At 61.5% G+C, this 57,671-nt stretch carries 46 protein-coding genes, 1 tRNA gene and 1 pseudogene (1 of these 48 only partly in view); 31 read left to right on the forward strand and 17 right to left on the reverse strand.

All coding sequences use genetic code 11. From position 1 onward, the window contains the following. The 4 genes from MU846_RS07615 to MU846_RS07630 all read left to right on the forward strand — a co-directional run. Positions 1-138: the 3' portion of a glutamate-cysteine ligase family protein gene (locus MU846_RS07615; protein ID WP_246951300.1), read on the forward strand. Its footprint begins 1,317 nt before the window's first position; only the last 138 of its 1,455 coding nucleotides appear in the window; the start codon falls outside the window, past its left edge; the stop codon is at positions 136-138. Continuing rightward, entirely contained in the window at positions 138-1,163 is a 1,026-nt protein-coding gene (locus MU846_RS07620; RefSeq protein WP_246951302.1) for a M14 family metallopeptidase, read from the forward strand. Before MU846_RS07615 ends, MU846_RS07620 begins: the two co-directional genes overlap by 1 nt. Positions 1,164-1,417: 254 nt before the next feature. Next, positions 1,418-2,881, forward strand: a complete 1,464-nt coding sequence (locus tag MU846_RS07625; RefSeq protein WP_246951304.1) for a DUF3336 domain-containing protein — start codon at positions 1,418-1,420, stop codon at positions 2,879-2,881. A gap of 192 nt (positions 2,882-3,073) precedes the next feature. Further along, positions 3,074-5,374, forward strand: coding sequence for a hybrid sensor histidine kinase/response regulator (locus MU846_RS07630; RefSeq protein WP_246951307.1), 2,301 nt, complete (start codon positions 3,074-3,076; stop codon positions 5,372-5,374). A gap of 30 nt (positions 5,375-5,404) precedes the next feature. Here MU846_RS07630 and MU846_RS07635 read toward each other — a convergent pair whose 3' ends face one another. Both MU846_RS07635 and MU846_RS07640 read right to left on the reverse strand, forming a co-directional pair. After that, positions 5,405-6,748, reverse strand: coding sequence for an ATP-binding protein (locus MU846_RS07635; RefSeq protein WP_246951309.1), 1,344 nt, complete (start codon positions 6,746-6,748; stop codon positions 5,405-5,407). Beyond that, positions 6,745-7,413 carry a response regulator gene (locus tag MU846_RS07640; protein WP_246951311.1) on the reverse strand — a complete coding sequence of 223 codons (669 nt, stop codon included), beginning with the start codon at positions 7,411-7,413 and terminating at the stop codon, positions 6,745-6,747. Before MU846_RS07640 ends, MU846_RS07635 begins: the two co-directional genes overlap by 4 nt. 127 nt (positions 7,414-7,540) lie before the next feature. Here MU846_RS07640 and dsbD point away from each other — a divergent pair, with 127 nt between their 5' ends. Genes dsbD through dsbG form a run of 3 tightly spaced genes read left to right on the forward strand, consistent with a single transcriptional unit; the run spans position 7,541 to position 11,006 of the window. Continuing rightward, positions 7,541-9,370, forward strand: coding sequence for a protein-disulfide reductase DsbD (gene dsbD / locus MU846_RS07645; protein WP_246951313.1), 1,830 nt, complete (start codon positions 7,541-7,543; stop codon positions 9,368-9,370). Beyond that, positions 9,367-10,227, forward strand: a complete 861-nt coding sequence (locus tag MU846_RS07650) for a TlpA disulfide reductase family protein (protein ID WP_246951315.1) — start codon at positions 9,367-9,369, stop codon at positions 10,225-10,227. Before dsbD ends, MU846_RS07650 begins: the two co-directional genes overlap by 4 nt. Positions 10,228-10,229: 2 nt before the next feature. Continuing rightward, complete coding sequence (dsbG, locus tag MU846_RS07655) at positions 10,230-11,006, forward strand: thiol:disulfide interchange protein DsbG (protein WP_246951317.1); 777 nt, start codon at positions 10,230-10,232, stop codon at positions 11,004-11,006. A gap of 237 nt (positions 11,007-11,243) precedes the next feature. Here the strand turns inward: dsbG and MU846_RS07660 are convergent. Together MU846_RS07660 and MU846_RS07665 are read right to left on the reverse strand one after the other, a co-directional pair. Then, a tRNA-Gly gene (locus tag MU846_RS07660) sits at positions 11,244-11,317 on the reverse strand. Between the two features lie 255 nt (positions 11,318-11,572). Next, positions 11,573-12,052: an FKBP-type peptidyl-prolyl cis-trans isomerase gene (locus MU846_RS07665; RefSeq protein ID WP_246951320.1), complete on the reverse strand. Its 480-nt coding sequence runs from the start codon at positions 12,050-12,052 to the stop codon at positions 11,573-11,575. Between the two features lie 209 nt (positions 12,053-12,261). On the opposite strand from MU846_RS07665, the gene MU846_RS07670 reads away from it, so the two are divergent. Continuing rightward, a complete protein-coding gene (locus tag MU846_RS07670) occupies positions 12,262-13,257 on the forward strand; it encodes an NAD-dependent epimerase/dehydratase family protein (protein WP_246951322.1) in 996 nt (331 codons plus the stop codon). 5 nt (positions 13,258-13,262) lie between these two features. On the opposite strand, the gene MU846_RS07675 is transcribed toward MU846_RS07670, so the two are convergent. Further along, positions 13,263-14,225, reverse strand: coding sequence for a methyltransferase (locus MU846_RS07675; RefSeq protein ID WP_246951324.1), 963 nt, complete (start codon positions 14,223-14,225; stop codon positions 13,263-13,265). Between the two features lie 376 nt (positions 14,226-14,601). Here MU846_RS07675 and MU846_RS07680 point away from each other — a divergent pair, with 376 nt between their 5' ends. After that, positions 14,602-16,449 (forward strand): transglycosylase SLT domain-containing protein, encoded by a 1,848-nt coding sequence (locus tag MU846_RS07680; RefSeq protein ID WP_246951326.1) that lies wholly within the window; start codon positions 14,602-14,604, stop codon positions 16,447-16,449. A 176-nt stretch (positions 16,450-16,625) separates the two neighbouring features. Here the strand turns inward: MU846_RS07680 and MU846_RS07685 are convergent, their stop codons facing one another. Continuing rightward, positions 16,626-17,366 carry an O-methyltransferase gene (locus MU846_RS07685; RefSeq protein ID WP_246951328.1) on the reverse strand — a complete coding sequence of 247 codons (741 nt, stop codon included), beginning with the start codon at positions 17,364-17,366 and terminating at the stop codon, positions 16,626-16,628. Between the two features lie 150 nt (positions 17,367-17,516). Between MU846_RS07685 and MU846_RS07690 the strand changes: the two genes are divergently transcribed. The 5 genes and pseudogenes from MU846_RS07690 to MU846_RS07710 form a co-directional block, all read left to right on the forward strand. Then, entirely contained in the window at positions 17,517-17,996 is a 480-nt protein-coding gene (locus tag MU846_RS07690) for a hotdog fold domain-containing protein (protein WP_246951330.1), read from the forward strand. A 19-nt stretch (positions 17,997-18,015) separates the two neighbouring features. Next, positions 18,016-18,573, forward strand: coding sequence for a YaeQ family protein (locus MU846_RS07695; protein ID WP_246951332.1), 558 nt, complete (start codon positions 18,016-18,018; stop codon positions 18,571-18,573). Positions 18,574-18,655: 82 nt separating this feature from the next. Then, entirely contained in the window at positions 18,656-19,753 is a 1,098-nt protein-coding gene (locus MU846_RS07700; protein WP_246951334.1) for a DUF2817 domain-containing protein, read from the forward strand. Continuing rightward, positions 19,750-20,856, forward strand: a complete 1,107-nt coding sequence (gene rimI / locus MU846_RS07705; RefSeq protein WP_246951336.1) for a ribosomal protein S18-alanine N-acetyltransferase — start codon at positions 19,750-19,752, stop codon at positions 20,854-20,856. The genes MU846_RS07700 and rimI overlap by 4 nt, the downstream gene beginning before the upstream one ends. A 112-nt stretch (positions 20,857-20,968) precedes the next feature. Next, positions 20,969-21,130: pseudogene (locus MU846_RS07710) on the forward strand (transposase); the annotation flags it as partial. A gap of 529 nt (positions 21,131-21,659) precedes the next feature. On the opposite strand, the gene MU846_RS07715 reads toward MU846_RS07710, so the two are convergent. Beyond that, the gene (locus tag MU846_RS07715) at positions 21,660-22,316 is read right to left on the reverse strand and encodes an alpha/beta family hydrolase (protein ID WP_246951338.1); all 657 of its coding nucleotides are present in this window, start codon (positions 22,314-22,316) and stop codon (positions 21,660-21,662) included. Positions 22,317-22,855: 539 nt separating this feature from the next. Then, positions 22,856-23,965 carry a PA0069 family radical SAM protein gene (locus tag MU846_RS07720; protein ID WP_246951340.1) on the reverse strand — a complete coding sequence of 370 codons (1,110 nt, stop codon included), beginning with the start codon at positions 23,963-23,965 and terminating at the stop codon, positions 22,856-22,858. Positions 23,966-24,097: 132 nt separating this feature from the next. Between MU846_RS07720 and MU846_RS07725 the strand changes: the two genes are divergently transcribed. Continuing rightward, positions 24,098-24,757 carry a glutathione S-transferase family protein gene (locus MU846_RS07725; RefSeq protein ID WP_246951342.1) on the forward strand — a complete coding sequence of 220 codons (660 nt, stop codon included), beginning with the start codon at positions 24,098-24,100 and terminating at the stop codon, positions 24,755-24,757. Positions 24,758-24,941: 184 nt separating this feature from the next. Here the strand turns inward: MU846_RS07725 and MU846_RS07730 are convergent, their stop codons facing one another. After that, a complete protein-coding gene (locus MU846_RS07730) occupies positions 24,942-26,105 on the reverse strand; it encodes an oxygenase MpaB family protein (RefSeq protein WP_246951344.1) in 1,164 nt (387 codons plus the stop codon). A 208-nt stretch (positions 26,106-26,313) separates the two neighbouring features. On the opposite strand from MU846_RS07730, the gene MU846_RS07735 reads away from it, so the two are divergent. Beyond that, positions 26,314-26,610, forward strand: coding sequence for a DUF2288 domain-containing protein (locus tag MU846_RS07735; protein WP_246951346.1), 297 nt, complete (start codon positions 26,314-26,316; stop codon positions 26,608-26,610). 339 nt (positions 26,611-26,949) lie between these two features. On the opposite strand, the gene MU846_RS07740 is transcribed toward MU846_RS07735, so the two are convergent. Beyond that, positions 26,950-28,407, reverse strand: a complete 1,458-nt coding sequence (locus MU846_RS07740) for an alkaline phosphatase D family protein (protein WP_246951348.1) — start codon at positions 28,405-28,407, stop codon at positions 26,950-26,952. Positions 28,408-28,678: 271 nt separating this feature from the next. Between MU846_RS07740 and MU846_RS07745 the strand changes: the two genes are divergently transcribed. From MU846_RS07745 to MU846_RS07775, 7 genes are all read left to right on the forward strand, one after another. Beyond that, positions 28,679-31,627 (forward strand): hybrid sensor histidine kinase/response regulator, encoded by a 2,949-nt coding sequence (locus MU846_RS07745; protein WP_246951351.1) that lies wholly within the window; start codon positions 28,679-28,681, stop codon positions 31,625-31,627. 73 nt (positions 31,628-31,700) lie between these two features. Beyond that, a complete protein-coding gene (gene metG, locus MU846_RS07750) occupies positions 31,701-33,734 on the forward strand; it encodes a methionine--tRNA ligase (protein ID WP_246951353.1) in 2,034 nt (677 codons plus the stop codon). A gap of 3 nt (positions 33,735-33,737) precedes the next feature. Beyond that, positions 33,738-34,799, forward strand: coding sequence for a patatin-like phospholipase family protein (locus MU846_RS07755; RefSeq protein ID WP_246951355.1), 1,062 nt, complete (start codon positions 33,738-33,740; stop codon positions 34,797-34,799). A 237-nt stretch (positions 34,800-35,036) separates the two neighbouring features. Further along, positions 35,037-35,600 carry an alkyl hydroperoxide reductase subunit C gene (gene ahpC, locus MU846_RS07760; RefSeq protein WP_246951358.1) on the forward strand — a complete coding sequence of 188 codons (564 nt, stop codon included), beginning with the start codon at positions 35,037-35,039 and terminating at the stop codon, positions 35,598-35,600. Between the two features lie 95 nt (positions 35,601-35,695). Beyond that, complete coding sequence (ahpF, locus tag MU846_RS07765; protein ID WP_246951360.1) at positions 35,696-37,264, forward strand: alkyl hydroperoxide reductase subunit F; 1,569 nt, start codon at positions 35,696-35,698, stop codon at positions 37,262-37,264. A 226-nt stretch (positions 37,265-37,490) separates the two neighbouring features. Next, entirely contained in the window at positions 37,491-38,033 is a 543-nt protein-coding gene (locus MU846_RS07770; protein WP_246951361.1) for a type 1 glutamine amidotransferase domain-containing protein, read from the forward strand. Between the two features lie 447 nt (positions 38,034-38,480). Continuing rightward, the gene (locus tag MU846_RS07775; protein ID WP_246951364.1) at positions 38,481-39,056 is read left to right on the forward strand and encodes a hypothetical protein; all 576 of its coding nucleotides are present in this window, start codon (positions 38,481-38,483) and stop codon (positions 39,054-39,056) included. Between the two features lie 224 nt (positions 39,057-39,280). Here MU846_RS07775 and MU846_RS07780 read toward each other — a convergent pair whose 3' ends face one another. Further along, on the reverse strand, positions 39,281-40,195 hold the full coding sequence (locus MU846_RS07780; protein ID WP_246951367.1) for an alpha/beta hydrolase: 915 nt from the start codon (positions 40,193-40,195) through the stop codon (positions 39,281-39,283). 106 nt (positions 40,196-40,301) lie between these two features. Between MU846_RS07780 and MU846_RS07785 the strand changes: the two genes are divergently transcribed. Continuing rightward, positions 40,302-40,853: a TetR/AcrR family transcriptional regulator gene (locus MU846_RS07785; protein WP_246951369.1), complete on the forward strand. Its 552-nt coding sequence runs from the start codon at positions 40,302-40,304 to the stop codon at positions 40,851-40,853. A gap of 216 nt (positions 40,854-41,069) precedes the next feature. Here MU846_RS07785 and sbcB read toward each other — a convergent pair whose 3' ends face one another. Further along, positions 41,070-42,524: an exodeoxyribonuclease I gene (gene sbcB, locus MU846_RS07790; RefSeq protein WP_246951371.1), complete on the reverse strand. Its 1,455-nt coding sequence runs from the start codon at positions 42,522-42,524 to the stop codon at positions 41,070-41,072. A 27-nt stretch (positions 42,525-42,551) separates the two neighbouring features. On the opposite strand from sbcB, the gene MU846_RS07795 reads away from it, so the two are divergent. The 3 genes from MU846_RS07795 to pyrC all read left to right on the forward strand — a co-directional run bounded on the left by MU846_RS07795 (position 42,552) and on the right by pyrC (position 46,090). Further along, positions 42,552-42,950, forward strand: a complete 399-nt coding sequence (locus MU846_RS07795; protein WP_306799307.1) for a thioredoxin family protein — start codon at positions 42,552-42,554, stop codon at positions 42,948-42,950. A 203-nt stretch (positions 42,951-43,153) separates the two neighbouring features. Next, the gene (locus tag MU846_RS07800; RefSeq protein ID WP_246951373.1) at positions 43,154-44,995 is read left to right on the forward strand and encodes a GlyGly-CTERM sorting domain-containing protein; all 1,842 of its coding nucleotides are present in this window, start codon (positions 43,154-43,156) and stop codon (positions 44,993-44,995) included. 57 nt (positions 44,996-45,052) lie between these two features. Next, positions 45,053-46,090 carry a dihydroorotase gene (pyrC, locus tag MU846_RS07805; protein ID WP_246951375.1) on the forward strand — a complete coding sequence of 346 codons (1,038 nt, stop codon included), beginning with the start codon at positions 45,053-45,055 and terminating at the stop codon, positions 46,088-46,090. Positions 46,091-46,177: 87 nt separating this feature from the next. On the opposite strand, the gene MU846_RS07810 is transcribed toward pyrC, so the two are convergent. Further along, positions 46,178-47,962, reverse strand: coding sequence for an ABCB family ABC transporter ATP-binding protein/permease (locus MU846_RS07810; RefSeq protein WP_246951642.1), 1,785 nt, complete (start codon positions 47,960-47,962; stop codon positions 46,178-46,180). Between the two features lie 168 nt (positions 47,963-48,130). Here MU846_RS07810 and MU846_RS07815 point away from each other — a divergent pair, with 168 nt between their 5' ends. Beyond that, a complete protein-coding gene (locus MU846_RS07815) occupies positions 48,131-49,132 on the forward strand; it encodes an LLM class flavin-dependent oxidoreductase (RefSeq protein ID WP_246951377.1) in 1,002 nt (333 codons plus the stop codon). 5 nt (positions 49,133-49,137) lie between these two features. Here MU846_RS07815 and MU846_RS07820 read toward each other — a convergent pair whose 3' ends face one another. Next, entirely contained in the window at positions 49,138-49,431 is a 294-nt protein-coding gene (locus tag MU846_RS07820; RefSeq protein ID WP_246951379.1) for a hypothetical protein, read from the reverse strand. 355 nt (positions 49,432-49,786) lie between these two features. Between MU846_RS07820 and egtB the strand changes: the two genes are divergently transcribed. The 3 genes from egtB to MU846_RS07835 are packed head-to-tail and all read left to right on the forward strand — an operon-like array spanning position 49,787 to position 52,422. Further along, entirely contained in the window at positions 49,787-51,091 is a 1,305-nt protein-coding gene (gene egtB, locus MU846_RS07825; protein WP_246951382.1) for an ergothioneine biosynthesis protein EgtB, read from the forward strand. A 12-nt stretch (positions 51,092-51,103) separates the two neighbouring features. Then, positions 51,104-52,093, forward strand: coding sequence for an L-histidine N(alpha)-methyltransferase (gene egtD / locus MU846_RS07830; protein ID WP_246951384.1), 990 nt, complete (start codon positions 51,104-51,106; stop codon positions 52,091-52,093). A 32-nt stretch (positions 52,094-52,125) separates the two neighbouring features. After that, on the forward strand, positions 52,126-52,422 hold the full coding sequence (locus tag MU846_RS07835; RefSeq protein WP_246951386.1) for a sll1863 family stress response protein: 297 nt from the start codon (positions 52,126-52,128) through the stop codon (positions 52,420-52,422). A 77-nt stretch (positions 52,423-52,499) separates the two neighbouring features. Here the strand turns inward: MU846_RS07835 and nhaD are convergent, their stop codons facing one another. From nhaD to MU846_RS07850, 3 genes are all read right to left on the reverse strand, one after another. Beyond that, positions 52,500-53,945: a sodium:proton antiporter NhaD gene (gene nhaD, locus MU846_RS07840; RefSeq protein ID WP_246951388.1), complete on the reverse strand. Its 1,446-nt coding sequence runs from the start codon at positions 53,943-53,945 to the stop codon at positions 52,500-52,502. 306 nt (positions 53,946-54,251) lie between these two features. Next, a complete protein-coding gene (locus tag MU846_RS07845) occupies positions 54,252-55,874 on the reverse strand; it encodes a BCCT family transporter (protein WP_246951390.1) in 1,623 nt (540 codons plus the stop codon). 185 nt (positions 55,875-56,059) lie between these two features. Beyond that, positions 56,060-57,565, reverse strand: coding sequence for an amidase (locus MU846_RS07850; RefSeq protein ID WP_246951392.1), 1,506 nt, complete (start codon positions 57,563-57,565; stop codon positions 56,060-56,062). Positions 57,566-57,671: the final 106 nt, after the last annotated feature.

A 57,671-nucleotide genomic window follows, 5' to 3' on the forward strand; every position in this document is an offset into this window, starting at 1 on the left:
CGCCAGACTGGCAGCCGCTGGCTGCGGTCGGGCCTGCAACGGCTGGGCGGCACCGCCAGCGCCGCGCAGGCGCTGTTGCACGCCTACCACCAGCAGCAGGCCAGCGGCCGACCCGTGCATGAATGGGAGCTGCCATAATGGATAATCTCGTGCACCTTCACGATCCGTTTGCCGACCATATTCCGGAACAGGTCGAGCACTGGCTGGCGCGGCTTCCCGGCGCGATCCAGATACGTCTCAACGGTGCCGACGCCGGACGCACGCGTGCGCTCGTCACCCTGCTGCACGGCAACGAGCCTTCAGGATTGCGCGCCGTCCACGCCTGGTTGCGGCAAGGCCGCGAACAGATCGAGACCCAGCTTGCCACCAATCTCGTGCTGATTCTTGCCAACGTGGAAGCCGCCCGCACACCACCGCTTTTCCATCATCGCCAGTTGCCGGGCCTGCGTGATCTCAACCGCTGCTTCCGGGCGCCATGGACAGATGCGCCCGGCCGGCTGGCGCAATCCGTGCTGGCGACCCTGGTGGAATGCGGGCCGGAGGCGGTGGTTGATCTGCACAACACTTCCGGCCGCAGCCCCGCGTTTGCCGTCGCCGCCATCGACGACGCCCGGCACCGCACCCTGGCCGGCATGTTCTGCAATCATCTGATCGTCACCGAACTGCGCATGGGCGCGCTGATGGACAGCGCGGAAACGCTTTTTCCGACTCTCACCGTGGAATGCGGCGGCGCCCACGATCCCGCCGCGCATCAATGTGCAGCGGAGGTACTGCGCCGTTTTGGCAGCCGCCCCAGCCTGTTCAGCCCCCAGCCCGCCACCGGCACCTTGCATGTATTTCACAACCCCGTGCGTGTCGAGCTGGCCCCCGGCGCCAGCGTGAGTTTCAGCACCGAGCAACCGGCCGATGTGATCCTGGATGCCAATGTTCAGGCGCGTAATTTCGGTGTCACCATGCCAGAGGAGCGGCTGGCCAGACTGCGAGACGGGCAAGCCGGGCTGTTGAGCGTGCGCGACCATCGCGGCCGGCCGGTGTTTGGCGAACTGTTCAGGATCAGCGATGGCTACCTGACCCCTCGCTTGCCGCTACGGCTTTTCATGGCCACCGACCGTGCCGATATCGCCCGCAGCGACTGCCTGTTTTATATTGCCCGTGCCCATTGAGCAGGCGTTACGGCGACATCACTGCGCATTCGGCCAGACACAAAACTGTCGGACAATCATCGCACTGCTGCCATAACGGGTATGGCACAGTGCCGCATGGCAACGCGCCAGTGACGCCGGGTGGCGACACGCCACATGGCAAAGCGCCGCATAGCAAAGCGCCAGTATGCATTGCGGCCGCAGCGCCGCGCAGGCCACAACAAGAAAACTGCGCAGGCTGGCAGCCGCCATCAATTTATCAGGGGAGAGGTTCCATGAAGCGTGCCTTGCGGCAGCTTGAACGTGACATTGCACACGCGCCCGATTACGCCACCTGGCGGGAGGCCTCCGCCGAGCACGATCAGCGTTCCGGAGCTGATGCCTGGAAAGAAATCGACCGTTCCCCCTATTACGATTACGAACTGATCCGCAACCGGCTCGGTCAGATCCGCCAGGCACGCGAGCGGGGCAACGTGAGCCAGCTGGTGTTCCATCTGCACGAAGGGCTGCACGGCAACCTGGGCAACCTTTCCAACCCGATGCTGTATCGCTTCACACGCACGGGCACCAAACGCCTGGTCGAACGCTATCTGGCCGAGGTGTGCGATGCGCTGGTCTATCTTTGTGATACTGAGTTGCCGGATTTCCCGCCGGCTGAAAAGCTGGAGTTTTTCCGCACCACCGGGCGAGCCTTCGGCCAGAGCGCACTGATGTTGTCCGGGGGCGCTGCACTCGGGCTGTTTCATATCGGCGTGTGCAAAAGCCTGTGGGAACAAGGCCTCTTGCCCTCGGTCATTTCCGGCTCCAGCGCAGGTGCCATCATCGCCGCTGTGGTCGGCAGCCATGACGATACCGAACTGCTGGCCAAACTACAGCCTGAAAACCTCTACCTGGAAGCCTTTCGTTATATAGGCTGGAAAGGTGTCCTGCGTGGCACTCCGGTACTGGATGGTGATCATCTGGAGACTTGTCTTGAAGAGAATATTCCCGATATGACTTTTGAAGAGGCATATCGAAAGACAGGACGCGAGATCAATATCCCGGTGAGTCCGTACGATCGGCACCAGCACGCCCGGCTGCTCAACTGGCGCACCTCCCCCAACGTGCTCATTCGCAAGGCCACCCTCGCCTCATGCGCGATCCCGGGCATTTATCCGCCAGTGAGTCTGTGGGCCAAGAATCTTGCACAAGAAAAAGTCCCCTATATTCCGGGGCGCAAATTTGTCGACGGGTCGATCAAGGATGACCTGCCTATTCATCGTCTGGCCAGGCTCTATGGCGTCAACCATTCCATTGTCAGCCAGACCAACCCTCATGTGGTGCCGTTTCTGCCCCGTGCCACTGATCGCTCCCGCTCGCTGCCGATCGTGACAGACTGGCTGGTGCGAAACGTCTCCATGAATTTGCGCTACGCCGTCGAGCTGGCGCAAAGCCGGGTGCAATCCAATGACATCGGCCTGATGCTCGACAAGGCCAAATCGGTGCTGTCGCAAAAATATGTAGGTGACATCAATCTGATACCACCCCGGCGGCCGCTGAATATCCTGCGTGTGCTGGCCAACCCCAGCGTCGATGACGTACGGGAATATATCCGGCTCGGAGAGCGCACCAGCTGGCCCAGCCTCGACATGATTCATAACTCGACCTGTATCAGCCGCACCTTCCGCCGGTGCGTGCAGCGTCTGGAGAAACATGAAGCGGAAAGACTCCAGCGCCCGCAACTTGTGGTGCAACAATGACGCACAGTGCCCGGCAAGCATGGAATTTGCCGGACACTGGTTCTACTATGAACCCACCCACGCGCTGCACCTGATGCCCGGCGCGCAGACAGGGAACGCATTCACTGGCGGAGCCAGGCAGTATCCGCCCTCAACGGGTTTCGAGGGCCTCATGGACAGATTACCACCGCAGCACACAGCACAGGCAGCCGAATGTTTGCTCGCCTGAAACGATCTCGGCGGGAAAACCCGCTGGCGTTTCGTCTGATGAGCGCCATCGTGCTGGCCAGCTCCGCGATCACATTGATCGCCGTGCTGCTGTTGCTCGGGCGCGAATATGCCATTGGCGTATCCCGCATGGAGCGCAACCTCGAACAGGTTGAGCTGTCCGCCGTACCCGCCATCACCCGCGCACTCTGGAATTTCGACGAAGCACAGCTGCAAGTGCAGCTGGAGGCAGTGGAGCGGCTGCCGGAAGTCGCCGCGGTGGAAGTCTACTGGCAAGACTGGAACGGCCTCTCCCGCCACGCCGCCAGCCGCCCCGAAACTGGCGCCAGCGATGGCTACACCCGGCGCGATTATTCTCTCGTGCATCGCCGTATCGACGGCAGCCCCGAAGCCATCGGCACACTCACAATCTGGCTCAGCCGCAGCGCCTTGTATCAACAAGTGGCCGAGCACGCTGTCTTCATCGGCCTGTTCCAGACCCTCAAGACATTACTGATCGCGTTGGTAATCATCGCGCTGGTGCGCTACCTCCTGACCCGCCACCTGCGGCAGATCGCCCATTACGCACGCGAACTGAATCTCAACACACTGCACCGCCCGCTGACGCTGGATCGGCAAACTCACGAACGCGACGAGTTGCAGGATATCACCGACGCCATCAACCATATGCGCGACAGCCTGCAACTGGATATCCGCGAGCGCGAGTTGACCGAACAGGCACTGGCGGAAGCACAACAGGATCGGCAGAAACAACAGCAGCAACGCGTGCGTGCTGAAAATGCCAATCAGGCCAAGACCGATTTCCTGGCCACCATGAGCCACGAAATACGCACGCCCATGAACGGCGTGATCGGCATTCTGGATCTGCTCGCCGGTACCGAGCTGGATGAACGCCAGCGCCATTACCTTGCCCTGATGCAGCACTCCAGCGAAAACCTGCTCACCGTGCTCAATGATGTGCTGGATTATTCGCGCATCGAAGCCGATCAACTGCTGCTGGAGCAGATACCGGTCGATCTTCAGCAGCTGGTGGAGGATGCCGTCAGTGCCTTTGCCGGCATCGCCCACCACCAGCAATTGGAACTGATCCTCGATGTCCGCCTGCACGCCCTGCGCCATGTGCGCAGTGACCCGCTGCGGATACGCCAGGTGTTGCTGAATCTGGTCAACAACGCGCTGAAATTCACCCCTGGCGGTTATGTGCTGGTACGCGTGCAGGAAGATGTTGCTGCCGGCTGTGTGGAATTTGCCGTGGAAGATTCCGGTATAGGTATTGCCGAGCCGCATCTGGCCACGATCTTTCAGCCGTTCACTCAGGCCGAGCAGAGCACCAGCCGCCGTTACGGCGGCAGCGGGCTGGGCCTGGCCCTGTGCCAGCGCCTGGTGGAGGCCATGCAAGGCCGCATCGTTGCACACAGCGCACCGGACAGCGGCTCCTGCTTCGGCTTCACCTTGCCGCTGACACAGCTACCCGACGGCGCCGCCGATATCGCCCCCACCGAAGGCCAGGCGCTGGTGCTGTGCCAGCAGCCGTTGCTGGAACAGGCCCTGCTCGGCATGCTGCGCCACATGGGTCTACAAGCCGGCAGCGCCGGCTGCCCCTTGCATCTGGCCATGGCCGACCGCTACCGGCATATCCTGATCGATGCACCCGTCTTCGATCAGCTCAGCGCGGCGCAGCGCGCCGATCTGAACCGCTGGCGCGACCGGGTCTGTGTGCTGGTGCCGCTGGATCGTCGCGAACCGGATTTTCTCACGCTTGCCAAACCCGTTACTGCCACCGCGCTGTGCCAATTGCTCCGGCAACAACTGACGCGCACGGCAGCGCCTGACTTACGGACACAGGACCACACCCGCTTTGACCATCTCAATGTGCTGATCGCAGAAGACAATGCCGTCAACCGGGAGGTGATTCGTGCGATTCTCGCCACCCTGCGCATCAACCCGGTGATGTGCGAAAACGGCGAGGAGGCCGTGGCCGCATATTACGCCGCCGGCGGCGCCTTTGATCTGGTGCTGATGGATTGCGAAATGCCGGTGCGCGATGGCTTCGCCGCCACCGAAGAAATTCGTGCAATCGAAGCCCAGGCCGGCTTGCCAGCGGTGCCCGTTGTGGCACTGACAGCGCACGTGCTGGAGCCCGAGCGGCAGCGGATGCAAGAGGCCGGCATGTCGCACTTTCTCAGCAAGCCGGTGCGCAAGGATGCCGTACTTGATCTGCTGGCGGAACTGGGCATGGCCAAAAGCCTGCATCTGACATCGCTTCCGTCACAACATGGAGAGTAACCATCACCCATCGCTGACCGCGGCCTGCCATCATCTGCTTTCGCTTGCCACCGGAATCTGCAATCGTGCAATCAGCCCGCCTCCTTCACGGGGCGCAAGGCTGAACCCGCCACCGAAATGCTCGGCGATGGCACGCACAATGGAAATACCCAGGCCCGAGCCGTTTTCGCGGCCAGGCCTGTGATCCCCGCGCCAGAAACGACGTCCGGCCTGAGCCAGCTGCTCCTCCGCCAGGCCAGGCCCGCGGTCGGCAATATCGATGGTGAATTGCGCTGCCGAAGTATCGCACTGTAGCGTGACCACTACCGGGCTGCCGGGCGGGCTGTAGCGCAACGCATTATCGACAAGATTGCGTACCGCGGATTCCAGCATCGAACGCGGCACAAGCGATGGTGCATCCGCGTGGCTGACAAGCCTGACACGATGTTGATCAGTAGAGGGCAGGCGCCGTATCACCTCCTCAACGACAGCCCCCACCGATGCCGCGGTATCGCCGTCCGCCACCGCCGCCTCGGCACGCGCCAGCAACATCATCTGATCCAGCGTGCGCGACAGACGGCGTACCGCCTCCTCAGCCTGTTGCAATGACGCTTCTCTACCTGCCTTGTCCGTAGTCAGGCGTAGCACCTGAAGATGTGTATCCACCGCTGTCAGCGGCGTACGCAGCTCGTGGGCGGCAGCATCCGTGAAAGCCCGCTGCGAGGCGAGCGCCCCCGCCAGCCGGGCCAGCAAATCGTTCATCGCGCCCAGCACGGGCTGTAATTCCGGCGGGGTGCGTTCAAGCGTGATCGGGCGGGTGTCGTTTTCGCCTCTTTCTTTCAGAACGCGGCGTAGCGCGCCCAGCGGCGCGAGGCCACGTGCGATACCCGTCCACAACGCCAGCAGCCCACCGATACTGGCGATCAGAAATGGCACCCCGGTGGCGCTTCGCATCTGGCGCAGCAGCGCCTGTCGTTCGTCAACACGATCCGCAGTGGTAATCTGGTAATCACCGTCACGCAGGGTAAAGGTGCGCCATCGCTGCCCATCATGCTCCAGCAAGGCGTAGCCACTGCGGTCGGCGCCGAACACCGCCGCCGGTGCCCCGTCTGTCTGCGCCAGCACTTCACCACGCATCGAGCGAACCTGACAGGCGATGCCTTCGGCGGTGCCCACCCGCACTGCTGCATCCGGCCCGCCCTCCGGGATCGACACCGACGGTAACATCGACCGTTGCAACAAGCCGCTCACCATCCGCGCTGACATCGCCAGACGCTGATCCAGCGTCTGCTCCAGACGCACCTGAGCACCGGCCACCATCCAGGCAGCCGCCAGCAGCCAGAGCGCGGCCAGCGCCGCGCCGGTAATCAGCACCGTACGAAGCCGCAGGCTCACGGTGCCACCTTCCAGCCAAGGCGATAACCCAGACCGCGTGCGGTCTGAATCGACTGACTGCCAAGCTTGCGGCGAATATTATGGATATGCACGTTTAGCGCGTTGCCGGTGAACTCTTCACCAAAACCGTACAAGCGGTCACGCAGGACATCTGCCGGCAGCCACCGATCACTGCTGCCGGCAAGATAAGTGAGCAGTTCGATTTCCCTTCGCGACAACGCCACTGGTTCGCCATCCATGAAAGCCTGACCGCTTTCCGGCTCCAGCCGCAACGGGCCCGCCGTGATCACCTGTACTGCACGCCCCTGTGCTCGTCTTGCCAGAACGTGTAGCCGGGCTGCCAGTTCACGCAGATCAAACGGCTTCGTCATGTAATCATCCGCGCCTCCGCGCAGGCCATCCAGCCTGTGCTCAACTGCATCCCGGGCGGTGAGAATCAGCACCGGCAAGGTGTGCTCGTTGACACGCAGGGTCTCCAGCAACGTCAGCCCGTCGCGATCCGGCAAGCCAAGGTCGAGCACTACTGCGTCAAAAATGTTATCGACGCAGGCTGCCTCGGCAGTTTCTGCGTTCGTCGCGTGATGCGCGGTGATGCCATGCGCTTTCAAGCCCGCAACGATACCCGTGGCAATCAGAGTGTCATCTTCCACCAACAACACTTGCACGGTGCACCTCACTGATTAGCGAATCCCATCAGCAGGCATGGTAGCCAGCACGTCCGGTTTCGTCACTTAACTCTCGGTTAATCCGGGGATGCCAGAGTCAGGTTCGATCTGAACAGGGGACCGATACGTGCTGCTGAGACTAAAGCTGATCGCATTGCTGGCGCTGGGAATGAGCGCCACCATCTTCGGACCTGCGCACGGCTTCGGGTGGCAGAGCGACGAGCCGCTACTGGAAGCCTCGCAAGTATTGAATATTGACAATTTTCGCGAACGTAACGGCACAGCTGTTCTGACAGTCAGAATAGCCGAAGGTTACTACCTCTACCGAAGCTCACTGAGCGTGGCGAATCGCGAGGGCAATGATGTCGCGTTACAACTACCGGACGGCGTTTTGCGCCACGATGAGTTCTTCGGCGAAACCGAAGTATATCCGGGCGGCTTGCTATCAATACAGTTCCCCAGCGAAGCGCAAGCGCCGCTGACATTACACTGGCAAGGCTGCGCAGAAGCTGGTTTGTGCTATCCCCCACAGACACTCCCTCTACCAGACGCGGCGGGTAGCAACACTGCTTCGCGGCCCCAGCCCACTGGCCATATCACACAGCCGAAGGCCATCGCACCGGAGACCAGCACAGCACCAGCAACGCCAGCCTTGGCTGCGGATCAGCGCGCCGCCGAGCGACTCAACCACTCCAGCCCGGCGATGGCGGCACTGGTTTTTTTCGGGCTTGGCCTGCTGCTGGCATTTACACCTTGCACGCTGCCGATGATCCCGATCATTTCGTCGATGATCATAGGCACTCAAGCGCCTCCCCGGCGCGCACTGGCGCTGTCGTTTGCCTATGTACTGGCCATGGCGGCGACCTATGCCGTGCTGGGTGTGGCTGCCGGCCTGATCGGCACCAATCTGCAAGCGGCAATGCAATCGCCCTGGTTACTCAGTGTATTTGCTGCGCTGTTCGCAGTGCTCGCCGCGTCTTTGTTCGGGTTGTTTGAACTCCAACTCCCCGCTGCATTGACCAACAGGCTGCATTCCACCGGACAAGGATATAGCGGCGGTAGCCTTGCTGGTGCGGCTGCGCTAGGGCTGCTGTCGGCATTGCTCGTCGGACCATGCATGACCGCCCCACTGGCAGGTGCGCTGCTTTACATCGGCCAGACCGGCAGCGCCGTCACGGGTGGCACTGCGCTGTTTGCCCTGGGGCTGGGCATGGGGCTGCCGCTGTTAGCGATTGCCGTCTTCGGCGCACATCTGTTGCCACGCCCCGGCCCCTGGATGGAGCGCATACGCATTGCCTTCGGGTTCATGATGATCGGCATGGCGGTGATGATGTTGACCCGCTTCCTGGCGCCCGGCGTGAGCCTGCTGCTCTGGGGCAGCTGGGGCCTGTCGATGGCATTTGGCTTGCTGGCATTGGCACAAGCTATCCAAACCCGCCAACGCCTAGTGTGGCCATTACGATTCGGCGCTGCACTGGCGGCTTTCTGGAGCACCTTGCTTTTGCTTGGCGCCGCTTCCGGTGGGACATCGGTATCCCAGCCACTCGGGCACCTGCGCCTGACAGAGGCGACACCGGCTGCAGCGGCAACAGTCGACTACGTCAGCGTCAAGACCATCGCCGACGTGGATGCGCAAATCGCCGCGGCGAGGGAACGGGGAGAATGGGTCATGATTGATTTTTATGCCGATTGGTGTGTCAGCTGCCACATCATCGAACGCGAGGTACTGCAACATCCTGAGATCGCTCCTCGCCTTGCCGCCATGCAGGTGTTGCGACCCGATGTCACCCGCAACGATGCCGCCGACCGGGCGTTAATGAAACATTGGCAAGTGCTTGGCCCGCCAACCATCATACTGATCGCACCGGATGGCAACGAGCGTCGGGCGCAGCGCGTGGTGGGTGAAGTGACCGCCGCCGATTTCATCGATCGGCTGGACGCGGTGAACGCGCCATGATCGGCATCGGGCCTTTTTCCCTGCAGACAGTGGTGTTCGCTTTCGCTGCATTCGTCACCTGGCTGGTGGCGCGTTTGCTCGCTCGCCGGTTGCCCGGCTCCGCCAGCAAAACCGCCGGCGCCTTGATCATTGATGCCTTGTTCGTCGGCCTGGTTGCAGCGCGCATTACCTTCATTCTGGTCTGGTGGAACGATTACGCCGCTCGCCCTCTTTCCATGCTGGCATTCGGCGACGGCGGCTTTCACGGCCTGGCCGGTGTGCTCGCCGCCAGCGCCTGGCTTTGGCTGAAAACCCGACAGCGGCGGCCGCTTCGTCTATCGCTGTACGGCGGCATGGCCGGCGGTCTGTTGGTGTGGGGCGCGGTGCAGCTGCTGCCCCTCCTGCTACAGCACGCGGCCATGACATTGCCAGCCGTGCAGTTGAGCACGCTGGATAACGAGCAGCCGGTCGATCTCGTGGATTTCACCGGCCAGCCGGTGGTGCTGAATCTGTGGGCCACATGGTGCCCGCCATGCCGCCGCGAGATGCCGGTGCTGATGCAGGCGCAGACGGAATACCCTGATATCGCTTTCGTGCTGGTCAATCAGGGCGAAAATGCAACGCAAATTCATTCATTTCTCAATGCAGAAGGCTTGTCCTTCAAGCATCTGCTGATGGACCCGTTCTCCAGCACCATGCGCGAGACCGGTTCCCGTGGGCTACCCACAACCCTGTTCTTCGATGAAAACGGGCGGATGGTGGCCTCCCATGTCGGCGAACTTACCACGCCCGCGCTGAAAAATACGCTACACCGATATTTTCCGCGAAGCCCTCAATCAGCTTCGCGCCAGACAAATGCCACTACGGAACAGGAGTAATCATGCGACCGACCACCCGGCTATTCTTATGGGCAATTACCGCCAGCACATTGCTGATCTCTGCGCTCACCCGCGCCGATGAGCCCGCACTGCCGCCTGCATTGCAGGCGCTCGAAACTCAGGGCGTCACCATCGTCGAGGAGCTCGAAACGACCGACGACCTTCGCATCCTCGCTGCCGCCGCAGGCCAGCAACCGCTGGCAATCTACGTTACCGCAGGCGGCAACGTTATCGTTGGCACGCGCTTCGACGCTCGGGGCCGCCCGATGGACGAAGACCGGCTACAGCAGCTGGTCGAACTGCCCATGGCACAGCAAGCCTGGTCGCAACTCAACGACTCCTCCTGGGTGCTGGATGGCGACATTGAGGCGCCTCGTATCGTCTACACCTTCAGCGATCCGAACTGCCCGTACTGCAACCAGTTCTGGAAGGCCGCACGGCCCTGGATCGATGCCGGCGCGGTACAACTGCGGCACGTCATGGTCGGGATGCTCAAGGCCGACAGCGCAACCAAAGCAGCCGCCATTCTGGACGCGCCTGACAGCTCCGCCGCACTGCGAGAAAACGAACAGAATTTTGCCCGAGGCGGGATTACGCCGAAACGCAGCATTCCCAACAGCACCCGGAGAACCCTTGAAGACCATCGTATGCTAATGATGACACTCGGTTTTCGCGGCACCCCTGGCATCGTGGCTCTCGATGATGACGGCTTGCTGCAAACCGTCAATGGCATGCCCCAGTCAGGCACCCTGGAAGCACTGTTGGGCCCACGACCGTAGGCTTACCAATATCAGGGGCGGCACCGCTAGCCGACCGTCACCGGCAGCCGCCGCCCCGGAGCGCGAACGTTGCAGCGCATCCTGAGTCGTTCCACTGCGACCATGCCGATGCGTCATGCGCACCTCGCCCCGGATCATCTTGAAGAGGCCGTAAGGCTCAATTCGGGGGGAGTTTCGACACTTTATGGAAACCGTTATGGAAACCGGCAAAAAGACGATGTAAAGCAAGGTTTTATTTGGAGCGGGTGATGGGAATCGAACCCACGTATGCAGCTTGGGAAGCTGCCGTTCTACCATTGAACTACACCCGCAGCGGGAAAGCGCAATAATATCAGGAAGTTAAACCATGTCTAGCCGTCTCACGCACTTTGCATGATCAACCATTTAACCCGTTGTTTTATATGGTCTGCAAATTCCTTTGCGAGACAAGGTGATCAGATATTGCCCCGATCAGCGGCGGGTGCAGCTACCCTGCGCCACATCGCATCGTGAGAGAAAGCGATTGACCCATGCTCGCCGAGCGTGAGCAGATCACGCGCCCTACCTCGCAGGGCGCGTCAGACGCATCAGTGCTGGTGCCCGCCCGGCCCATGCGCATGACCGTGGCTCTTTTCCTCTTCGGTGGCGTCGCGCACCTCGATTACATCGATGACAAACCGTAGCGTCCGCCCGGCCAACGGATGGTTGGCATCCACATCCACCGTTTTCAGGCCCACTTTCCGCACTGTGACCCAACGCTGCCCCTGTTCCGTTTGTACCGGCACCTGCATGCCAGGGCGCAGCTTGCCCGCGTGGCGCAGATACTTGGCAGAGATGCGCTGGATATTTTCGGGCTTGGCAATGCCATATCCCTCTTCCGGCGTCACGGTAACTTCGAAATGATCACCCGCAGTGCGGCCGGCAAGCGCCTTTTCAACGCCGGTAATCATATTGTTGGCACCGTGCAGGTAGAGCATCGGCTGCTCACCTGTCTCTTCAATCATCACGCCATCTTCCCCGAATAGCTTGTAATGGAAGCTCGCGACTTTGCCGTTTTCGATCTGCATGCTGCTGGCCCTGGCTGAAGGAAGGCGTCATTATTTGCGCCCGTCGTGCTAGTGTCCAGCCCGAGAGGGGTACAACGATTCATACTTGGTAAAGCCGTTTGCACGCCTCCCCCCGCTGCGGACGAGACACGGTTCTCTTTCCCCGCGCCAGGCCTTTCTGGATGGTGCTCGGGTTGGGTATGCTCGCTGCTGGTTTGAGGAGATCGATCATGGGAAGGAAAGCTTTTGTCACGGGTGGCTCAGGCTTTCTGGGCGGGCATATCATCCGGCAGCTGATCGAACAGGGCTGGGAAGTGACGGCGCTGCACCGCCCAGGCGGTGACCGGGAGCGGCTGGAGCAGTTGGGCACGCGGCCGGTGGCGGCGCAATTGCACGAGGCAGGCCAGTTGGCAGAGGTTATTCCGCACGGCGTCGATGCGATTTTTCATGTGGCCGGCAACACTTCCATGTGGCGCCGCGAAGCGCCGCAGCAATTTCGCGACAACGTGCTGGGCACACGCGCCGTGGTCAATGCCGCGCTGATGCGCGGCGCACAGCGGCTGATTCATACCTCCTCGATTTCTGCCTACGGTATCCAGCACGAGCCCATCAGTGAAGACACCCCCTCCACGGCGGCGGATGACTGGATCAGTTACAACCGCACCAAGTATCTGGCCGAATGCGAAGTGCGCCAGGGCATGGCACGCGGGCTGGAAGCGGTGATCCTCAACCCGTGCGGCATCATCGGCGCGGGTGATACGCATAACTGGTCACAGCTGATAGCGCTGATTGATACGGGCCAGCTGCCGGGCGTGCCGCCGGGCAGCGGCAGCTTTTGTCATGGGGCAGAAGTGGCACGAGCGCACCTCGCCGCCGTGGATCGCGGCCGGCCGGGTGCGAATTATATTCTATCGGGGATCGACGCCAGCTTTCTGGAGCTGGCCGCCACCATCAGCGAGCTGCTGGGCCGCACGCCGCCACGGCGCACCGTGCCCAAACTCGTGTTGCGGCTGGCGGGGCGGCTCTATCCCGTACTGTCGAGTTTCACTCGGCAGGAACCGCGGCTGACACCGGAGAAAGTTGCACTGGTCACCAATCGTGTGGTGGCCAGCAGTACACGCGCGCAACAGGAGCTGGGCTTCAATGCGAACGTGCCACTGCGCACCATGCTGCAAGAATGCATCGACTGGATGCGCGCCGAGGCGATGTTGCAACCTGCCCGCTGAGCACCTCAGCGGCAGCGCCATACGCGGAAACGATTATTCTCCCGCGCCACCGTTACCTGCGCGAAGCTATCGGCCAGAATCTCGCCATAAGGCAACCCATGGTTAGCCACCAGCACCAGCTCGCCGCCCGTCACCAGGCGCGCCCTCGCCCCCTGAATCAGCATCCGGGTGGTTTCGATAGTGCGCGCAATGCCATCATGAAACGGCGGATTAGTGCAGATCGCGTCAAAACGGCCACTGACCTGCTGATACAGATCACTCCCGGTCACTTGCGCCTCCAGCGCATTGGCCGCCAGCGTGCGCCGGGTTGCCAGCACAGCCGTGGCACTGACATCCACCGCCGTCACCCGAGCACCGCCAGCGGCCAGCATCGCGGTGAGCACGCCCGCACCGCAACCCACTTCCAGCACCGCACCGGTGACCGGCTGCGCTGCCAGCTCTTCCATCAGCAGCGCTGTGCCGTCATCGGTGCGGCCATGGCTGAACACCCCCGGCAGGGAACATATCTGCAATCCGTCCTGGCGCCAGCAACGCTCGAAGTTCGCCAGGGCCAACGGCGCAGCCGGCGCTAGCACGCCCTGATAAAGGCGGCAATGCCGGGCGCTATCCAACAACACCGGCTCGCCCGCCGCCTGGCGAAACTGCTTGAGCGCACCACGGATACCGCCCTTGCCCGGCCCCACCAGCCAGCACTCCAGTGGTGCGGCAAGCTCGCCTGCCAGCGCCGCCAGCAAGAAATCCAGCCGCTCGCGGGATTTCGGCAAGATGACAATCAGCAGGTCGGTGCCCGGTGGCACCGAAGGCACTGCCTGAAACTGATCCGCCGGCACGCTCGCCAGATCCGTATGCAACACCACCCGCCCCGGCGATACATGCCGCAAAGCCGCATCGTTGGCGTCCACGATCAGCACCTGGCGGCTCGCCAGTGTCGGCTGATGCCGCTGTAACAATCGCGTGGTGTTTTCCATTGCTGGCTGCCCTCTCCCGCCCTGTGTGCGGCGCGCAGTATACGCCGCAGCGGCGGCCGGCGGCAGAGGCGCGCCGCCGCCATGTTTTACATATCGACTATGTTGCCTTGCGAAAACGCTGCGTAGACTGAAACAGTATCGCACCCGATTGCCGGGCAAGGTGCTGCGTGCGCCAGACGAATTGCCGGCCCCGTTCTGGTTAACCCGATGGTGAAAGGCTGTGGTTTTCAGGATACCGCTTCTGTGCACTGGCCTGCTGTGCACCAGCTTGATGATGGCGCCTTTCTGGCAAGCCCAGGCTTCGCAAGTGGCTCAAGCTTCTCAGGTAACCCGGGCTTCGCAAGTGAAAGGCCCTCCCTCTGTTGCGCCGGCCGATGTGGCCCTGTTCCGAGCCGCACTGGGTGCGGCACGGGAAGGCAATATCGAACAGCTTGATCTACTGCAACAACAGCTTGGCGATGATTATCTGATGCAGGGTTACCTGGATTTTCATCGCCTGCGCGCCGCTCTGCCGGAGCTGCCCCCTGCCGCTGTCTCCGATTTCATGACGCGCTACCGGGACCTGCCGCTGGCCAATGCCATGGAACGCATCGCGCTGGGACGCTATGGCCTGCGCCATGATTGGGCTTCCTTGCGTGCATTACGTGATCGCCCGCCAGCCACGCCAGAGCTGGCCTGCTTTTATTGGCGTGCTGTGCACGATGCATCGCCACAGCGAGCTTACGAAGCAATCCCTTCGCTGTGGCTCAGCGGCGCCTCGCGACCGGACGCCTGCGATCCACTGTTCGCCGCAGCCCGGCAGGCCGGCGTGATTGATGATGACCTGATCTGGCAGCGGCTGCTGCTGGTGTTTCGCCAGGGCAACCCCGGCCTGATGCGGTATCTCAATGGTTTGCAGAGCGAAACGGAAGCGGCCAGCGGCCAGCACCTGCGGCAGCTGTACAACACCCCCGCACTGATCCTGAGCCTGGCGCCGACCACGCCGCGTTATGCCGACCTTGCCGCCGCTGCGCTGCATCGCTGGGCACATCTGGATACGCCCGCCGCGCTGGCGGGCCTGCAACAGCTGCGCGCCGCGCAGCCGGATCTCGCTGCAACAATCAGCCAGCCGGCAGAGCGGCGGATTGCCTGGTACTCCGTCATTCGTGATCTGCCGGAGAATCGCAGCTGGGTCGATAGCTGGCTGCGCGAGCACGGTGACGAAGAGCTACTGGAACAGCGCGCCCGGCGCGCCGTGATCGAACAGCGCTGGCGTGACGTGCTGGCCTGGACCGAACGGCTGCCCGCCGCCCGGCAGGCCAGTGCCCGCTGGCAGTACTGGCAGGCGCGGGCACATCAGCAGACCGGCCATCCCGCGCAGGCTGAGGCCGCCTACCGCAATGCCGCTGCAGCGCGCAGTTTCTGGGGTTTTGCTGCCTCAGACCAGTTGCGCCAGCCTTATACATTCAATGCGGCGCCTGCCCCCGCCAATGAACCGCTTCCGCCGCTGCCTGCCTTGCAGCGCGTGGCAATGCTTGTGGCAGTGGATGAGCCAGCACTGGCCCGCGACGAATGGCTGGCGCTGTTGCGCCGTGAGCCTGATCACCTCGCCGCACTGGCGGAATATGCGCTCCAGCAAGGCTGGCCGGCGCTGGCCGTGGATACGGCGTTACACGCCGGCGCCCATGACGTGTTGCGCTGGCGCTTTCCGCAAGCCTTTCGCGAGCAATTCCTGGCGGCGGCGAGCGAAGCGGGGCTTGATCCTTATTTGCTGATGGCTGTGGCCCGCCGTGAAAGCGCGTTTCACAGCCATGCTACGTCGCCAGTGGGCGCACGGGGGCTGATGCAGGTGATGCCGGGCACGGCCCGCCAGATTGCCGGCTGGCTCGATGAACCCGCCCCCGCAACCGGCGAGCTATACGATCCGCTGCTGTCGATCCGGCTGGGCAGCACCTATCTGACCGATCTGCTGAATCGCTACCAGGGCAACCGCCTGCTGGCGCTGGCGGCCTACAACGCCGGCCCGCAGCGGGTTGACGAGTGGCTGAATGCCACGACGATGCCGTTTGATGTCTGGATCGAATCCATTCCCTATTACGAAACCCGAGAATATGTGCAGGCGGTGCTGGCCTACCGGGTATTACTGGAGCATCTGCACACGCCACAGGATGCACGGCGGCAACGGCTGGTGAGTGCTGCCGAGCGGCATCCGGGGTATCACATTGCGTTATTGGAGGAGCCTTAGGCGGCGCTTGCTTGGGCGGCGCTTGTTCAAGCGATGCCTTGTTTGAACTGCGCTTTGCCTGAGCCGAGCTTGGTTGAAGCATCGCTTTTTCGACACGGCGTTGCTTGAATAGCAGTGTGTCACAACGGCAAAGCGTTGCCTTGAGCAACAGTACTCAGCCTCGGCCGCGTCCTGCCTCAGAACAGTTTGCGAATACTGTAATCCAGCCGGCCCATGTCCAGCTCCCGCGCCAGCTCATCGTTATCCTGCACCCGGTGGCGCAACACTTTGCTACTGCTGGTCTGGCGCGTCCAGGCAATTACCGCGTTATGGCAATCGGGTGTGGCGAGCCGGAAGCCGCTGGCCCAGCCGGCCGGTTTGGTGGCTGCATCACTGCGCCGGTATTCCGCCCATTCGCCGAAATTCATCACCAGCGTCCCGCGCCGGCTGACCAGCCCCTGCAATTGCCGCAGCCAGCGTTTGTTTGCCTGCACCGCGCGCGTCACGTTGGTGTTGGCCGGGGCAAACAGATCCTCGATCACCAGATCGAACGGCGGGCCGTCGTATTCGCTAACCCACTCCACGGCATCTGCGCATACGGTCTCCACGCCGAATTCGCCAATCCCGAACTGCTCCTCCGCCACTTCCAGGTGCAGCGGATCAAGCTCCACCGCCATTATTTCGGCCGGGTTCAGCAACTGCCGCAGTGGCGGAATCAGGCTTCCGCCACCCAGCCCCAGCACCAGCACGCGCTGCAAGGTTCCCGGCTCGCTCAAGAGCGCCGGCAACCACAACAAATCCCACACACTGCCTGTCACCAGCCGGTGCGGGTGAAATTCCGAATGTTGTACACCATTGGCATACAGGCGGCGGGTGAGCCCCTGCTGCCTGACTTCATAGACCACGCCATTGCGCCCGGCGCTCCAGACCACTGCCATGGCCGCCCTCCACTGATGATTGCTTGCCGCGCGCATTCTACCCCAGCGCTGGCCTCAATAACCGTCGGCACTCGCTACGCGGCCCTTCCAACTACGCTGGCCGCCGTGGACAATGCTTGCCCCGGCCCGCCCTTCCATCAGGAGAAATGCATGAGCAGCCAACCCAATCGTGTTCTCGCGATGTACGAAAAAATGGAAAAACTGCCAGCGGGCAAAGCGCTGTTTGCCATGGCCATCTGCCGCAAGGCGCCGTATTTCGGCACCGTCCGGCCGCGCCTGATCACGCTGCGCAGAAACTACTGCGAGGCGATCATCAAAAAGCGCCGCGGCGTGGAAAACCACATTGGCACCATGCACGTCATTGCCATCTGTAACGGCCTGGAATTTGCCATGGGGGTGCTGGCTGAAGCATCCGTACCGGCGCACCTGCGCTGGATTCCCAAGGGGATGGACGTACGCTATACCGCCAAGGCCGAAACCGATATCCGCGTGATCGCCGAAGTGGATGAAGATGCCTGGGACAACGGCCCCGAGCTGCCCGTGCGCGTGCGTGCCCTGCGCGACGACGATACCGTGGTCGTGGAAGGCGTGATTCACCTCTGGGTGACTGAAAAGCCGCAGCGCAACTGAGCAGAAACAGGATTATTCCATGGCCCTGAGCTCCACCATCTTTCAAGTGCAGCTGGATATCGCCGATAACGACCGCAGTTATTACGGCCACCAGCGGCTGACCCTTGCGCAGCATCCGTCAGAAACCCCGGAGCGCATGGTCGCCCGGCTGGTGGCCTGGTGCCTGTTCAGCGGCCGCCACGACCCGCCGCTGACATTTGGCGGCGGGCTTTCCACACCGAACGAACCGGATCTCTCCCGGCGTGATCTGCTGGACAACGTGCAGCACTGGATCGACATGGGCGAGCCGGATGCCGACCGGGTACGCCGTGCCTGCCTGCGCGCACCGCGCGTCACCGTGGTCCCTTATGGCCGTGCCGTGCCGCAATGGTGGAAACGGCAGGAAAAAGATATCACCCGCATGAACCGGGCCGAAGTGCTGCGGCTGCCCTGGGAAGAAATCGGCCAGCTTGCCACAGAACTGCCGCGCACCTTTACCTGGCAGGTGAGCCTGACCGACGGCATCCTGTACATCACTGATCACCGGGGCGAAATGGTCACGCTGGCGCCGGAAACCCTCAAGGAAAACGCCGCCTGAATATTCCGCTGGCGGGGCATTCCCTCGCCAGCGCCTTTCACGCTACGCTAGCGGCAGCCCTCCCTTCTCAGGCCGCACCTTTGTGATCAGCACCGATACCCTGCGCCATTTCCAGCCCGACTATACGACGGCCAAAGCGCATTTTCTTGCAGTCGCCACCAAGGCCGGCACACCGCTGGCTCACCCGGTGGCACACACAGGCCCGCACGGTGAAACGCTGGCCAGCCATTCGCTGTGGCTCGGCCCGGAGCATGCCCGCCGGGTGCTGGTGCTGCTGTCCGGCACCCATGGCGTAGAAGGTTTGTGCGGATCGGCGCTGCAATGTGATCTGCTGGCGCAACTGCACACGGGCACATTACGCTTGCCGGCTGATACGGCCTGCCTGATGGTGCACCTGCTCAATCCCTGGGGCTGTGCCTGGCTGCGCCGCTGCGATCAGCAGGGCATTGACCTCAATCGTAATTTCATGGATTTCAGCAAGCCTCTGCCGGACAACCCCGGCTATACCGTGTTGCGCGATCAGTTGTTCAATACCGATGCTGCGGCACGACGACAAGCGCTGCATGAATATGCCGAGCGCTACGGCCGCACGGCCCTGGAGATTGCCGTCAGTGGCGGCCAGTACCACGACCCGGCCGGGCCGTTTTATGGCGGCACGGCGCCCGCCGAGGCCAACCTGCTGATTCGTCATCTCATGGCTCGATACGCGCTGGCACAACGCCAGCTGGCGGTGATTGATCTGCACACCGGCCTGGGCCCCTACGGCTACGGCGAGATCATCTGCGATCATCCGCTGGACAGCGCCGGCACCGCCACGGCACAGCAATGGTACGGTGAAGCAGTGACATTGCCGGCGGCGGGTACTTCTTCCTCCGTACCCAAAGAGGGCCTGCTGGATTACGCCTGGCATCGCATCATGGGCGCCGGCAGCTGTTTCGTGACACTGGAATTCGGCACCTACAGCACTGACCAGCTGTTCGATATTATCCTCGCCGATCACCAGCTGCATCGTCACGGATTGCCGCCCTGGCAGGCACCGGAAACGCAGCGCGTAAAAAGCGCCATGCAGGCCCATTTCTGCCCCGCCCGGCAGCAGTGGCAGGAGCTGGCGGTGTTCCGCACGCGCCAGGTCGTACGCCTGGCACTGGCCGGCCTCGCCCACCCTGAGGATCCATCATGAGCCTGACCCTGCTCCCGGCAACGCTCGATGATCTCAACGCACTGGAGGCACTGGAGAACAGTGTTTTCCAGACAGATCGGCTCAGCCGTCGCAGCCTGCGCCGCTGGCTTGCCAGCCAGCACCGCGCCTTTATCAAGGCCGAGGTGGACGGAGCGCTGGCCGGTTACGCGCTGGTTATCCTGCACCGCGGCACCTCGCTGGCGCGGCTGTATTCCATCGCCATCAGCGATCAATGCCGTGGCCAGGGGCTGGGCCGCAAGCTGATGGAGGCCGCAGAGCAGGCGGCGCTGGAGGCGGACCGGATCTATTTAAGGCTGGAAGTACGCAAAGACAACATCGCCGCGATCCGTCTGTATGAGAGCCTGGGTTATCAGCGCTTTGGCGAATATCGCCATTATTATGCCGACCAGCAGGATGCACTGCGTTACCACAAGAAAATCCGCCATTTCGATGCGCGCCTCTGGCAACGGCCGGTGCCCTGGTACCGGCAGACCACAGAGTTCACCTGTGGCCCGGCGTCGCTGATGATGGCCATGCAGGCGCTGGATCATGAGCGCAAACCGAGCCAGCGCGAAGAGCTGCAACTGTGGCGCGAAGCCACGACCATTTTCATGACTGCGGGGCACGGCGGCTGCCATCCGCTGGGGCTGGCACTGGCCGCCGTCAAACGCGGTTTTCAGGCAGACGTGTGGATCAGCAAGCGCGGCGCCTTGTTTGTCGACAGCGTGCGCAACGAAGCAAAAAAACACATTATCGAAATGGTACACAAGGATTTCGTGCGCCAGGCAAAGCAGGCCGGCATTACCGTGCATTATCGCGAGATCACACAGGCCACACTGACGCGGGCAATGAAAGACGGTGCCCTGCCGCTTATTCTCATCTCCACCTGGCAACTGGATGGCAAGCGCAGCCCGCACTGGGTAGTGCTGTCTGCCTTTGATGAGGGCTTTCTGTATCTGCACGATTCCGACCCGGAAGAAGGCGTGCAAAGCGAGCTGGATTGTCAATATTTGCCTATTGCTCGCACCGATTTTGATCGCATGGCACGCTTCGGCCGCGACCGCCTGCGAGCAGCGGTCATCATTCGTGCCGGCAAGGATTAGCTTCATCATCGATTTCCGTGGAGCCTTTATCGGTGGACCGGTACTCTTAAGCCCAGACTTCATGGGTTTTGGAGCGAGCCATACTGGACAGGAAGACGATAGAGACGCTGGGTGGCTGGGCCGGCTATCGGGTTGCCGACATCTGTTAAACACCTGCATCGTCGAGGGCATCAATAACACCATCAAGGTGATCAAACGCAGGGCCTACGGCTATCAGGATAACGACTATTTCTTCCTCAACGTCAAAGCCGCCTTTCCCAGTAATCCGCGATGAACCCTTTTTTTCAGCCCCTCTCCCACAAGGGGAGAGAGGCGAAAAAAGCTCGGCATTTTGGACAATCCATTAGTGCTTTCACGGATATCGGAAATGCCTCTACGGAAATCAACGACAAACCTTATTTAGCCCCTCTCCCCTTGTGGGAGAGGGGTTGGGGAGAGGGGGAGAATATGGCAGGAAATATATACTCGGCACTTGAGCGAGAACGAAACTAGCTAGCGCTCCGGATTTTTTTGCTGTGAAATTTTTATAAAAAATTTCAGCTGAAGAGAAGTTAAAGCAGTGCAACATGTAGCGGGTATCGTGGCAGCTGAAAGTTCGTAGCCCCCTCTCCCCCAACCCCTCTCCCACCAGGGGAGAGGGGAGCAAAAAGCTGATTCACTCACCCTTCGGGCTTGCTTGCGGCTGTTCTGCGCTGCGCTTGCCCCACGGGGGGAGAGGGGAAAATATCGGTATTTTGGACAACCTAGCGGTGCTTTCACGGATATCGGAAATACCTCCACGGAAATCGACGATGAACCAAAGATCAAGCCCCCGCGATCCGCCCCATGAATGCCGCCGCAGCTGCCGCAGCGCTCGCCAGATTGGCAGCGTGCGTCAAGCCGCTGGCCTTGCGCGGCTTGAGATCATGGTCACCATCGCCAAGCCAGTGAAGCATCACATGTTCGCCAAGGTGATAGCCGGCCACTTCTCCCTGATCGCCCAGCGGATCACGCTCGCCCTGGCAAATCAGCATCGGCACCGGCAGCGCCGGCAGGTGCGCAATACGCAAGGATTCCGGCCGGCGCGGTGGGTGAAACGGATAACTGAAACACACCACGCCGGCCACGGATACCGGCAGCGGCCCTGGCTCGCTTGCCAGCACACTGGCCATCCGCCCGCCCATGGATTTGCCGCCGATAAAACACGGTACATCATTCGGCATTGCTGCCAGCGCCTCGGCAAATGCAGCCAGCAAGACCGGCTGGCGATCCGGTGGCCGCCTGCTGCCGCCGTGGCGGCGCTGCGCCATATAGGGAAACTCGAATCGCGCCACGGCGATCTGCTGCGCGGCCAGCAACGACGCCAGCGTTTCCATGAAATCGCTGTCCATCGGCGCGCCTGCGCCATGAGCAAACAGCAAAGATGCGCAAGGCTTGCCTTCCGGCAGCGTCCAGTGCAACGGTGCTGCAACAACCGCCATCCCTTTACCTCGAGTCATTTCTTGAAAGCGCATCATGCCAGCTCGGCTGCGCGTCTCAATGGAATTTTTGGGCGCTGCGCCGCCATGTGGCTATCTGCGCCTCGGCACCGGCTCAAGCTGTGCGAGCTTCCTGACTGAGCTTTCCTGACCGAGTTTTCGCGACTGACCTTGTCCCATCGAGCTTGTGCGGCGGGAGATGACTGTTTTCATCCAGCCAACCGAACTTGTGCAAGTGGGCTCGGCCGGCTGGATTCACCAGACTGAAATCGCTCGGCCGCCCCTGACTCTGAAGCGGTGTGGCGGGGCTTGTCCGTCTATATTCCGCCAACCGAAACTTGCACGCTTGAGCTTGGCCGGCTGCACTTGTCCGACTGGAAATTGCACGGCCGAATTTGCGCGATTGCCCCTGCCCGCCTGAACTTGTGCGGTGACCTTGAGCGTCTGTATTTCACCAATTGAACTCAGACGGTCTGGCTGAATTTACACCTTGCGCCTGGCGCAACGTATACCGAGCTTCGCGCGCCGTTTTCCGCCACCGCTCAAAACAGCGACAACTGCTCCTCTGCCGGCCGCCGAAACAGATCCGTGCGCAACGAGCAGCGCTCGCCTACCAGCCCGTGGCGCCGCAGTGCGATCTCGAACCGCTGCGCAATGAGATCTGCCCACACGCCCTGCCCACTCTGCCGGGTAAACCACTCGCTGCGATAATCGCGCCCGCCGTGCAGCCCGTTCACCACCGCCATCACCTTCGCCGCTCGCTGCGGATAGTGCACCGCCAGCCATTGCCGCCACAGCGGATTCACTTCATGCGGCAACCGCAACACCACATACCCGGCCGAGCGCGCACCAGCCGCCGCCGATTGCGCAACGATTTCCTCCAGCTCGTGATCGTTGATAAACGGGATCACCGGGGCAAGCAGCAAGGTCACCGGCACGCCTGCCTCTGCCAGCGCCCGCATCACGGCGATACGGCGGCTGCCGGCACTGGCGCGTGGCTCCAGGCGCGACTTCAGCCGGTTATCCAGCGTCGTCACCGAGATCGCCACCGTGGCCAGGCCCTGCTGCGCCATGGCGGCGAGCAGATCGAGATCGCGCAGCACCAGCGCGCCTTTGGTAATCAACGATACCGGGTGGCGGTGCTCCGCGAGCACTTCCAGAATCTGCCGCGTCAGCTTGCGCTCACGCTCCGCCGGCTGGTAGGGGTCAGTGGCCGTGCCAATGGCTACTGGCCGGCACTGATAACCACGCCGCGCCAGCTCACGCCGCAGCACAGCCGGGGCGTTGTCCTTGCAGATGATCTCGGTTTCAAAATCCTGGCCGGGCGAGAAATCCAGATAACTGTGCGTCGGCCGGGCGAAGCAGTAGACGCAGCCATGCTCGCAGCCGCGATACGGGTTGATACTCTGCTCGAAGGGAATGTCCGGCGATTGATTGCGTGACAAAAGGCTTTTGCACATCTGTGTATGCAGCCGTGTGGGGCGCTCCGCAGGCCCCACCTGCATTGATTGCTGTGCCGCCCCGCCCTGCTCTCCGGGTTCGAACACCGTCACCGTATTGGTAAAACGCCCCGGCATATTGCTGATACTGCCTCGCCCACGGGTCATGGCTGCCTCGAAACTGTACATAAAGACAGTATTTGACCAGAGCATGGCCGCCCCGGCAACCGTGACAGGACAGGTCGCCGCGCTGGTTCGTTCAGGCGGCTCGGTCGGGATGGCGGGATGGCAGGGCGGCGGGATGGCGGGCAAGATAAGGGAACTGTTTTCTGCACCGGAGCAACCATGATCGATTTATATACCGCAGCGACACCGAACGGCTGGAAAGCCTCCGTAGCGCTGGAAGAGATGGGGCTGCCTTATGAGGTTATCGCGCTGGATCTGATGAAGGGCGAACAGAAAAAGCCGGCCTTTCTGAAGATCAATCCCAACGGTCGCATCCCGGCTATCGTGGATCGCGACAATGGCGATTTCGCGGTGTTCGAATCCGGCGCCATCCTGGTGTACCTGGCCGAAAAAACCGGAATGCTGATGCCCACCGATGCCAAGGGGCGTTCGCGTGTGTTGCAGTGGCTGATGTTCCAGATGGGCGGCGTCGGCCCGATGATGGGGCAAGCCAATGTGTTTTTCCGGTATATGCCGGAGAAGATCGAGGTGGCTATCCAGCGCTACCAGAATGAATCGCGGCGATTATTGACGGTGCTGGATACGCAGCTGGCAGAGAACGAGTTTCTGGCCGGCGATTATTCCATCGCCGATATCGCCAACTGGTGCTGGGCACGCACACATGCCTGGTCCGGCATTGATATCACCGGGCTGGATCATCTGAAACGCTGGCTGGATCAGATTCGCGCTCGCGAAGCGGTGGATCGGGGCGTGAAAGTGCCGGGGGAACTGGAGCCTGCGCAGGTGCTGGAAGCGGCCAGGAATATGGTGCAGCGCTGACGACACGAGCACACCTGGCAGCCGCCGCGAGGCCGGCCGTCAACACAGCAGCGAGGGCACGTGCCCTCGCTGAATATCTGACATTGCACCCGGCCATCAAGCTGTCGGGGGCTGCTTTACCAGCCGGCCTGTCTTACCACCCTGGGCGCAAGTTCAGTCGCCCTGCTTGCTCCACCGCTGCGGCTTACTCCACCGTCCGTACGCGGTATTCCCCTTGCTTGTCCTTTCTGCGATCCATACGCGCCAGCGCCTTGCGATATCCTCGGGCGCCAATGCGATAAAGCAGTGCCTTGCCGCCCGGCACATAACGCCAGATCCAGTAAGACACCCGGCCCAGCCCTTTCAGCAATTTGATACCGGCATATTCGCCAGCGTCTTCGATCTGCATCCCGGAGACATATTCGTTCCCCGACAACCAGCGGCAACTCTGGTACAGGAACTTGCGCGCCATCGGCTCACTGATGAAGGGCGAGCGCTTGGCCGTGTTCGCGGCAACATTGTCCATCACCTTCAAGGTGCGCTCGTCGAGCCGCTCCGGCCGCGCCTGATGTTTCAGGCTGGCGAGGAAAAACTGCTGCTGATCCGCCACCGTCTCGGGCAGCAGCTCATCCTGAATACCCAGCACGTATCCGGTGTAACGCCACATCAGGTTGAAGGACGCCAGCTCGTCATCATTGAAATGGATATTCATCATGGCCAGGCTGCGGATGTTCAGATAACCGAACAGCCCCAGCGTGATCGCCAGATCCTGCTGGTTGATCGGCACCTCAACCGGATGTTTGAAGCGGCCGCTATCCACCAGAAAGCGCCGGATCGCCGAATGCAGCAGGCGCACTCGCATCAGCAGCTCATGCCCCGGCCCGCCTGGCTCCAGGTTGCCGGGAAAAGCCATACGCAGCACCATCGCAGCTGTTTCATCCAGCCGGCGGCTGGAGTCGCCACTGAGCATGCCGGTCATGGAGGTGACCAGCGCCATCTTGACGAATACTGCGCCGCCGACAAGGCTGCCGGTAAACAGCGCAATCCCCATATTCACGGGGAAGGCCGCCAGCATCTGCTGCCCGGTGCGCATATCATCGAAATTCACCCAGTCCGGCACGGTGTTGCAGGCATCCAGAAAGCGCTGATAGACGCCGCCATCCTGCGCCGCGCGCTCGCGCACCGTGCCGAGCAGATCATGAAAGCCTTTCAGCGAGCCCTCCGCCGCAAGTGCCGCGACCACTTCATCGCCCAGCGGATCGGCCTGGCTACGCAGGTAATCCAGCTGCGCCTCGGTATAAGGCTCGGCGTATTGCAGGGCATCGCGCGGCGGAATCACGTGCAGCGGAATAGAGGCGGCGGTCGACATACGGCTATCTCCAGTTGGCAACTCGAAACCGGCTGGTTCTGGGGCGACACAGTGCCGACACAGGCTGCCTTCGGTCAATGACCACAAATATGTTTACCTGCGTCAGTTACGGTCACGTATACCGATCCGGTGATATCGTCGACCCTGAAGCCACCGCCTGCGCAACTGCTATACTGCGCCGCCGCCAGCCTGTTCGGATATCACTGCAATGCAAGACGATCTCGCCCTCCTCGCCGCCAAACTGAATCAGGAAACCGCCCGTCTGGATTGGGCCAGCCTCCAGCGTTTCTTTGCACGCGGGCAGACCATTCGTGTCGATCCGCAACTGGATCTGGTGGCTGTTGCCACCGCCTTCGCCACCGATCAGCAAGAGCAGGTCGCCGTGTGGATGCGCGAGGGCGCTGTCGCCGCCGTGACTGATGCCCAGGCTGCGCAGTGGCATGAGACCGAAACCGTATTATGGACAGTGGTGGTGGCGCCCTGGGTATTAGTGCAACCGGACTGACTGGTAACCGGGTCAGGAGACATGAGACGAAGGCGGTCAGGCAGCAATCCGCTTGAACACCTGGCAAGAACACAGTGTGCCGCAGCATGAGCTGACAGACAGACGCGCAATACCCTGCCGTGGGGCAAAACACGCTGTCGTGAGATAAAAAAAGCCCGCTGGTGTCAGCGGGCGATGTCTTTACAGGCCAATTGATGACTCACTTCCGTGTTGCTGTGTGTCTCCGTACACCCACATCTTAGGGCTTCCGGCTGCCGAGCGAAGCAAGCCAAAGCCTACATTACATGTAAGCTTTTACTGACAAAACATGCGAGAGATTGGCTCGATGCCAAAGCGCCATCATGCCAGCGGCAGCCATGATTGCTGCACATCATAATCCGGCAACGGATCGCCCCGCCGATCAAACAGGCGGTAATGGAAGCCCTCCGTGGTCACATCCAGCCGCGCAAACGCATCCCGGCTGTACACCCCGCGCAGCAGTTGCACCCGGTAGCGGGACCACAGCCCGCCAGTAGCAAGCCTGCCGCTGCTCTGCAACATCGGCCCGTACCAACGAAACGCCAGCAGCGCCGTGGGCCAGAACAGCCCGGAGGAAACCATGTTATAGATCGTCTGCGGCTCGCCACGACGGCGGCTGTGCAGGGCCGCCACCAGTGATGCATGCACATCGCCGGAAATGAACGCCACCCGCTTCAGCTGATGGCGGCGAATCACCTCCAGCAAACGCGCACGCTGCGCCACGAATCCTTCCCACGCATCCTGGCGCCGAAACAGGCGCTTCTGATCCGGGAACACCACCACCGGCGAGACGATCAGTTTCACCCGCTCGGGGCCATCCAGCAGCCACTCGGTGAGCGCCTGCTCCTGTCGGGCCGAGATCATCATCCGGTCACGCGTGCGCCGGGCCAGTTGCCGCTCGGTGCGCACATCCATCACAAACACGTCCACACAGCCGCGCCGGAAGCTGTACCAAAGGTGATCCGGGTCGGCATCCAGATACTGCCCGGCAGCATCCAGCGGCATCGCCGGGCTGTGGGAGGCCTGATAAATCTGATACGCCTTCAACGCCGCCGGCAGCTTGCCGACCCAATCCGCCGCCGAGGCACTGGCCGGCCAGTTATCCTCGATCTCGTGATCATCCAGAATCATGTACGTCGGCGTGGTCGCCATCATGCGCTGCATGTGCGGCTGCCCGAACACGCGGCGATAGAGCGAGAGATATTGCTCTTCGGCGCTGATTGCACCCAGTCGATTCAGCGGATCGGCATAAATCTGGTCACCTGCCAGCAGCGTGAAATCCACCTCGCCATAGTCCGCTTGATGCGCCAGCATCGCTTTGAACGTCTTGTCGGCCCGATCATCGGAAACCCGGCCACCGAGATCAAAAAAACGATAGCAGCATGAACCGAACAGCAGACTCACCGGCGCCTCATCGGCTGCCGGTGCGGTACGAAAACGACCGGCTGGCACATCCCCCCAGCTGAGCGAGCCGTCACCCGCCGCCTCGTTCACCACCCAGCCGGCGCGGAATTCGTACTCGGTGCCGGGCTGGAGATCCTTCAGAATCACGACGCCACTGGCGTCGAAATTCCGGTTCAGACGAAACGGCAACACCGCCCCCCACGGCTGCGCTGGCTGCCCAGCCGGTGCCACCACACGCCACTGGATGCGGCCCAGCATCGCCTTACCTTCGGGCAGCGCCGTGGCGATATCGGCCCGGCCGAAAATACGCACCGAAGTGCGATCGCAGTGCCCCACTATCGGTCCCACCGAAAAAGCCGCCACTTGCGTTGTCATGTTCACTTGCAGATCCCTCTTGTACGTTCAACGTCGGCACCTCCGGCACCCTTTCCTCTTTACCAAGGTGAGAACTCAGGCACAGATGCGGCCTGAATTGCCTTGGCTTACCCTGGCTCGCCCCTGAAACCTGCTCAGGAAAATTGTCGCCGCCGCCCATGAAGGCTAGGATGACGCATAGGAAAAAAGGGCTATGATGGCGGCGCGGTTCAAGATTGGGCAACCCTCACCGCCCGGCGTCCCCACACGGGCGTGACTTCGGGAAAACTCCATGGATATGCTGGTAGCCAGGCTGGCTGATGTACCCCGTCATCATCGCCGCTCTGCGTGCAGAGCCCGGCACCGGTGGTGCCTGCTCGGCGCCCTGCTGTGGCTGGCCATGGCCGTGCCGGCAAACAGCGCACCGCTCCCTCCTGCCACGCCCCTCCAGCTGGATGACACGGTCGCGCAGGTGGCCGACGCCCACCGGCGGGCCGCCTGGTTCTGCGCCTCAGCGGCCGATCTGCCGGCGCCGGAAGCGCTGTTGCCGCGCCCGGAGCAGTTTGCCTGGCAACCCGCTGGCCAGCACACACCCAACCATGGATTCACCAGTCAGCATTGCTGGTTTCGCCTGCCGATCGCATTGACCGCAGGGAGCCACAGCCGCTGGCTGCTGCAAATCGAAAACCCGCTGTTGGAACATGCGGACCTGTATCTGCGCCACGCGGACGGCCGCATTACCGATCGCGCCAGCGCCGGCAGCCGCACCCCCTATCGTAGCCGCCCGCTCGATTGGCACCAGCCCACTTTTCCACTGAGCCTGGTGCACGGTGAACACGCCGAGATATTTCTGCACGTCAGCAGCCGCTATGGCCTGCAACTGCCGTTGCAATTGCTCGAACAGCAGGCTCATACCGGCAATACCCAGAACATCATGCTGGTGCAGGGGCTGTTCTTCGGCGCGATGGCGGTGATGATCCTGTACAACCTGTTCTTGTACTGGTCGATTCGCGAGCGGGCTTATCTGCTCTACGTGGCGTGGTCGTGCAGCATCACGCTTTTTCTCGCCATATTGCATGGTCTGGCGCAGCGATTTTTGTGGCCGGGCAACCCCTTGCTGGGTGTGCATGCGCTGACGTATCTGCTGCCGCTCATCGTCTTCCTGCCGGCGCTGTTCACCCTGCATTTTCTTGAGCTGGCGCAGCGCGCCCCCCGGCTGGCAAAACTGCTGCGGCTGCATGTGGGCATCGGTATCGCATTACTGCTGCTGACGCCATTTGTACCGGCCAGCGTCATGATCCCGCTGGATCTGCTGTCCCTGCTGGCAGTCAATCTCTCGATTTTGCTGGTCGGGGTGCTGCGCGCCCATGCGGGCGATCCCGATGCGCGAGTATTCACCCTGGCCTGGCTCTGTTTCATTGCAGGCGCCACCGCGCTGGTGATGAGCAAGTTCGGCTTGCTGCCCCTTGGCGGCCTGGCCGGCCACCTGCTGCAAACAGGCGTGTTCATCGAGGTGGTGCTGCTGTCGCTGGCGCTGGCCAACCGCATCAACCGGCTCAAGGAAGAGCATGGTCTCTCCATTCAGGAAAAAGCGCGAGCGGAGATGGAGGCTTTCAAAGCCGGTGCACGCAATCAGGCAAAAAGCGAATTTCTGGCCACCATGAGCCATGAAATTCGTACGCCGATGAATGGTGTGCTGGGCATGGCCGATCTGCTACGCCGCACGCCGTTGGGAAGCCAGCAGGCGCAGTATGTGGATACGATTTATCAATCCACACAATCGTTGCTCACGGTGATCAACGATATCCTCGACTACTCGCGCATTGAGGCAGGCAAACTCGAGCTTGAGAGTGTCGAGATCAGCGTGGAAAGCCTGATTGACGACTGCGTGTCGCTGTTTGCGGTACTCTCTGCGGAGCGGCGCCTGCCGGTGTACACCTTTCTCGATAGCCGTGTGCCCGAAGTGATCCGCACTGATCCGGTGCGGCTCAAGCAGATCATCACCAACCTGCTCAGCAATGCCTTCAAGTGCACGGAAAAAGGCCAGATCGCCGTGCACGTGACACTGCGGCAGCCGCCTGATCAGAGTGGCGCCTGCGTGCTGCTGTTCGAGGTGTCGGACACCGGCAGCGGCCTGGATGATAGCCAGAAACAATACCTGTTCCGCGAATTCGCCAATGCTCAACAGCGCCCTGCCACGCGGCGCCGCGATGGCGCCGGCCTTGGTCTGGCGATCAGCAAGCGCTTGTGCGAAATGATGGGCGGCGAGATCGGGGTCAACAGCGCCCCCGGCCGCGGCGCCACCTTCTGGTTCACTATCCAGTGCCGCCAGCTGGGCTCGCCCGGCGCCGGCAGCGCGCTGCACGGCAAGCGCCTGCTGATCGTGGATGACGAGCCAGCTTTCTGCCTGTCGGTATCACAAATGGCAGCGCGCTGGGGCATGCAGGTGGACGATTGCCGCAACATCAGCGAGGCCGCCGAACGCCTGGCGCAAGCCGCTCGCCGGGTGCCGTTCGATGCGCTGTTGATCCACCAGCGCTTCAGCACCGAGCTGGGCCGGATTCCCATCGAGCACCGCCCGTCGGCGTTACTGGTGGCTGGCGCCACGGGCGAAACGCCTGCGGCCGGGGCTGCCGCTGGCGCGGTGGTCGTGGAAACACCGGTGCGCTCGCGGTTTCTGCGCGAGGAGCTGTATCAACTACTGGTGCCCACACGCGTCAGTCCGCCACAACCTGCCACCAGCAGCACGGTAGCGGCACTTCAGAACCTCAATGTCATGATTGTCGAGGACAACGCCGTCAACCAGCTGGTGATCGATTCGATTCTCAAGACCGCGGGTATCAGAGCCACCGTCGCCAGCAACGGCCGCGAGGCATTGACGAGGTTCGAGCAAAGCCGACGGCCCTGGAACGTCATCATCATGGATTGCGAGATGCCGGAGATGGATGGCTACGAGGCCACCCGCCGCATCCGTGCACTGGAGCAACAGCAACAGCGCCCGCGTGCCTGGATCATCGCCATCTCCGCCCACGCTGCCGGGGAATATATCTGGAAAGCGCGGGAAGCCGGCGTGGATGACTATCTGAGCAAACCTGTCTCGCGCGATCAGGTGATCGAGGCAATCCAGCGCGGCACTCTTGACAGGGGTGGTGGTGGCGGTAGTGGTCGCGGCGGCGCTAGTGACGCCATTGCTGGCAGCCTCGACGGCACGGCGCCCGCCAGCGAAAACACCACGCCCTGATGCCGCGACGTGAAAAAACCGGCGCCGCCACGTATCATGAGCGCCCCGTCTCCGCCGATGGACAATGTCGTACATGAATCGCACGCCTCGCAAAATCCTGGTTACCAGCGCCCTGCCTTATGCCAACGGCTCCATTCATCTGGGCCACATGCTCGAACACATCCAGACCGATATCTGGGTGCGCTTCCAGAAAATGCGTGGCGAACAATGCATCTATGTGTGCGCCGACGATGCCCACGGCACCGCCATCATGCTCAAGGCCGAACAGCTTGGCCTGCCGCCGGAAGAATATATCGAGCAGATCAAGGCCGAGCATGAGCGCGACTTCGGTGGCTTTCTGATCGAGTACGATCAGTACCACAGCACACATAGTGCCGAGAACCGCGCCTTGTCGGAGCTGATCTACCAGCGCAATCGCGATGCCGGCTATATCGTCGAAAAAGAGATCGTGCAACTTTACGATCCCGTCAAAGGCATGTTCCTGGCGGATCGTTTCGTGCGTGGCCGCTGCCCCAAATGTGATGCGGCGGATCAGTACGGTGATAACTGCGAAGCCTGCGGCGCCACTTATACACCCGCCGAATTGAAAGAACCGTATTCCACTATCAGTGGCGCCGCGCCAGTGGAAAAACCCAACATCCAGCTGTTCTTTGACCTGCCGCAGTTCGAGGACATGTTGCGTGACTGGCTGGCCAGCGATGCGCTGCAAGGCAGCGTCGCCAACAAATTGCGCGAGTGGGTGGAAGCCGGCCTGCAACCCTGGGACATCAGCCGCGAAGCGCCCTACTTCGGTTTCGAGATTCCCGGCTGGCCGGGCAAGTTCTTCTATGTGTGGCTGGATGCCCCGGTGGGCTACATGGCGAGCTTCCAGCATTATTGCGAGCGCAAAGGTCTGGATTTCGACGAGTTCTGGGGGCCGGAGAGCACGGCCGAGCTGCACCATTTCATCGGCAAGGACATCATCAACTTTCACGGCCTGTTCTGGCCGGCCATGCTGGAGGGCGCCGGTTTCCGCAAGCCCACGGCGCTGCATGTGCACGGTTTCGTCACCGTCAACGGCGCCAAGATGTCCAAATCACGCGGCACCTTCATCAAGGCCAGCACCTACCTTGAGCACTTGCAGCCGGAATACCTGCGCTACTATTTCGCCGCCAAGCTCGGCAACGGAGTAGAGGATTTCGATCTCAATCTGGAAGATTTTGTGCAGCGGGTGAACGCCGACCTGATCGGCAAGGTGGTCAATATTGCCAGCCGCACCGCCAACTTCGTGCATAAAGCCGGCGGCACCCTTTCCAGCACGCTGGACAACGAAGCACTGGTGCGTGAAGTGCAGGCAGCCGCGCCGCGCATCGCCAGTTATTACGAGCAACTGGAATTCGGCAAGGCCATGCGCGACATCATGGCGCTGGCCGACAAGGCCAACCACTACATCCAGGAACAAGCGCCCTGGACACTGGCGAAACAGCCCGATCAAGCCCGGCGGGTGCTTGAAGTGTGCTCCTCGGCCGTCAATATCTTCCGGTTGCTGGCGCTGTATCTCAAGCCGGTACTGCCCACGCTGGCTGCCAAGACAGAAGCATTCCTGCGCGTACCCCCGCTCACCTGGGCCGATGCCGACCAGCTGCTCGGCGAGCATCAGATCGAGCGCTTCAGCGCCATGATGAGCCGCATCGACAGCAGCCAGATCAATGCCATGCTGGAGGCTTCCAGGGAAGAAAAGGAAAAGGCGGAGCCGGCGCCGGCCGCCGCCGGCAACGAGCCTGCTACCGCTGCGGAAGAACACATCAGCATTGATGATTTCCTGAAAGTGGAGCTGCGTGTGGCCCGTATTCTCAAAGCCGCACACGTCGAGGGCGCCGACAAACTGCTGCAACTGACACTGGATGTTGGCAACGGCGAAACCCGCAATGTATTCGCGGGCATCAAGGCAAAATACAGCCCCGAGCAACTGGAAGGCCGCCTGACCGTGCTGGTGGCCAACCTGGCGCCGCGCAAGATGAAGTTCGGCGTCTCCGAAGGCATGGTGCTGGCCGCCGGCCCGGGCGGCGAGGATATTTTCCTGCTCAGCCCGGACGACGGCGCTGAGCCGGGCATGGAGGTACGCTGACACATGGCGCGCGCTCCCGCGCTACGGCTCATCGCCGGCCCCGGCGCCCGCGCCCGGCTGGAGCGCGATGGCCTGCAAGCGGACGATATCCGCGTCATGGCCGGAGCCAGCGGCGGCCCCAAGTGGCTTGCGCTGGCGCGCCTGGATGAGTATCTGTTCGGTGAATTTTTTGCCGGCCCCCGTGAAACGCCGCTGCATCTGATCGGTTCCTCTTCCGGCGCCTGGCGCTTTGCCTGCTTCGCGCAGGCCGATCCGGCCGCCGCCTCACGGCGTTTTGCCGAGGGCTACCAGCAAATCTGCTTTCGGCCCGGCATGAGTTTTGACGAGATCACCCGCCACACCCACACCCTGCTGGATGTGGTATTGCCCGACGCTGCCGCGTGCCAGCAGGTGCTGGCCAACCCGCATATCAAACTCAATCTGATTGCCACGCGGGCCAGGGGGCTCAACGCTGCCCGCGCTCGCGCCTTGCAGGCTGCCGGGCTGGGCCTGACGGCACTGGCCAATGCGATACACCGGCGCGCCCTCGGCGGATTCTTCGAGCGCGTGCTGTTTCATGCCGCCAGCCATCAGCCGCCGTTTTATCAGCTCAATGATCTGCCCACCCGCCGCGTGGCGCTGGCCGAAAACAATGTGCGCCAGGCTATTCTTGCCTCCGGTGCCATCCCGCTGGTGCTCAGTGGCATCCCGGATATTCCCGGTGCCGGCCCCGGCATGTATTACGATGGCGGCGTGACGGATTATCACTTCGACATTCCGTTCAGCCAGGACGGGCTGGTGCTCTATCCGCATTTTTATCCCACCATCACGCCCGGCTGGTTCGACAAGGCACTCAAGTGGCGCCGTGGTAATCCACGGCATTACGACAACGTGGTGATCCTCTGCCCCACCGACGAATGGGTCGCGGCACTACCGGGTGGCCGCATCCCCGATCGTCGCGATTTCACGCGGTTGCCCGATGCCCAACGCATCCGCGACTGGGGCGAGGCGATCAAACGCTCGGAGATGCTGGTGGAGGATTTCCAGCGGCTGCAACAGGGTGACTTGTCCGCCCTGCGCCGGTGAACACGCCCGCGTAACAGCTGTCGCTCAAATGGTTAAATAACAACCACTTGAGCGCTTTTTATGCTTGAAAATCCTGTTCTCGCCCTCATATCTGATATTGCTGGCGGCCGTCTCTCCAGAGCGCGTCGTGCCATTGCCAAAAGCAATCGCACCCATACCAGCTATCCATTATACATATAGCCCTCAAGGCCGTATTCTTACCCTCGTCACGATGACAATTCTTCGAAGGAGCAAGACATGTCAGTTATCAATACTCAGATCAAGCCGTTCAAGGCGCAAGCATTCAAAAACGGTGAATTCATCGAAGTCACAGAAGCCGACCTGAAAGGCAAGTGGGCAGTATTCTTCTTCTATCCTGCCGACTTCACCTTCGTCTGCCCCACCGAACTGGGCGACGTGGCCGACTACTACGACGAATTCCAGAAGCTGGGCGTGGAAATCTATTCGGTATCCACCGACACCCACTTTACACACAAAGCATGGCACGACGCGTCCGAGACCATCGGCAAGATCAAGTATCCGATGCTCGGCGACCCGACCCTGCAAATCAGCCGCAACTTTGAAGTGCTGCGTGAAGATCAGGGCCTGGCCAACCGCGGTACGTTCATCGTGGATCCGGACGGCATTATCCAAGCCGTTGAAATCACTGCCGAAGGTATCGGCCGTGATGCGCAAGATCTGTTGCGCAAAGTGAAAGCTGCTCAGTACGTAGCGGCCCACCCGGGTGAAGTGTGCCCGGCCAAGTGGAAAGAAGGTGAAGCGACTCTGGCTCCGTCCCTGGACCTGGTCGGCAAGATCTAAGCCCGCTGAACTGAGCGTGAACACTGCCCGGGCCACTCTGGCCCGGGCACTTCAAAGAATACCCCGAATATCAATTGCTCACGGAGAACGCCAGCATGTTGGACGCCAACCTCAAGACTCAACTTCAGACGTACATGGAACGCATCAGCCGGCCGTTCGAGGTTGTCGCGTCCCTTGATGATGGCGACAAATCCAGGGAGTTGCTGGAGCTGCTGCGCGAAATCCAGAGCATGTCTGACAAGATCAGCCTGCGTGAAGATGGCACCGACGCGCGCAAGCCGTCGTTCAGCCTGAATCCCGTTGGTGGCGATGTCAGCCTGACCTTTGCCGGCATCCCCATGGGCCACGAATTCACCTCGCTGGTGCTGGCGCTGCTGCAAGTGGGTGGTCACCCGCCGAAAGCCAGCGACGAAGTGATCGAGCAGGTGAAAGCACTGGAAGGTGACTTTCAGTTTGAAACCTATTTTTCATTGTCCTGCCAGAACTGCCCGGATGTGGTCCAGGCACTGAACCTGATGGCAGTACTGAACCCGAATATCAAACACGTGGCGATCGACGGCGCGCTGTTCCAGGCGGAAGTCGAAGAACGTCAGGTGATGTCTGTACCGAGCGTGTTTCTCAATGGCGAGCCGTTCGGCCAGGGCCGCATGGGCATAGAAGAAATCGTCGCCAAACTGGACACCGGCGCCGCGACCCGCGATGCGGAAAAGATGAGCGAAAAAGAAGCGTTTGACGTACTCGTTATCGGCGGCGGCCCTGCCGGTGCCGCCAGCGCCATCTACGCAGCGCGTAAAGGCATCCGCACCGGTGTCGCTGCTGAACGCTTTGGCGGCCAGGTACTGGATACCATGGCCATCGAGAACTTCATCTCGGTGAAAGCCACCGAAGGCCCGAAACTGGCCACGGCATTGGAAGAACACGTCCGCGATTACGATGTAGACATCATGAACCTGCAACGGGCCGAGCAACTGATCCCCGGCGAAAACGGCGCGCTGCACGAGGTGAAATTTGCCTCCGGTGCAAGCCTCAAGTCGAAAACGCTGGTGCTGGCCACCGGCGCGCGCTGGCGCGAAGTCAACGTGCCCGGCGAGCAGGAATATCGTGGCCGCGGCGTGGCCTACTGCCCGCACTGTGATGGCCCGTTGTTCAAGGGCAAGCGCGTGGCGGTCATCGGCGGAGGAAACTCCGGTGTCGAGGCAGCCATTGATCTGGCCGGCATCGTCGAGCATGTCACGCTGCTGGAATTTGACAGCCAGCTGCGCGCCGATCAGGTATTGCAGAAGAAGTTGCACAGCCTGTCGAACGTGGATGTGCTGGTCAGCGCTCAGACCACCGAGATCACTGGCGACGGCAGCCGTGTCAACGGGCTGGTGTACAAGGACCGCAACAGTGGTGAAGAACACCGTGTGGAGCTGGCGGGTGTGTTCGTGCAGATCGGCCTGGTGCCCAACACCGACTGGCTGAAAGGCACGGTGGAGCTGTCTCGCTTCGGCGAAATTGTCACCGATGCCCGCGGCGAAACCTCGATTCCCGGCATTTTTGCAGCTGGCGACGTGACCACGGTGCCCTACAAGCAGATTGTCATCGCCCTCGGCGAAGGTGCCAAGGCAGCGTTGAGCGCCTTTGACCACCTGATCCGCAGCTCGGTGGACGCTGCCGCCTGATCTACAAAGCGAAACCGGACAACCACCCCGCGTCTCTGACCGGGGTGGTTTTTTTATGCTGTATCACACTCCTGCCGCCGTAGCGGAACTTGCGCCGCCCCTTCTGTCACATTTGTTACAGGCATTCAAAGCGCTGCTTTTTTTCGCGACGCTCTCGCGACAACTATCGCGACCAGTATCGCGGCACCCTCACGGCGCTCTCATCTCGCGACACAGGAGGACAGATATGGCCACCCCCTCACTCAACGGCAAACGCGTCGCCATGCTGGTCATGAACGGCTTTGAACAAATCGAACTGACCAGCCCGAAAGAGGCGCTGGAAAAAGCTGGCGCCCGCGCCGACATCATTGCCGACCAGCCCGGCACCGTCACCGGCTGGCACCATACCGACCGCGGCGACACATTTTCGGTGGACAACACCTTCGACAAGATACAAGTGGATGAATACGACGCCGTGGTGCTGCCCGGCGGCGTCATCAATGCCGACGCCATCCGCATGGATGATGCCGCCAGAACGTTCATCCAGGCAGCCGTCGGCGCCGGCAAACCGATTGCCGTGATCTGCCACGGCCCCTGGCTGCTGATCTCGGCCGGTGTAGTGGCCGGCAAGCAGATGACCAGCTTCCCCTCGCTGAAAGATGATCTGGAGAACGCCGGCGCACACTGGCGCGACGAGGCTGTAGTTCGCGACGGCAACCTTATCAGTAGCCGCAAGCCGGACGATTTGCCGGCTTTCAATCAGGCGTTGATCGAGGCCCTGGCTGGATAATATCACTTCAATATCAATCAATTGTTAGTCAGCGGCTTAACCCCTTCACGCCTTGACACACTGCTGACACGCCGCTAACTTCCCCGCTCTGCCGCGCCTGGTGTGGCTGCCGGCAGGGCCGGCGCCGCATGAAGAACATCAACGAGGCGAAGCGTTTCGAGGCGGCAAGATAAAAACAGAAAACCAGTTAAAAGAAGAATAAAAAAAGTGGCAGCAAGACAACGGGCATCGTCGGGCAAAGCACCAGCTCGCCTCAACAGCCCGAGCACCACAGCAACAGGCCCGCTCCCTGCAGGGCGCAATAGCTGGCCGGCACCGCCATGCCGTACTGACAACGATTCAATACAAAGCACCACCGAACCGCTTCGGTTCTTTTTTAAATTAAACCTTTTGAAAAGCAAACTTTTTAAAACCAGAACTTCTGGAAGTTAAACTTTTGGGGAAGATATGCGCCATTTCAATCTGGTTGTATTAACAGCCGTCGCCGTTGCCTGGCTTTCCGGCTGCACCACCCTGCATCGTTCCGATGAAATCCGCCTGCGTGAATTACGCGCTGTCGGCATTTCCGAAACAGAAGTGCAGGTGAAACACCCCGGCGTAGCGGCTGGCCTGAACCTGCTGCCCGGCTTCGGAAACTTCTATCTCGGGGCTGGCACCAACGAAGGTTCCCAGTGGGCTTATGGCTTTCTGAACCTGCTGTTCTGGCCGGTATCCATTGTCTGGGCCGCACCTGCGGCGGCCATTGATGCAGGCACTATCAACAAGAAGGAAACTGCGTTTTACTACACCTACGACCCGACCGGCATTCGCGAGCTGGCGCAACGGGAAGCCGCCTTGGCGAGCGCGATGGCGGAACGCGAAACAGCAGCGCCCCCGACCACTGCGCCCTTTGATGCCTACGCGCCCACCGACGACACCCTGACGCCCGAGGATAGCGCGGCTACACCTGACGACATCCTCGCACCCGCCGCCAATGAATCTGCACACGAAACGACTGCCGATACCGCCGCCCTGCTCAATTGAATCGGCAGGGCGACACAACCGGGCAAACAAGAAAAAACACCGCTCGCGGTTGTGACAGGCTCCTGTTGCCGGCACCTCGCCGGCAACAGGCAAGCCCGCCAGCGCATAGACGAACGACAAGCTGAGAGCTGGGCAGACCCAGGCCTTACCACAGGTGCCAAGCAGGACCAGCTTGTGCTCTTACGAAAGTGTCACACATCTAAGCCCTGCTACAGCGAGTCCCTCTAACGCAAGCTCTCTAAAAATGCCAACTCCTTGCTAATTACCTCGCTGAAAAAAGGTTCGAAGTATGGTTCGAAATGATTGGCCTCAACTGTCTGCACAAGGACGTGGTGATTGTTCACTTTGCGAATAGCGGCCTCGACAAAGGGGGCGACAGTATCATTGGTGGCGCCTAGCAGTAAGGTGGGGACCCGAATGTCTTTCAGGCGCCGGAATGGGCGATATGGCCCCATCGTCATGAGTGAGCGGGCCGCGACACGGTTATCGTACTTGCGTCCGAGGCTGCGCTCGGCCAGCTGCAACGCCATCTGAGCGCTGTCCCTGTCCATCGACGAAAAAGCGCCAGGCTCGCTGACAACGGGTATATAGACCGGATGACCGGGCTTGATCAAATCCACCAGGCTATAAAATGCGAACCGTAACAACCGTCGCAGAGGCACAGCCCGCACCGCCGCCGTGCCATCCAGCATCGGGACCTGTGCAATCACTCCAGCCAGCTCCGGGTGGTCCGCCGCCAGCTCAACCGCATGGCCGCCACCGAGCGAAGAGCCCCAGACTACGATCCTGGCGGGATCAACAGCAGGATGAGCCTTGAGGAACGCCAACGCTGCATCAGCGTCTCGCATCCGTTGTCGTACCGAAATAGCCTGCCGCGGCAACCCGGCACTATCACCCCAGCCGCGGTAGTCAAAAGTCATAACCAGGTACCCGGCCCGCGTGAATTCCTCGTAGAACGGCACAGTCAGCGCGTTCTGGATACCACCCCACCCATGCACCATGAGAATGGCCGGCTTGGCTTCCCCGCTATCGTCTGCGGGTTGATGCAGAGTGGCCGCACACCAGACACCGTCAGAATAGAACCCCACCCGCTCGCTACGGCACGTAAGATCGTCAGGGCCATGTCTGAGTTTTTCCATGAAGCAGCTCCCGAGGTAAAATGTTCTTGCACGGCATTCAAGAACCAATGCTATCACTCTTGTATGCCATTCAAGATTGACCTGAGTGACTTCAGGAGCAGGCAGCATGGCGAAAAACAAGCGCGACATTGATCTGGACGTGAAGAGAAAGGAGCTGGAACAGGCGGCGGCCCGCTTGTTCATGGCCCGTGGGTACGACGCCACGTCCATGGGCAGCATTGCAAAGGAACTGGGCGTTACTGCCAACACTCTCTACTGGTACTACGCCAGCAAAGACGAACTTCTGGTTGGCGTCCTTAACCGCCTGCTCTCGGACAGCCTGGAAAAACTCCCGGCAATGATGGAATTGTCCCTTCGAGACCAGATCGATTGGACGCTACGAGAACTGGAAAAAAGCCGCCCACTGGTGAATACAGTACACGGGAAATTGGGCGAGTCTGCGGCAATTCGTGATTGGCACGACCGATTTCACAGCCTTCTGGAATCTGCAGTGGCCCACACCCTGAAAGCGAAAGGCATCCGTGGAGAGCGGGCCAGAATGCTGGCTACGGTGGCGATTTTTCTGGTGGAAGGGCTTCTGGCGCACCCGCACACCGAAACGCAGCGCGACGACATTCTAGCGTGGTTTTCGCAAAACTCAGCGGCGGATCCGGCCTGACCCCATACGCACTCTACATCGCTGCTCTACATCGCCGCCCTACATCGCCCTTCCTCCAGACTTCGAAAAAGGGCCTCGTATCGCAATTCAGATCGTGTTTGCTTGATCTGCGAAAGCTGCCGGACGAGGGCTAACCCCGGTTAGTCTGAGTGCTGTTCTCATGCACAGCGATGCTCAGATTACCGCGCTAAAAAAGGAATTGCGTCACCTCGCGTATCAGCCACCGTGACGCAAAGCCACCTCCAGATCATCTGCATACTCGCCGAGCGAGGCCAGAATAAAACGCGCCTTGTCGTCATCGGCTTTTTCAGTGGCCAGCGCGGCCAGCCGTTCACGGAAGGCCGGCAGCGACAAGCGCGCCGGCTCATCGTCATTCAGCCGCGCCAGGCAGAACGCCCGCCAGTCCGCCAGTTCCTGCGCGGACAGCGTGTGCGGATAATTACGCGCCCGGTAACGCCAGAGCATCTCCGGTAGCCGCCGATCCTCGAACGGAAAACTGCGCTGCCCCAACTCCTGGGGAGGTGTTTCACGCAGCTGCTGCATCAGCTGGCGATCTGCGTCACTGAAAAAGCCACCGCCATAGAGCATCGTGTCGGGATCAGTGTGCTCGGTGAATTCACGCCCGCGATAAATCTCTGTCAGCCTCGCCGGCAGCTGCTCACGCGCCTCCCGCAGCACCTGCCAATGTCGCCGGCAGGCCGCCATATCCAGCCCCAGCCGCTGCTGCACTGCTTCATCGGCCAGCTTCACGGTGGCCACCACCGGCGCGCGATTGATGTGGATTTCCTTCAAGGGGATACGTTCCTCACCCTCGCCCAGCTCAGCGCTGCGGCTGAATACCCGCCGGCGCACCTCCTCCACGGAGGCGTTGATCAGCGCCGCCGGATCAGCCGACAGATCGTAAACGATAATGCTGTTGCGATTGCCGGGGTGCGCCATCAGCGGCATCACCAGTGCCGTGCAGAATCGCGCCGCAGGAATTCGCCCGGAGACGTGCAGCACCGGCTCCTGCGACACCACATTGAGCAGGCCCGCCACCTCATGCTTGAAGCGCAGCGACAGCGCGTAATCGAACAGCCTGGGCTGCTTTTCACGAATCAGACGCGCCAGCGCGATAGTGGCGTAAACGTCCGATAGCGCATCGTGCGCCGCCTCATGGGCCAGCCCGTTGGCCTGGGTCAGTTGCTCCAGCCGAAAACTGTGGGTGCCATCTTCTCGCAATGGCCATTCGATACCCTGCGGCCGCAAAGCGCAGCACAGGCGCGCCACATCAATCAGATCCCAGCGGGAATTGCCGTTTTGCCATTCGCGTGCGTAGGGATCGAAAAAATTACGGTACAAGGTGTGGCGCGTCACTTCGTCGTCAAAGCGAATGCTGTTGTAGCCCACCGTGCACGTGCCGGGCTGCGCCATCTCCTGGTGAATGCGGGCAATGAATTCTGCTTCCGGCAGGCCTTCTTCCAGCACCTGCTGCGGCGTCAGCCCGGTGACCAGGCACGCCTCCGGGTGCGGCAGATAATCCGGCGTCGGGCGGCTGTACCACATCAGCGGCTCGCCGATCACGTTCAGCTCGGCATCGGTACGGATACCGGCGAATTGCGAAGGCCGATCCACCATCGGATTGGCACCCCAGGTTTCATAGTCGTGCCAGAAAAATGTTGCTTGTGCCAAATCCCGGCCCCCCAGAAGAGCATTGATATGGATAGCAGGATACCGGGCGTGGCCCGGCCTGAACACCTGCGCTATGGTGTAGCGGACACTTGGGAGAACGCCATGAGCCAGCTACCTGATTACCAGCCCGAGAACCACCAGCGCGCCGACATTGATGCCCTGCCCGGCATTACTGTACTGGAGTTTGGTGCCTCCTGGTGTGGCCACTGCCTCGCTGCCAGCCCGCTGATCAGCGAAGTGCTGGCCGGCGAGGCCGCCGTGCGTCATATCCGGGTGGCGGACGGGCCGGGCCGCCCGCTGGGGCGCTCTTATCGGGTAAAACTGTGGCCCACGCTGATCTTTTTGCGTGACGGCCGGGAAGTCGCTCGCGTGGTACGCCCCACCGCCACAGGGCCGCTCAGTGAAGCGCTGGCGCAGGTTCAGTAGCCACCCGAGCAGCAAAGTTTCACCTTTACGCTGACCATCGGTATCGATCCCGGTCGCGCCGCAGCGCCGGCCTGCACACGGGCAGGCGGGCACCACGCATACCCCATTCATGGTATTTCCATCCCCGTTACCCGGTGGCATCAATATCCCCGGAGTGCAGCAGACCCGCCAGCACAATGCATCACGCATAAACGGGAGAAACCATGAACCGTCATACACGTCTGGCGCTGGCTGTCGGCCTGTCCGTCCCAGTGCTGCTGGCACCGCCGCTTTACGCCGCCACTTCGCCTGATCCGGCGACCCGGACAGCCGCCTATATTCAGTTGCGCCGGGATGTGCTGATCAACGCCGATCTGTGGACGGAGCAACCGGAGATTCTGGCCGCCAATTTTGGCTTCGAAGGTATTATCGGCGTGCCCGGTCTGCTGTCTGCTGATGATCTGTCCCTGGCGGTGGCCGCCGGCGCCGGGGTCAATCTCGATTGGGCCGCGCTGGAGCCGACGCCACCGCTGCGCAACCTGACCAGCGCCGCCAGCCCGCTTGGTGCCGCCGTGGCAGGCTTTGGCGCCACACCACAGTTGGCCGATGCCATGCCGATCGAAGTGAGCTGGCCTCTGCTGCCCAGCTCCGTCTCGCCAGAAAATATCGCTATCACCCTGAACACTGGCGATGTGGTAACGCCGGTGGCAGCCGCGCTGAATCCCAACTACGACCACAACGAACGCCATGTGATCGTGGTGTTCGGCGAATTCGGCAATCGTCTGCCGCCAGGTAGCGAAGGCGCTGTTTATCCGCAAACCGTCACTTTCGTCGCTGGCAGCTCGCCGTTGATGGCTGTCGGTCCGGACGGCCCTGTTTCCATAGTTGGCCTGTCCGCGCCCAGCAGTAATCCTTACGTTGCCGGGCCTGCACTGATCGGCGCGTTGTTGAGCCGTTTCTCACCGGCTGGTGATTTCCCGCCACCGGCGCTCATGGGTGCCTTTCCCAACGATGCCTATTCGCTTTATGGCGAAGCCGCGCAATATCGGCTGCGGTTATTCACCTCAGGCGGCTTCTCACCGGATGGCGTCAGCGGCTTTCTACCGACGGATTTCGAGACTTTTTTCCGGCTGCATGGCCACGATAGCGATGGCCAGCCTGTGATTCTCGACAAGCAAGGGCATGTGTACGATCTGGGCGTGGGTCAGGTCACCATCGTTGGCCTGGCAGAAGCAGGTGCGCCGACCACTGGCACCCCGGATCGCGCTTACTATGTCGAAGATCACGATAACTATTTCGATATCGTGCTGGAGGGTGATGAAGCAGCCGTGCGCTTGCTGCAGGCCGTAGAGATACCCACCGCTGCGGTTGCCGGCTACAGCGATATCTATAACCCCGGCGGGCCGGGCCGAACCCCGGCAGCGTCCACCTCCTACACCCGCCCGGCACTGCCGCAGCACTTTCCGATCACGCACAGGCTTGCGCCGCATTCGCCGCACACGGTCAGTTACGCCGCGCAAACACTGGCCAGCTACGATCTCGACGATGATTTGCCGGTGGTGTTCCGGCTGCGCGCCGAGGGCCGCGCCGATGTGCTGACCAGCAGCAGCATCGTCGCCAACGCGCTGGTCACTCATCAGGGCTACACGCTGGCGCAGGTGCCTTATGCCAACGAGATGGCGCGGCCGGGGGTCAGTGATGTGCGCCGTTATGTCTCTGACAGCGGCGATCACTTCTATACTCTCGACGCGGCCGAACAGGCACGGCTTGAGGCAGACCCGCACTGGCGCAGCGAAGGCCGTGCCTTTGGCGCGTTCGCCAGAGACTGGCCGGGCCTGGCGCCAGTGTATCGCTTCCACGACCCACGCACTCAGCGCCATCTGTTTACCACCGACCCCGGCGAAGGCACCCGGCTGGGCGCCGACTACGAAGGCGTGGCCTGGTATGCAGCACCGTTTATTGCGCCGTCATCGGCACCCGTTGCCGGCCGCTCCGGCTCCGGCGGCAGCATCGGGTGTCTGAGCCTGCTCGGGCTTGGCGTGCTGTTCTGGCGGCGCTGCCCTTAATCCGCGCCGCGCGGCCATGTATCCTTGGCAGTCCCGAAAACCCGACCCGAGAATCCCATGGCCGATACGTTGACCCTCACTCGCCCCGATGACTGGCACCTGCACTTTCGCGATGGCGCCATGCTGGCCGGCACAGTGCCGGCCACGGCGCGCGTGTTCCGGCGCGCTATCGTGATGCCGAACCTGACGCCGCCGGTGTTCAACGCGGCCGACGCAGCAGCGTACCGCGAGCGCATCCTTGCCGCCGTGCCCGCAGGCATCGAGTTCGAGCCGTTGATGGTGCTGTACCTGACGGACAACACCACCGCCGCCGATATCGCCACCGCCGCAGAGAGCGGCATCGTCTACGGCGCCAAGCTCTATCCTGCCGGCGCCACCACCAATTCCGACAGCGGCGTGCGTGATCCTGCCGCCATTACCGCCCTGTACGAAGCGTTGGAAAAACACGATCTGCCGCTGCTGTTGCACGCAGAAGTAACCGCCGACGATATCGACGTGTTCGACCGCGAAAAAGTGTTTATCGACCGTTACCTGAACGATATCCGCCGCCAGTTTCCGGCACTGCGTATCGTGTTCGAGCATGTCACCACGCTTGAAGGCGTGCAGTTCGTGCGCGATGCCGGCGAGCTGACCGCGGCCAGCGTGACGCCGCAGCATCTGATGCTCAACCGCAACGATCTGCTGGTCGGCGGCGTGCACACTCACAATTACTGCCTGCCCGTGCTCAAGCGCCGCGATCATCAGCAGGTGATCCAGCAGGCCGTGCTCAGCGGCCACCCGCGCTTTTTTCTCGGCACCGATTCGGCGCCCCATGCACGGCATCGCAAAGAGGCCGCCTGCGGCTGCGCCGGCTGCTACTCGGCACCGGCCGCGCTGGAGCTGTATGCCACCTTCTTTGACGAGCACGGCGCACTGGATCGGCTGGAAGCCTTCGCCAGCCACTTTGGTGCGGATTTTTACCGCCTGCCCCGCAACACCGATACCGTGACGCTGGTGCGTGAAAACTGGCAGGTGCCCGACGCACAGGAAATGGACGGCCAGCCGGTTGTGCTCTGGCAAGCCGGCCGCACCCTGCCCTGGAGACTGCTCGACTGACTATCGCCAGCCACGGCCCCAGCAATCTGATGCTGCAAAGCAGCATCACCGCCGCCGCGCCGTCAGATGGCGCGGGCAACAGCCGCTTTATTCAGCACTGTCGTTGCCCCGCGCCTGCTGATACCACAAGCGAGCGTAAACGCCCTGCGCGGCCAGCAGCTGTTCGTGCGTGCCCTGCTCGACGATGCGGCCGTGATCCAGCACCAGAATCTGATCCGCGTCGCGCACCGTTGATAACCGGTGTGCGATCACCAGCGTGGTGCGCTGGCAGGCCACTTCATTGAGCGCGCCCAGCACCGCCTGCTCGGATACCGAATCCAGCGACGCGGTTGCTTCGTCCAGCAACAGGATCGGCGGGTTCTTCACCAGCACCCGCGCCAGCGCAATGCGCTGCTTTTCACCGCCCGACACCTTCAAGCCCCGCTCGCCCACTTTGGTCTGCAAGCCGTCCGGTAACGCCTCGATAAACTGCGCCAGATGCGCAAGCCGGATCGCCTCATGCACTTCCGCTTCTGTCGCCTCCGGGCGCCCGTAGGCGATATTGTTGTAGATGGTATCGTTGAACAGCACCGTATCCTGCGGCACCACGCCAATTGCCGCACGCAAGCTGCGCTGTGTGACCGTGCGGATATCGGCACCATTGACGGAAATGACGCCGGCATCCACATCGAAAAAGCGGAACAGCAACCGCCCCAGAGTAGATTTACCCGCGCCGCTGCTGCCCACCACCGCCACCTTCTGGCCCGTCGGCACCACGAAACTCACCTGGTGCAAGATACGCCGCTGCGGGTGATAGCCAAAGCTCACGTCATGAAAACGAATGCCCTCCCCGGTATCAGGCAGCACTGGCGCATTCGGTTGATCGACCACACGCGGCGCCTGCTTGAGCAATGAAAACATCTGCTCCACATTCACCAGCGACTGGCGAATTTCACGATAAATAAAACCCAGCGCGTTAAGCGGAATGAACAACTGGATCATGTAGGCATTGATCATGGTGAGATCGCCCAGCGTGATCTCACCACTTGCCACCTGCCGCACTGCCATCCACATCATCACCGTCATGGTGACGGCAATGATGAACGCCTGACCCGAATTGAGCGCCGCCAGCGATAAGCGGTTTTTCATCCGCGCCTGCTCCCAGGCCGCCAGATCCACATCATAGCGGCGAGCTTCAAACGCCTCGTTGCCAAAATATTTCACGGTTTCAAAATTCAGCAGGCTATCCACCGCGCGTGTATTCGAGCGACTGTCCATGGCGTTGGATTCGCGCACAAAGCGCGTACGCCACTCCGTGACGCGCACGGAAAACAGCACATAGATCGCCACCGCGCCCAGCACCACGCTGACATACCCCGGCGAAAACACCGCAAACAGGATGCCCGCCACCAGCACGATTTCCAGCAGCGTGGGCACAATATTGAACAACGTGAAACGCAGCAAAAAACTGATGCCGCTGGTGCCACGCTCGATATCCCGCGCCAGCCCGCCCGTGCGCCGCGACAAGTGAAAACTCATTTCCAGCCGATGCAGATGCTCGAATACCTCCAGCGACACCCGCCGCATGGCGCGCTCGGCAACACGGGCAAACACCGCATCGCGCAGCTCGCTGAAAACCGTCGACACCAACCGGAGTAGCCCATAAGCCAGCACCAGCAACACCGGGGCCGCGAGCCAGCCAGTGCCCGGCTCGTCGGCCTCCAGCGCATCGACGATATATTTCAGCGCCACCGGCATCGCCACCGTGGCCAGCTTCGCTGCAATCAACAACAGCAGCGACAACAGCACACGGCCACGAAACTCCATCAGGTAGGGCCACAACTGGCGAATGATGCGCCAGTCCGGGCGGCCCTGGATGTCGGTATCCTGCATATGACGCAACAGTATTCTCCTGACTCTCTATTCTTCTGACTCTTGTATTCTTCTGGACAGCGGATCACGGCCGGATGCAACAGGCCATGATACCCGGATGCCCCTTGAACCGCGCCTCTGCCGCCCGCATCTCCGTGTTCATACCACCCACGTTTTCCGGGAGCCTGCATGACCCGCCTGCAAGACACCGCCTTCTCGATGCTCGATCTGATCCCTGTCCGCGACACCGGCAGCGAAGCCGAAGCACTGGCCGATTCGCTGGCGCTGGCGCGTCATGTGGAGGCATTGGGCTTTCATCGCTACTGGCTGGCGGAGCACCACAATATGGACGGCGTCGCCAGCTCCGCCACTGCCGTGCTGGCCGGCTATATCGCCGGCGGCACCTCGCGCATCAGGGTCGGCTCTGGTGGCGTGATGTTGCCCAACCACGCGCCGCTGGTGGTGGCCGAGCAGTTCGGCACGCTGGCCACGCTGTACCCCGGCCGGATAGATCTCGGCCTCGGCCGCGCCCCCGGCGCAGATCGCACCACGCTGCGGGCGCTGCGCCGCAGCCCGCTGGATGGCGAGGATTTCCCGGAAGAGGTGGGCGAGTTGCAACGCTTGCTGGGGCCGGTTCAGCCGGGGCAGCGGCTGGTTGCGGTGCCCGGCGCCAACACGCAAGTACCGATCTGGCTGCTGGGCTCCAGCCTGTTCAGTGCCCAGCTTGCGGCACAGCGCGGCCTGCCCTATTCCTTTGCCTCTCACTTTGCGCCACGCCTGCTGCACCAGGCGCTGCGCGTGTATCGCGATAATTTTCAACCCTCGGACGTGCTCGACAAACCGTACGCCATGGTTGGCGTGCCACTGTATGCTGCGCCCACTGACGAAGAAGCGGAGTTTCTGGCCACCACCGCCTATCAGCGTGCGCTGGCGCTACTGCGCGGGCACAGCCTGAAACTGGTGCCGCCAGTGCCGAGCATGGCGTCACGATGGCTGCCGCATGAGCAGGAAGCGGTGGGCAATATGTACGGCCTGGCAGTGGTGGGCGGCCCGGAGCGGGTACGTCAGCGGCTGGAAATGATCGTCGAGCAAACCGGCGCCGATGAGCTGATCTTTACCTGCGACATGTACGAGCTGGCGCACCGCCAACGAGCTTGCGACATCGTTGCGGCATTGCGAGAGGCAGCCTGAGCGGATCAGGCCCGCCGCTGTTGCCGCTTCAGGAACAGAATGCCCGCTGCCGGAATATGGGTGAGCCCGAACGCGCTGGCGAACACCAGCCAGCCGGGCAGCGCTGTCTGGTCTGCGACGGTGCTGCCACGGCTGAACATATAGCTCATCACGGCCCCGAACAGCAGCCCCACACCGATCAATATCACCCGTGTCATGCGCCGCTGTGCCGCCGAGGCGCTATGGTATGGCAAACGCAGGTGGGCATAAATCACCGCAACAAGCCCGACCAGCGTTACCAGCAACAGCACAACCGTCATTGTCCGTTCCTCCTTCCAGCTCGCAAACCAGCCTCGCAACTCAGGCTTGCAACAACGCCTTGATCCCAGCATCGCACAAGGTGCCTCTGGCACAGCCGCCGTCAGGTAAAAGCAGGTAAAACACCGAGTCGATGCGCGCAGCTGCGTTGCTCCCTGGCATAAGCCGTGGGCATAGTGACCGTAAGCAGGCCGCCGAGCGCTGTGCACCGTGAGCAACACGGCGCATCAGGCAGGCGGAGCCCGCAGTGCCAGGAGGGACAGCGCCAGGGCGGAGCGGAACCGAGCCATGCCGCCTCGCGATGGCATGGGCGACTTGCGATGGCAGCACCACGGAGCGGCACGGAGAAAAGCACCTATGCAGCACCCGCATGACACGTCGGCCGGGATGGCCGCGCCGCCGCTGCTGGCGCTATACCGCGATGTGCGCGCCCGCTCGCTGGATTATTGCGCGCCGCTGGCACTGGAAGATTACGGTTTGCAGGCGATGCCGGAAACCAGCCCGCCGAAATGGCATCTGGCACACACCACCTGGTTTTTCGAGACGTTTCTGCTGCAACCGTTTCTGCCCGGTTATGCGCCCTTCAATACCGCTTTCCGCTCTTTGTTCAACTCCTATTACAACAGTGTCGGCCAGCCTTTCAGCCGGGCGCGGCGAGGGCTGTTGTCGCGCCCGACCCTGGACGAAGTTCACGCCTGGCGCGTCACGGTGGATCGGGCCATGGCCCGGCTGCTCACCACACCGCATCCGCAACACACCGAGATTCGTCGCCGCCTGCTGATCGGCGCGCATCATGAAATGCAGCATCAGGAATTGTTTTTTACCGATATCCAGTACAGCTTGTCCTGCAATCCGCTGCGGCCGGCTTATCTGCCGCTACACCACACCTGGCTGGCCGAGACCGCCGCGCCGCCCTTGGCGTGGCAGGCGCTGCCGGGCGGTGTGTATCAGATCGGCGCCGAGGCAGTACAGACCTCTGCGTTCGATTTTGCCTTCGATAATGAGCTGCCCCGGCATCGCACATTCCTTGAACCGTTCGAGATTGCGGCGCGCCCGATCAGCAATGGCGAATGGCTCGCCTTTATGGCCGATGGTGGCTATCACAACCCCGAGCTGTGGCTTGCCGATGGCTGGGCAGCCTGCCAGGCGCAGCAGTGGCAGGCACCGCTGTATTGGGAGCACAGCCCGCACACAGGTTGGCAGAGCTTTACCTTGTACGGCATGCAGCCGATCGACCCGGCACGCCCGGTGTGCCATATCAGCGGTTACGAAGCAGACGCCTTTGCCCGCTGGGCCAGCGCCCGGCTTCCCACCGAGCAGGAATGGGAAACCGCAGTAAGCCAGCTCCCGCACAACAGCGAGCACGCCCAGTTCATCGATAGCGGCCACTACCACCCGCAGCCAGTGCGCGCGTCGCAATGGTTCGGCAGCGTATGGGAATGGACGGCGAGCAGTTATGCACCCTACCCCGGCTATCGCCCGCCCGCTGGCGCGCTGGGCGAGTACAACGGCAAGTTCATGTGCAACCAACTGGTGCTGCGCGGCGGCAGCTGCGTTTCCGACCGGCGCCAGCTACGCCCCAGCTACCGCAACTTTTTCTACCCGGCTGACCGCTGGCAATACAGCGGCCTGCGCCTTGCGCGCAGCGCCGCGCCACACTGACGGAGATCTCGGATGGCAGCCACGCCCGCGCCACAGCACCTTCAGCCCGCCTTCCACTACATCGACAGCGGCCCGGTAATACAAGACAGCACTACCGAGCTGCTGGCCGGCCTGCAAGGCAAGCCCCGGCGCATCAATCCCAAATATTTTTACGATGAACGCGGCTCGCAACTGTTCGAGCAGATCACACAGCAGCCGGAGTATTACCCCACACGCACCGAGCACGCTATTTTACAGAACCATGCGCACGATATTGCCCAGGTGCTGGGCACCGGGCGGGTACTGCTGGAACCCGGCGCCGGCAACTGTGAAAAAGTGCGGCTGCTCCTGGAGGCGCTACAGCCTGTTGCCTATGTGCCGGTAGATATCAGCGGTGATTTTCTGTGTCAGGCAGCGGCACGGCTGGCCGACGAATATCCCTGGCTGGGCATCACCGCGTTGCGGGCCGATTTCACACACCTGCCCTCGCTGCCCGACGGTCTGCCGGCGGCGCCACGCTGCCTGTTTTATCCCGGCTCCACCCTCGGCAATTTCACCCGCCCTGAAGCCCGTGCCTTTCTGCATCATGCGGCGCGGCTGGTCGGCGCCAACGGCCGGCTGCTGCTGGGTGTCGATCTGCACAAGGATCATCGCCAGCTTGATGCCGCTTACAACGACGCAGCGGGCGTGACCGCAGCGTTCAACCTGAACGTGCTGTCACATCTGAATCAACTGCTGGAAGCCGACTTCGATCCAGCCGGGTTTCGCCATCTCGCTGGTTATCATCGCGGCTATCGCCGTATCGAAATGTACCTGCAAAGCCGATACGTGCAGCGAGTGCGCTGCGCCGGAGAGATCGTGCGCTTGCGCCGGGGCGAGCGCATACTGACGGAGTACTCCTGCAAATACACACACGGAGGTTTCGAGCGCCTGGCGCGGGACGCCGGGCTGCGCATCAGCGGCTGCTGGCAGGATAGCGACGGGCTGTTTGCGGTCTTCGCGCTGGCGCCGCTGTGTCACTGACATCCGATCATCGTACCGCGGAGGGCACACCCATGACGGAACGCAAGGAATACATCGAACGCATCCGGGAAAAACTGGAGCAATGGAATACCGAGCTGACCCGGCTGGAATTACTGGCGCGGCAAGCAGGCGCCGAGGCCCAGCAGAAATGGGAGCGCCGCAAACCGGAGCTTGAACAGGTGCTGGCCGATATGGAGCAGCGCGTCCGCGATGCCCGCGATCAGGCCAGCGGCAGCTGGGATGCCACCCGTGCCCGGCTGGATCAGGGCTGGCAGAAAATAAATGTCGAACTGCGCGAACTGACCGAGCGACTGTTTCCCGGTAACTGATTCGCGGCAGCCGCCGGCAAGCAGGGTCACGTCAAAGACCCGGCCTGCCGTCCGGCACGCGCATGCCCCTGCCCAGGTCAGAGGAGGCCCTGGTTCAGCCAGAGGTGTGCCAGCACGCTGGCAATATAGCCAAGCATGATCACCGGCGCCCAGCGCAAATGCCCCATGAAGGTATAATGACCACGCGCCTGCCCCATCAAGGCCACGCCCGCTGCCGAGCCGATAGACAGCAAGCTGCCACCAACCCCTGCGGTCAGTGTGATCAACAACCATTGACCATGCGACATTTCCGGCATCATGGTCAGCACCGCGAACATGACAGGAATATTATCCACCACTGCGGACATCACACCGAGCGCTACGTTGGCGTAGGTCACATCCCACTGCGTGAACAGCACTTCGGATACCAGCCCCAGGTAGCCCATGAAGCCCAGGCCGCCGACACACATCACCACGCCATAGAAGAACAGTAGTGTGTCCCATTCGGCGCGCGCCACCCGACTGAACACATCAAAAGGCACGACGCTGCCCAGCCGGCGAAGTGCTTTCTCATCCCCTTTCTGCTCGGCCAGGGCACGCTTGCGCGCCAGCGAGCGCGGCAATGTCTTGCGCAGAAAGTAGCCAAAGAATTGCAAGTAGCCCAAACCGGTCATCATGCCCAGCACTGGCGGCAACCCGAGCAGCGAATGACACGCCACAGCGGTTGCTACTGTCAACAGGAACAACGCCAGGATACGGAACGCCCCGCGCTTGAGCTCCACCACTTCGTCGATGCTTTCCGGCGTACGGTTCGGCACAAACAGGCTCATCACCAGTGCTGGCACCAGGAAGTTGACCACCGACGGAAGGAACAGATTGAAGAATTCATAAAACTCCACGACGCCCGCCTGCCATACCATCAGCGTAGTGATATCCCCAAATGGGCTAAAAGCCCCGCCGGCGTTGGCTGCCACTACCACGTTGATGCAACACAGGTTGATGAAGCGGCTGTCACCCTCCGCAACCTTCAATACCACTGCGCACATAAGCATGGCGGTTGTCAGGTTATCTGCTATCGGCGAGATAAAGAATGCGAGCACACCTGTAAGCCAGAATAAACTACGATAACTGAAACGCTTGCGAACCATCCACGCCCGCAGCGCATCGAATACCCGGCGCTCTTCCAACGCATTGATGTAAGTCATCGCCACCAGCAGAAAGAGCATCAGTTCGGCAAATTCAAGCAGTGTGTGACGGAACGCCTGCTCGGATAGCTCTGACATGTCGTGGCTGACATAAACCGCGCCAATCAGAACCCAGATGATGCCGGCGGCAACAAGCACCGGCTTGGACTTTCGCAAACCCAGCTTCTCTTCACACATCACCAGTGCATAAGCGAGTACAAAGAGCACGATCGTTACATAACCGACCCAGGTCTGAGTCAGATCAATCTGGCCTTCAACAGCCAGCGCGGGAGTACTAAGTAAGGAGAGTAATGCAACAGAAAAGATGGAGCAGACAACCAACCACAACTTGCGGTACATGACGATCTCGCTCGGCAAACCACGCGGAGGAACAGCCCGGCCGTTTGAGGCGTCGCCGGCCAGGAGAAAGAGCCTCGCTGACAGGCCGGGAACGGTCGAGCCACGTTAGAAGCGGCGCGATGATAACACCAACACGGCAGCATCAGCCATGGTAAAGGCCTTTTACCGTGACCCATCGACCGCAGGCCGGCCCCGCGTCCATGTAGCGGGCAGTTGCTGCCTCGGCGCACCCGTACGGCCCGCAGCCCCTCACGCCGAGCCGGCTCCGGCGGCCACACCGGGCGCAGCCTTCGGCAGCGCCCGCGCTTACTTCAGGCGTGGGTTGGTCACTTTCATACGACGGCGAATACGCTCTTCGACGTTCAGCTCGCTGATCTCATCGGCCTCGAAGATATCCGCCCCGACCGGAGTGGAATCGTTGCGGTGGTAAAGATCCAGCAACAGCTGCCGACGATCCTCCGCCAACTCACGCAGCAACACCAGCATGATCAGGAACAAGACAAAGGTGAACGGTAGTGCGACCAGCAGAGACGCTGATTGCAGCCCTTGCAACCCGCTGGCAGCAATCAGCGTAATGCAAATTGCTGAAATGAGTACCCCCCAGGTCAGCCGCTTGTGCAATGGCGGGTTCAGCGAGCCGTCATCTGTCATCTGCGCCACTATATAGGTGGCAGAATCCACCGAAGTGACGAGAAACACGAAGATCAGCAACAGTGATAACCCTGACAGGAGCAAAGAGCCTGGCAGCACATCGAACATTGCGAACAACCCGCTTGGCACATCTTCTGCGACGGTATTGGCAAGCTGGGCCAGGCCGGTGGTTTCCAGATGCAGGGCGTAACCCCCGAATACCGCAATCCAGACGCAAGCAAACAACGGCGGCACAATCAGCACGCCGAAGACGAACTCCTGAATAGTGCGGCCACGCGAGATCCGTGCGATGAATGTGCCCACATAAGGCGACCAGGCAATCACCCAGGCCCAGTAGAATAACGTGAAGTCATTCATCCAGCCGGACTCGTCATCGGGCGGGATGGTAAGGCTCATCTGCACGAAGTTGCCGATATACGCACCCATTCCATTGATGAATCCGTCGAGAATATACAGCGTGGGGCCCGTCATCAGCAGGTAGAGCATCATCAGGATAGCGAAACCGATATTAAGGTTGCTAAGCCAGCGAATGCCGCGATCCAGGCCCGAACTGGACGACGCCGTATAGACGATAAACATCGCCGCAAGAATTATCAGTTTGCTGCCGAAGGAATCACTCCAGCCAAAAACGGTAGCCAGCCCGCCGTTCATCTGCAATACACCCAGTCCGAGGGAGGTAGCGATCCCCATCACCGTCGCGACTACGGCCAGCACGTTGAGTCCGTCAAGCAATGGCTGCGGCCGCTTTACCTTCGTCATCATCGGCTCGACCATGTTCGAGACCAGCCCTGGCCGCCCCTTGCGAAACTGGAAGAACGCAATGATCAGGCCGACCAGTGAAAACGCCGCCCACTGGTTCACGCCCCAATGAAAGAAGCTGTATTGCAGCGCCAGCTCTGCGGCCTCCGGTGTTCCAGGCTCAGCCAGGCCATGCGGCGGCTTGAGATAATGCAGCATCGGCTCGGCCATACCGTAAAACACCAGGCCGACGCCGAACCCGGCGGAAAGCAACATGCTCAGCCAGGAAAAAAAATCATAATCCGGTGTGCCGTCCTGCGGCCCGAGGCGTGTTTTGCCATAACGGCCAAACGCCAGAAAAAGCAGAAAGACGATAAACGCAAAGACAGCGAGCAGGTAAAACCATCCGAAAAACTGGCTGATGCGATGATGAAGGATGCCGGCGACATCGGCAAAATGATCCGGCCAGGCGGCCCCGGCGATCACCAGCGCAATGATGATCGCGGCGGAAATGACGTAAACCCGTTGAGAAGCAGACATGTGGCGGCGCAATCCTCCGTTCAATGGCCGCCGCATCCGTTCCCACGTGCGCCGGCAAGTACCCTGCCAGGCATTTCGAAGCGGCCGCGCCAGCGCCCTTGCGGGCGCCACCGCTTCAAAATCAGGAAAACCATAACCAACCTGGCCGGCATGTGCCACCGACACACCGTTTTTTTGAATGGTTTTTATATGGCCGGTACGCGCGCCATCCAGGGGCTTGCCTGCTCCAGCTGCGCAGCAAGGCGCAGCAGCTTGCCCTCGTCACCGTGATAGCCGATGAACTGCACGCCCATAGGCAGGCCGTTGGCACACCAGTGCAGCGGCACCGACATGGCTGGCACGCCGGTGACATTGCCCACTTGCGTGAAGGGTGTATAGCGGAGATTTTCGCGTGCCATCTTTTCCAGCATGCCGCTTTTCAGCACCAGCCGCGACGCGCCGACTTTCATCACCAGCCGGGCAGCGGTTTGCTGCCAAGCAGGGGTGGCCAGCTCGCCGATCTTCGCCGGCGGCATGGCCAGCGTGGGTGTGAGCCAGAAATCGTAGCGCTGCATGAATGCTGCCAGTTGCTGCGTATAAAGCTGCCAGCGCTGATAGTTTTCCACGTATTCGTTGGCACGAATGCTGCGCCCGAACGCAGCCATTACCAGCGTATCCGGCTCGAAGCCATCATCATCGCAGCCGGTCTGCTGGCGCACCAGATCGACGGTGGCGGCGCAATGGGAGAACCACATCTGCAACCAGTCGGCGGTCATTTGCTCGCCATCAATCTCCGGCTCGGCCTCTTCCACCTCGTGCCCCAGCGACACCAGCAGGCGCACCGCATTTTGCACCGCCCGCTCCGCCTCCTCATGCACCGGCGTGCCGATCGGCGAACGGACGCTGTAGCCGATACGCAGTTTCCCGGGCTCGCGCTGCACCTCTTCAAGATAGGGGCGCTCCGGCGGTGCCAGGCGGAACATCGCCCCCGGCTCGTCACCGTGGGTGGCATCCAGCAGTGCCGCACTGTCACGCACCGAGCGCGTGACCACATGGTTGATCGACATGCCGTGCATGGCTTCGGTGAACTGCGGCCCCCAGGGCGTGCGCCCGCGGCCGGGCTTGAGCCCGAACAGGCCGCAACAGGCCGCCGGAATGCGGATCGAGCCGCCGCCATCGTTGGCTCCTGCAAACGGCACCACCCCGGCGGCCACCAACGCGGCAGAGCCACCGGAGGAGCCACCGGGAGTGCGCTCGGTGTCCCAGGGGTTGCGCGTTGCACCCCAGGCAAGCGGCTCGGTGATGCCCTTGGCGCCGAACTCCGGCGTGTTCGTGCGCCCCATGATGACCACACCAGCCGCCTGCCAGCGCCGCACCAGCTCACTGTCTGCCGTAGCGCGATAGCCGAGCTGCTTGAGCGCCCGGTTGCCCATGGCATGTGGCACGCCGTCCATCTCCTGAAACAGATCCTTGACCAGCATGGGCACACCGGCAAAGGGGCCAGACAAGCGCCCGGCCGCACGGCGGCGTGCCTGCTCGTACAACGGCAGAATCAGGCCGTTAAGCGCCGGATTGACCTGTTCGGCGCGGGCAATTGCCAGCTCCAGCAATTCGCCTGGTGTCACCTCGCCCCGCTCCACCAGCGCCGCCAGCGCCAGCCCGTCCAGCTTGCGATATTCCTCGAAATTCATGCGCATATCCCTGGTTGTCATGTGGCGCCGGCTCCCCCCGGGCCGGCTCTTGTGATCATACCCAACACCCACCGCCGTACCAGCCCCCGGCCTGCGGCACCCGGCCCGGCTTGAGAGCGAGCGCTCC

It is taken from the genome of Alcanivorax quisquiliarum, from assembly GCF_023051175.1.
Lineage (GTDB): Bacteria > Pseudomonadota > Gammaproteobacteria > Pseudomonadales > Alcanivoracaceae > Isoalcanivorax > Isoalcanivorax quisquiliarum.

Coding starts and splice junctions, on each gene's coding strand:
- MU846_RS07755 (WP_246951355.1), top strand. CDS start 33,738: ATGGCGCGCGCTCCCGCGCTACGGCTCATCGCCGGCCCCGGCGCCCGC.
- MU846_RS07720 (WP_246951340.1), bottom strand. CDS start 23,965: ATGCTCTGGTCAAATACTGTCTTTATGTACAGTTTCGAGGCAGCCATG.
- MU846_RS07815 (WP_246951377.1), top strand. CDS start 48,131: ATGACCCGCCTGCAAGACACCGCCTTCTCGATGCTCGATCTGATCCCT.
- ahpF (WP_246951360.1), top strand. CDS start 35,696: ATGTTGGACGCCAACCTCAAGACTCAACTTCAGACGTACATGGAACGC.
- egtD (WP_246951384.1), top strand. CDS start 51,104: ATGGCAGCCACGCCCGCGCCACAGCACCTTCAGCCCGCCTTCCACTAC.
- MU846_RS07745 (WP_246951351.1), top strand. CDS start 28,679: ATGGATATGCTGGTAGCCAGGCTGGCTGATGTACCCCGTCATCATCGC.
- MU846_RS07630 (WP_246951307.1), top strand. CDS start 3,074: ATGTTTGCTCGCCTGAAACGATCTCGGCGGGAAAACCCGCTGGCGTTT.
- MU846_RS07625 (WP_246951304.1), top strand. CDS start 1,418: ATGAAGCGTGCCTTGCGGCAGCTTGAACGTGACATTGCACACGCGCCC.
- MU846_RS07810 (WP_246951642.1), bottom strand. CDS start 47,962: ATGCAGGATACCGACATCCAGGGCCGCCCGGACTGGCGCATCATTCGC.
- MU846_RS07775 (WP_246951364.1), top strand. CDS start 38,481: ATGCGCCATTTCAATCTGGTTGTATTAACAGCCGTCGCCGTTGCCTGG.
- MU846_RS07715 (WP_246951338.1), bottom strand. CDS start 22,316: ATGGCGGTTGTTGCAGCACCGTTGCACTGGACGCTGCCGGAAGGCAAG.
- MU846_RS07795 (WP_306799307.1), top strand. CDS start 42,552: ATGGATAGCAGGATACCGGGCGTGGCCCGGCCTGAACACCTGCGCTAT.
- MU846_RS07740 (WP_246951348.1), bottom strand. CDS start 28,407: ATGACAACGCAAGTGGCGGCTTTTTCGGTGGGACCGATAGTGGGGCAC.
- MU846_RS07665 (WP_246951320.1), bottom strand. CDS start 12,052: ATGCAGATCGAAAACGGCAAAGTCGCGAGCTTCCATTACAAGCTATTC.
- MU846_RS07820 (WP_246951379.1), bottom strand. CDS start 49,431: ATGACGGTTGTGCTGTTGCTGGTAACGCTGGTCGGGCTTGTTGCGGTG.
- MU846_RS07845 (WP_246951390.1), bottom strand. CDS start 55,874: ATGTCTGCTTCTCAACGGGTTTACGTCATTTCCGCCGCGATCATCATT.
- MU846_RS07770 (WP_246951361.1), top strand. CDS start 37,491: ATGGCCACCCCCTCACTCAACGGCAAACGCGTCGCCATGCTGGTCATG.
- MU846_RS07730 (WP_246951344.1), bottom strand. CDS start 26,105: ATGTCGACCGCCGCCTCTATTCCGCTGCACGTGATTCCGCCGCGCGAT.
- MU846_RS07620 (WP_246951302.1), top strand. CDS start 138: ATGGATAATCTCGTGCACCTTCACGATCCGTTTGCCGACCATATTCCG.
- MU846_RS07695 (WP_246951332.1), top strand. CDS start 18,016: ATGGCCCTGAGCTCCACCATCTTTCAAGTGCAGCTGGATATCGCCGAT.
- MU846_RS07650 (WP_246951315.1), top strand. CDS start 9,367: ATGATCGGCATCGGGCCTTTTTCCCTGCAGACAGTGGTGTTCGCTTTC.
- MU846_RS07785 (WP_246951369.1), top strand. CDS start 40,302: ATGGCGAAAAACAAGCGCGACATTGATCTGGACGTGAAGAGAAAGGAG.
- MU846_RS07670 (WP_246951322.1), top strand. CDS start 12,262: ATGGGAAGGAAAGCTTTTGTCACGGGTGGCTCAGGCTTTCTGGGCGGG.
- MU846_RS07850 (WP_246951392.1), bottom strand. CDS start 57,565: ATGACAACCAGGGATATGCGCATGAATTTCGAGGAATATCGCAAGCTG.
- MU846_RS07675 (WP_246951324.1), bottom strand. CDS start 14,225: ATGGAAAACACCACGCGATTGTTACAGCGGCATCAGCCGACACTGGCG.
- pyrC (WP_246951375.1), top strand. CDS start 45,053: ATGGCCGATACGTTGACCCTCACTCGCCCCGATGACTGGCACCTGCAC.
- nhaD (WP_246951388.1), bottom strand. CDS start 53,945: ATGTACCGCAAGTTGTGGTTGGTTGTCTGCTCCATCTTTTCTGTTGCA.
- egtB (WP_246951382.1), top strand. CDS start 49,787: ATGCAGCACCCGCATGACACGTCGGCCGGGATGGCCGCGCCGCCGCTG.
- MU846_RS07725 (WP_246951342.1), top strand. CDS start 24,098: ATGATCGATTTATATACCGCAGCGACACCGAACGGCTGGAAAGCCTCC.
- MU846_RS07835 (WP_246951386.1), top strand. CDS start 52,126: ATGACGGAACGCAAGGAATACATCGAACGCATCCGGGAAAAACTGGAG.
- MU846_RS07690 (WP_246951330.1), top strand. CDS start 17,517: ATGAGCAGCCAACCCAATCGTGTTCTCGCGATGTACGAAAAAATGGAA.
- MU846_RS07780 (WP_246951367.1), bottom strand. CDS start 40,195: ATGGAAAAACTCAGACATGGCCCTGACGATCTTACGTGCCGTAGCGAG.
- dsbG (WP_246951317.1), top strand. CDS start 10,230: ATGCGACCGACCACCCGGCTATTCTTATGGGCAATTACCGCCAGCACA.
- metG (WP_246951353.1), top strand. CDS start 31,701: ATGAATCGCACGCCTCGCAAAATCCTGGTTACCAGCGCCCTGCCTTAT.
- ahpC (WP_246951358.1), top strand. CDS start 35,037: ATGTCAGTTATCAATACTCAGATCAAGCCGTTCAAGGCGCAAGCATTC.
- MU846_RS07685 (WP_246951328.1), bottom strand. CDS start 17,366: ATGGCAGTGGTCTGGAGCGCCGGGCGCAATGGCGTGGTCTATGAAGTC.
- MU846_RS07800 (WP_246951373.1), top strand. CDS start 43,154: ATGAACCGTCATACACGTCTGGCGCTGGCTGTCGGCCTGTCCGTCCCA.
- rimI (WP_246951336.1), top strand. CDS start 19,750: ATGAGCCTGACCCTGCTCCCGGCAACGCTCGATGATCTCAACGCACTG.
- MU846_RS07735 (WP_246951346.1), top strand. CDS start 26,314: ATGCAAGACGATCTCGCCCTCCTCGCCGCCAAACTGAATCAGGAAACC.